Raw genomic sequence first — 57671 nt, 5'->3', positions numbered from 1 at the left:
CCCATTTTCTATGTATTCGTGTCTTTGTTCTATCGGCCGAACGCCAATTGGCAGCAGATCAAGCAGTTTCTGCTTAAAGACTATGTTGTCCATTCTCTTGAGCTGGTCTTTTTCACTGGTGTGTGGACCGTCATCATCGGCGTGTCATTGGCTTGGTTTGTGTCGGCTTACGATTTTCCAATGAAACGATTCTTTCGATGGGCATTAGTTTTGCCTCTGGCCATCCCACCGTACATTGCCGCTTACACGTACACGAATATGATGAGTTACACTGGAATCGTTCAGAAGACGCTGCGCACGAAATTCGAACTCACATTGGATCAAGGTCTGTTCGATATGATGACCATGCGTGGTGCGGTGTTTATTTTTACAATGTTCCTTTATCCTTATGTATATTTAATTACACGGTCGTTTTTAGAAAGACAGAGCGCATCCTACATTGAAAATGCTAGGTTGCTGGGGAAAAATGCGTTCTCGATCTTCGTTCGGGTCGTCTTACCCATAGCCAGACCGGCAATTATCGGCGGATCTACGTTGGTCGTATTCGAAGTGCTGAACGATTACGGGGTCACGAGCTATTTTGGAATTCATACGATATCTACCGCTATATTCCAGACATGGTTCGGGATGTACGACGTACAATCAGCCATGCGACTAGCGGCCTGGTTAATGGTTGGTGCCGCCGGCGTGCTCATTACCGAGCGAATACTTCGTCGCAACCGCCAATTCAGCTCCGTCACAAGCAAGTCTAGGCCTCTCTCACCCAAGCGCCTAAAGGGATTCTACGCTGCATCCGTTTGGCTGCTGTGTACCCTAGTGCTGGCGTTCTCTTTTCTCATTCCTCTCAGTCAACTCATCGTTTGGGCAACGTGGACCTATAAGGACGTATTAACGTCGAAATTCTTAGAGTTGACCTTTAATACGCTAAGTGTAGCCCTTACGGCAACGTTTATCATAATGGTTCTTTCTCTGATCGTCGCCAATGTGGCGCGATTTCGACAGCCCGGGTTGTCGTATCTGCTTTCAAAAGGGGTAACGGCGGGATATTCCATTCCCGGGGCTATCATTGCCATTGGCGTACTCGGTGTATGTATAGATCTCGATCATGTGCTTGCTCCCGTATACGAACTGATGGGATTAGGAAAGAACCCGCTGGTCATCAGTTTATCTATAGGAATGGGGATATTCGGATACGTAGTCCGTTTCATGGCAACGGGGTATAATGCGGTGGAATCAGGTTTTGAAAAGGTGGGCTTGAAATATGTGGAGGCTTCACGGATACTGGGGATCGGATTAACCAAAACTTTTTTTAAGGTCGATCTGCCTTTGATCCGAGGTTCCATTATCAGTGGCTTCATTCTCACTTTTGTCGAAATTATTAAGGAGCTGCCTATTACGTTGTTATTAAGACCATTTAATTTTGAAACGTTGGCAACAAAAGTATATCAATATGCCGGTGATGAGCAAATTTTGGAGGCTTCAGTACCTTCTTTATTCATCATCGCCTTAAGCATAATCTCGGTATTAATCTTTCATCAACTAGGAAAGAAGATGGATTGATGACTATTCTGAACATTGAGAATGTATCCTTCACTTATTATTCAGCTCAATCAAAAATTATTGATAATTTATCCTTCTCCATGAACAAAGGCGAGATTGTGGGGATATTGGGTCCGAGTGGACGAGGCAAAAGTACGCTGTTGCGCTTGATCGCTGGCTTAGAGTCGCCTATGGAAGGTTCCATCGCCATATCAGGGAAAACAGTTGTGGATGCGTCGACATTCGTCCCTCCCGAGACGCGGGGAGTCGGCATGGTGTTTCAGGATTATGCGCTGTTTCCTCATCTCAACGTTAACAAAAACATTGATTTTGGGCTACATCGCCTCTCTTCCAGCGAGCGGTTCAAACGTCTTCAGGAGATGGTAGAACTTGTTCAATTAAAGGGCTTGGAGAAGCGGTATCCCCATGAGTTGAGCGGTGGACAGCAGCAGCGGGTTGCCTTGGCTAGAGCATTGGCTCCTAAACCAATGCTTCTCCTAATGGACGAGCCGTTCAGTAACCTGGATACCGGCCTGAAGGAATCAATTCGTAATGAGCTGCGTAATATCCTAAGGAAAGCAGAGATGACCTGTCTATTCGTGACACACGATCAAAGGGATGTTGAAGCGATCTGTGATCATGTTCTAACTATGGCATGACTGCGAGAAATATAACTCAGAGCAGTCAAAGTAAGTCTCCGCTGAGGTAAACAATTCTGCCAGTTAACGTAATGGAGGCTGCCAATCATGCTGGCAGCCTCCATTTGGTCGTTTATTGAACAAACATTCTCAGTAAGTTGAAGTCCAGACTGTCTTTATGCAACGAAAGCGAGCAGTAACCATTATTATCACGGATGGTCATTTCACTCCATCCTTCGGACCAATGAGGTCCATTGACGATTTCCACACCTTTGGATAGGAATTCCTCATACAAATGTTTCAATGCCTCTGGGTTCGTAAGCATTTTAAGGATATCACCGAAACCATAATACCATATTTAGGGAATTCCATCCGCTAAAAAGTTTTAGATTCAAAATGGAAAATGGCCATCCTTTAGGTGATGGCCATTTGTCAGCAATGAAAGGCAGTCTGGATGTTGAACCTAGAGCTGATCAGCCTGTGAACGTTTTTTCGCAGGCGCAAACCAACCGAGAAGGGCGATCGCAACCAACACACCATAGAAGATAAGGGTCCAGCCTGTGCTATGCGGGAAATGATGATCTAACACACCAATATCTTGATGGGCCAGGGTGATCACAGCGAGCTTCACACCGACCCATGCCACGATCACGTAAGCCGTAGTCTCCAGTGCTGGCCGCTGAGCAAGCAGCTTTACAAACCAAGTAGCCGCGAATTTGATTAGGACGAGCCCAGCGATTCCACCAAGCACGACAACAATGAATTTTCCTCCGTCCATACCGCCGAAATCACGAAGCGGTGAGTCTGGGAGACCAAGTGCTAGAGCTACTGCAGCAAGAATGGAATCAATCGCAAAGGCGAGATCCGCAAGAGCAATTTTCCCTACGGTTGGCCAGAAGCCTTTTCCTGCAGCATCTTTTTTTATGTCCTCGCGGATGTTCTCGTTTTCCTTGCCGAAACGCGCTTTGATTATGTGCTTTAACCCAAGGTATAGAAGATAAGCTGCTCCGATCGCTTGTATTTGCCAGACGTTCGCAATAAACGATATCGCAAACAGAGCGGCGAAGCGAAAAACAAAAGCCATAATGATCCCATAATTGATGGCTTTCTTCTTCTGGTCCTCAGGTAAATGCTTCGCGATAACCGCCAGAACAAGGGCATTATCCGCCGATAGCAAACCTTCCAATCCAATAAGAATCAGTAATGCCCATGCATACTCCAACCAAAGTGAATCCAACAGTATTTCTCCTCTCTATGTAAGAATGGTCATGACAAAGTTGTTGCTTACAATGCCTTTTCTTATTAGCTTGTCCGACTATAATATACCACTTTGAAACTGTCAAGTAATGTCTCATTTCATTTTATTAATCGTATAAAACATCCTAATCAGATCTATGCTTCCTGCCGTCATTCAATTGATGATATCCTGACCTAAGGCTAAAGAAACGCAGGAAAAAACTGTTGATTTATGCTGTTTTTTCATTAATTCTTCCACTTTCTCTACTGGTATTGGTGGACTGTAATGATATCCTTGTCCAAAATGGCATATTTTTTTTAGGAATTCAGCTTGATCCTCACTTTCTATCCCTTCAGCAATTAAACCAAATTATAAATTCACCCCAATTTCAATTATCGTTTTTACCAAGAATGCTGTATTGGAATTCGAAAGGATTTCATCCACAAATGATTTGTCAATTTTTAAATAATCAATAGGTAGACGATTCAAAACATTTAGAGATGAGTATCCTGTACCGAAATCATCTAGAGAAATTATGACCCCGATTTTTTTAAAATCATTTATGATAATGGAAGATTCATTAAATTTCTGCATAATGCTTTCTGTGATTTCTATTTCAAAAAATTCGGGAGATAGTTGTGTTTCATCGAGAATTTGTTTCATCATTTTTTCAAATTCCGTACATTCAAGTTGAAGAGGTAAAACATTGACAGCAACCTTCACAAAAATGCCCTTTTCTTGCGATTTTTTATTCTTTTGGCATGCTGTTTCAATGACCCATTTTCCAATAGGTACAATCAAACCTGTATCTTCTGAGACAGGAATAAATTCTGATGGAGGAACAAAACCCAACTCAGGATGATTCCATCTGATTAATGCTTCAAGACCTTTTATTTTACCCGTTTTTAGCTCATATTGGGGTTGATACAGGAGATTAAACTCATTCTTTTCAATTGCCCTTCTTAATCCATGCTCTATTTTTATTTTTCTTTCCAGAACGTCTTCAGGTTCATGGACAAAGAATTGATAATTATTTTTTCCACGTTTCTTTGCTAAATACATGGCTACGTCAGCATTTTTAATCATGTCTTCTCTATTTTCTCCATCACTAGGGAACATGCTTATTGCAATACTTGGTATAGTGAAAAATTCATCTTTATCTAGAACAAATGGATGAGAAAACGAAACGAGGATTCGTTCAGCAACATCTTTAACGTATGATTGATCAACATCCTCAAGTACATAGATAAACTCATCTCCTCCTAAGCGCCCAACAATATCTCCTTCACGTATAACTCCCGCTAATCTAATTGTTACTTGTATTAACAAGGCATCTCCGGCATCGTGACCTTTTGTGTCATTTATAAATTTGAAACGGTTTAAATCCAAAAACATAACTGCTAATTTTTGTTTATTCCGATTGCAACGAGCTAATGACTTTTGCAGATAATCATTCAACATATAACGGTTCTACAATTATTTAAATTTTCTGAAAAGTATTATTTTGGTTTGAGAGCTAAAAAATGACGGAGGTCTCTCGATCAGGCAGCTGCTGTTCATTTGGTATTTATATCCATTTCAATGGGCGTATTTCAATTCGTTACCAAGATTATGTTACCTTTAGGCCTTTTTCTGTCTACCTTTTGAGGTTCGACTGGGACTTCGTGTTACGGCGGCGATAAAGTTATCCCAAGGTTTCCATAACAATGTTTTCAGTATATCCACAAGCTCCGACAAGGTTTTGTTCGTCTCCAGGTCCAACTTGATCAACAAATCCAAACAGTATGCAATGAGACAAATCCAGATTTGATTGATAACCGCCTGCTCGCTAGTGCCGTAAAATCGAGTCAATTTCAAGTGCTGCTTGACCCAGCGAAAGAACGTCTCGATCTGCCAGCGACTCCGGTACAGATGACCGATTTCATCGGCGTTAGGTCAAATCGATTTGTAATGATCCGAACCAGCTTGCCTTTTTCATCGGTCGTTTCGATCATACGTAGCACATGCGTCATTCGCTTCTTGCCTTTAGCCAAGATCACTTTCACGTCTCGGAGAATGTTGGACCTTGCGGCGACGGGAAGTTCTTCGACTTCCTCGATAAGGGCGTTGTTTTTAAGTCGGGAAACGAAGCGGATTCCAAGCTTGCAGTAGTTGTCATACTTTCCGTAATCGAGATACCCCCGATCCATCAGATACGTAGCATCTGTCTCATCAATGAAAACATCCATCTGTGTATGGTCGGCTGGCTTCGCTGGTGTGACAACTGCTTTGTCAGGGTAGACCTGATCTGGATCAGCAAAGGTCACGCGAAGATGAAGTTTGACTCCTGCTTTTGATTTGCGGAAGATGGCCCATTTGTACTTGTTTAGGCATAAGCTCATCGTAGTTGAATCGATAATTTTCACGATACCAAGGCGAGCGGACATGGGAGAACGAAGCCGATGCAACAGAGTCTTGAGATCACATAGGATGGCTTGTAGAACTTCAGGATCAAGCCTGTTGTTTTTTCCGGGAAGCACTGATTGACGTGATACCAAGCGCTTGAAGAAAATCCACATTGTTCTGAACTTCTCTCATAATTTCCCGCAGCCCTTTGCGCTGCTTCAATTGAGCTTCAATGAAGATCAGCAGAAATGATCAAGCTTTTTCACGTAGCTGTCGAGCTTGCTCGTACATTTCCAGTTATGGATAATTTGTGAATTAAGTGGTGCAACCCATTTACCAAATGATGAAAATAGTGTATTCTTGTCCATGCGCTAATCTCCTAAATTAGGGATTTGGACAGGGACTACCTGTTACCCTAATTATGTAGATTTTTTATTGCTATGGATGACAATAATTTAACATTTTTAACACAATTCAGATTACTTTGATCGACCCGATACGTGTTAACTTTAATGCAACGCTACTGTATCTATACAACAATAAGCATGCTAATTCACAATATCCTTGCGATTGTTGTAGAAAATACAGCATTTTCTCCCAAAAGCAGCTCCAAAGTATGAAATAAGCCGAATTGTTGCACAACATACAACAATGACAACTTTTCGAGAAGTAATCCTAGAAATTGTTGTACAGCGTACAACTTTCTATCCTATTCACCTGCGAAAAACAGACGTAAAGGCTTCCCTTATTTCCTAACCTGCTCCAACTGTTTAGGAGCTATCTTTCATACAGGCTCTAGCGTCACAGATATAACCTACTGTCTGGCCATCACTCGTGCTTAAAATAATTCCCCCCTCCTGACCAACCTCTGGCGGATGAAGGGAAATGAAACGCTCCGTAATCGAAGTAGGAGATTCTGTGAAATCATATCTGTCAGTTATCGTTAATTTGCCCTGCCGCTTGTCCAAATCGAACAATCGCTCCAATTTGTGCAGATGCGGTACATCATAAGCTTGCCGCAGATCCAACAGGAAATGATCTCTTCCATCCTCCATACCCACTTCCATTACTTGCGATCGATACTGAACTCCCTCGCTTTGGAAGCAGCCATTGATGATGGGAACGCTATGTCCAGCTGAGCTGTTGCAAAGAATCGAATAACGTTCGTCGCCAAAATATTGTCTTGTATATAAACCGGCACCAAGATCCTCCAACTACCTGACGCCATCCACTACCCAGACAAAATGTCCGATATCATTATGATTATGCGGCTCCCCATTATGTCCGCCCTTAGCTGCAAAGCTAATGAGTTTACCGCCAACCTGACACCGGCTCACCATCCATTCAGCCTCTTGAAGGAACTCTGAGCGAAGCGGCAGACCTTCCCGTTTTTCCAGCAGCGCATAGTCCGTCCAAACCAGATCACGCATTGCCGTTGCGAACCGGCCGCAGTGATCAATGGAATTCGAACGGTACGTCAGCGACGGGATGCGGAGTTGTTCAAGTCTTTGGCATAGACGGCTGAACAAGCCAGTCTGAATGCCGCTCGTACGCCCGCAATCGGAGAAATTCGCCACATGATTCTCCTGTAAAAAGCAGAATTGCGGGAATTCCGCGATGTGTTGGGCTTTTTTTTCATCCAGAAGCAGATCGACCTTTCCGCCTGTACGCTGCTTCAGCAGCTCTGCAAAGTAAACGTAATAACCGAAACCATAGTACCAGTAACCGAGACCTTCGAGACACGCCCCTCCTCCGTGAACCCTTCAAGGAAGCAAGCCATCGCTTCAAAAACGCGATTTAAGACAGGCATCAGGATTCTTGAATCCTGAATCATATAAATAGCAGCCATTCCGATGCTTCCTGCGCATACTGCTGACCAGTTGTTCGTTGCCGTCTCCCATCCAAACACCCTTTTGAGCTGCATATAAGGATTCAGGACTCTTCGCATAACCTCGAGGCGTGCGCGTTTAACAATGAGCGGATCGAGTCGATCCTTGAACAAATGACAAATCTCACTCAATGCATGGGCCGTCTCGGAAGCAAACAAATCAACCTGCCTTGGCGCATCATCTTCCGCTTCGGGATCTTGAACATGCAGGTGTGCAGGCAAGCACCATGTGCATTCCTCGCATAGGGCCCAGATGATGTCCTCGAGTACAGGAATGAATGCTGCATCATCTTCCGCTAGGGCCGCGATTGCAAAAGCAGCAAGCCGACGCCGACGATCAAAGTAGAGTTTCTCGAACTCTTTTCTCGAACCATTTACTTGAAATAATCGAAATGCGCTGAAAGGCAGCGCCTCTATAGGCTGCGTGATTAAACCCACTATAATGAATAAGGTGTTTATCGTCTAGTTCATGAATTTACTTTTTCGGGTAAAATATTAACCTTTCATGAAAATTTGCAATTTCTCACATTTTCGTATATATTTTTATATTGCTGACCAAATAAATATTATATATTTCGGATAATTTTACAAAATTAGACTTATCCGGATGATGAAATGAAGAGGTGTACGATAATGACATTGAAAAAAACAGCAGCAGGACTCATTTTACTTTCCGTGATGTTGACAGGAGCAGCTTGTACTTCCAGTCAACCGAAATCATCGCCAAGCCCGGCAGCTACAACAAACACGGCGGCTACTCCGCAAGCAACTGCCGAAAGCCAAGATGCCGTTAATATGAAAGGCTATATAGCTGCTAGAATCGCTCAAGAGAAAGTGGAATTCCTCTTTGCGGAAGCCAAATCTGCTGATGGTTCGTTTATCCTTAACCCTAAAGCTGCAGACGGCAAAGAAAAAGCTGTGAAATTTCTTTCCAGCTACTTCGATACAGCAATGGTAGATAAACTAACTGCTCATTACCTTACCGATCAAAAAGCGGATAATGCGATCGTAACAAACAAGAAATCTTTCTTCACTTCAAACCTGCTTGCAACGAAAAAAGAAGATATTACGTTTGATGCATCGAATACGAAGGATCAAGTTAAGTTCACTACCAAAGACGGTGTTTCGTATACGACGAAAAAAGTGAACGACAAATTCGTTTTAGCTGCGGTTCAATAAGACTAACATATCGGGCTCATGATATGAGTTCAAAAAAAGTACCATCAGGGAAGTTTCGAACCCTGACGGTACTTTTTACTTTCAAACCCGTTCTTCCTAGCCCTCAGCCGATTTGCGGTGAAAAATAAACAGGTTTGCAGGAAGTCGTGCTATTTTCAAAGTTGTCAATACACGAATTAAAATGCCTATTCTGTGATATCTACAATTATTTTGCCTCGTGCTTGGCCCGATTCAATGACTTCATAGGCATCCTGTACGGTTTGAAGGTTGAATCGACGTGAATCGAGGTTAGGTTTCAACTTACCCGCTTCAATAAGCTTCGTTGCTTCACGAAGAATTTCGCCGTGGTGTGCCCTTCCTTTCCCTGTTAGCAGAGGCAGCAATGTAAACACACCTGAATAAGTCGCTGCCCGGAAAGATAAAGGGGCGAGACTATGTTTTCCCCACCCCAAAATACTGATAACGTGGCCTTCATAATATTTTGCCGCGGCAAATGAAGCATCTAAGGTGGCTCCGCCAGCCGTATCATAAATGACATCGAAGCCAAGCCCATCTGTATGCGCAGCAACGTACTCTTCAACGGTCATCGTACGATAATCTATAGCCGTAGCACCAAAGCCTTCTATAATCCGCTTATTGGAAGCGGAACCCGTTGCGAATACGGATGCACCAAGCGCTCGTGCAAGCTGAACAGCTATATGTCCTACACCGCCTGATCCTCCTACCGATTCAACGACGCCGGCAAGGTCAATGCCAAGCACGGCTGGCAGCTTTGTTCTCGCATGGTCCGCCTTGCCTGCTTGAATTTTGATATCGAGCGGATTGACTCCGCTTGCTTTAATCCTGACCAAAACCTCGCCTTGTTTGGCTATTGGACGAGAAATCTCTGTATATTTGAACAGTTCAGCGTAACACTCTAGAACTGCTGCTTTCATTACTGCATTGGCTACCATTTGGATGTACGCTCCCCTTTTGAACTAAATAAATGATCACTGATAGTATGAGCTTTTAGTTTTCATTCATTCAACAAAATGAGAAAAATTTGGGAGAATGATCACCCTATGCTTCGGCGATCATCCGAATTTGCTTCGTGATCTCTTCGCCTTTTCTCAAGGCTGCTTCCAGTGGCAAAGCTTCCTTTTTGTTAGGATTGGTATGACCTACATGTTCTTTCCAAGATGAGCTTAATAACTGCTGACGCTGCAAAATCAATTGAAATAATTGCGATTTATCGGGCTGTTCTACGAAATCTGGCATCTGTTCCACTGCTATTTGAAATAAACACTTTAAAAGCGTTTTAGCTATCACCCAATGACCCTCGGAATTAGGATGAATACCGTCACCTGAACGGTAGCTAGGGTTCATTTCGCGTTCATGTTCTCTATGCTGAAGAAGTGGGTCGAAGATATTCACGACTGCATCAGCAGTTGAATCCAGTGTTAGCAGCCAATTTGCATAGGATCTGATGACATCATTGTAGTGTTCATACGGCTCCTTATAGCTATAGTTTTCCTGACCATCGGGCAAAAGAGCATCATGGCTCATAGATTTGGGATCAAAGGGCGGAGGCGTCATAACGATTGCTTTTGCCCCATATTGATGGATCATCCGGACAGCTGAAAGGATGCCATTTTGATAAGCTTGAAACCGTTCTGTAGAATATGGAGCATAGATGCCATCATTCATTCCATAACCCACAACAACCCAATCCGGTTTGCTTTCTTGTAAGGCCCTTGCTAATCGATCGTGAATACAGGGACGCGGAAACGGATGGTCGGCCTCGGTTAATCCAGAGGCAGTCTCACTGCTTATGCCAAGGTTGATGAATGTTGGAGAAGTGTCAGGCATATGCTGCTCAAAATAAGCAGCCAGATAAGTAATATACGTCCCTTCATCTGTAATGCTGTCCCCAAGAAAAACGATTCTTTTACCGTCAGTTATCTGCAATTCCTTACCCTCGATTCGGGTCATCTTAGGCCTCCTTTGCATCATATATCATGTATAATGTTTATCGATAGAAGAATACGATGTTTAGTTACTGCCTGCTTCCATAAAGTGAGCATTCGTCCTTTTGCGGGAATTCATAATATGCTTGGACATGGCCTCGGATGCGCCTTTGGGATCTCGCTGCTTTAATTTCTGCAAGACAGCATTATGTTCCGACCATTCCTCATTCGTGGTATTGATATCTAAATTTAATTGGATGTATGTTAAATATCTTTGAATCTGTTCAATATATCCCCTAACTAAATTCTGCAAATTGGTATTCTCGCAATAGGCAAGAATGGTACCATGTAAAGACATGTTCATTTCCTTAATTGACCCCAAACAGTTAGTCGATTTCGGCGATTGCTGTGTTTGAATGGAATTCATAGTTTCCTGCAGCAGCTCGAGTGTTTCATCGGGTATAAGAAGCGCAGCCTTTTCAACAGCAAGTGGTTCTAGCTGCAGTCTAATTTCGAATAATTCGTCCAACTCTTTGACACTCATCATGTTAACAAACATTCCTTTAAAAGGAATGACATTCAGATACCCTTCTGATTGCAATCTCGAGAGGGCTTCACGAATCGGAATGTTGCTTACTTCTAATGCGCGCGCAAGTTGATCAATGTTAATTTTTTCACCGGATTTTAATTTATGAGTTAAAATGTCCTCTTTGACAATGCGATAAATTTCTTCGGTTAAATTAACACGACTAATTTTATTACCCATATGACACCCACACTTTTTTACACTCAATATATCATGTATGATCGAGGGTTATCAAATAAAAATATCGAGCCCTCCCTGACAATTAGAAGGGCTCGATACCTTAGAAACCTATGGCGTAACGCTTAGAAATTATCCCCGTGATCATTCTGTTCATCTTCTCCCTGATCATCCTGATTCTCCGAGTTCTTACTTGTTTTAAAGGTAACTTCTGCGCCATAGCTCGTTCCAGCCGAGTTGGTTGCATACGTTCTGGCGTAATACGTTGTATTAGGTTTCAATTTCGTTATTTTTCCACTAAATACGCCTAATCCAGAGCCAACAGCCACTTTCGTAGATCCAGAACCGGTTATTGTAGGAGTAGGTGCTGTTGAATACACAATTCCTCGCACTGTAACCTGAGCTCCTCCATCAGCTGTTACATTCCCAGCAATGATTGCACTTGTTCTTTTGACCTTAGAGACCCCAGTCGTTGTTACAGCAGCCATTGTCGGTACCTTCGCAACCGTAAAGCTTAATTTATCCAGCAGCATATAGCTGCCTGATTTTTTCACGACTTTGATCGTGTGCAAGCTATTGGAAAGGCCGGAAATACTGTACACCGTTTGTTGGACTAACCGCGCAACATTATACGTGTTAACAGTTTGTTTGAATACATTATCCACGTAAACGTCAATTTCACCCTGTGAAGCATCTTTTTCCGTTATAACTTCAATTCCTGTTCCTTTAAAGGTGTAAGTGAAATAGTCATTGTTCGTTTCTGTAAAATGTACATCATTCTGATAATCGCCGCTGAAGACGAATGTCAGATTTGTAGTTCCGACCGGCTGTGATGCAAGGTAAGCCTTCTTGATCGTCAATGTATTGCCTATTAATGTGTAATCGGTACCTGGCACTAGAGTAGTTCGGCCATTATCGATTCGTTCAAGCACATACTCGCCAAGTGACAAGGTTGTACTAACATCCGCCTGTGCAGCGATCTTTTTGTCAAAACTGCCTGTATCCGGACTCAACAGATCGCCTACAAGTATCGTTAATTTATCCAACAGCATATAGGATCCCGATTTCTTCACCACTTTAAGCGTATGAGAACCGCTCGGCAAACCTGTAAGGCTATACACCGTTTGCTGTGCTAATCGACTAGCATTATAAGTACTCACGGTTTCCTTGAAGACATCATCAACGTAAATATCAATATCGCCCTGGGAAGTATCCTTCTCCGTGATTAACTCAATGCCCGTTCCCTTGAAGACATATTCAAAATAATCATTGTTATTCTCGGTGTAATGAACATCGTTCTGGTAATCTCCGAGTCCGCGATTGTTGCTATATCCCCATGAACCGGAATAATGAATGGCAGCATTCGTATCATTGATGCTAGCCGTCGCGCCGAGAGATACGGGAGCCGTTTGAACCGCCATTACCGACGCTGTCGACGGAGTTAACGGGATCGACGTAATAGAAGGTACCGCTTGAACGGATTGTGCTGACACCTGTCTATACACACTTCCCGTAACTGTGCTGCCCGCAGCTGATGGAGTCACGCTCAATTTATCCAACAGCATATAAGACCCTGATTTCTTCACTGCTTTGATGGTATGAGGACCGCCAGCCAGTGCCGAAGTACTAAATACGCTTTGTTGGACTAACCGGCCACTATTAAATGTACCCACCGTTTGCTGGAACACGTTATCAATATAAATATCGATATCGCCCTGCGAATTATCTTTCTCTGTAATCAATTCGATGCCCGTTCCCGTGAAAGCATACTCAAAGTAATCGTTGTTGGCCTCGGAGTAATGAACATCATCGTTATAATCTCCAAGTCCCCGATTGCTGCTATAGCCCCAAGAGCCTGTATAAACAATGTCCGGATCGGTATCGTTAACAGAAACCGGCACAATGGTCAATGAGCTATCGCTTACTGAAATGGAAAGCGTCTGGGTTGCTCCCCCATTGAAGGAGAAAGTCAGGTCCGTATAGCCAATGGGTTGAGCCGCAAGGTATTCCTTCTTGAACGTTACAACGTTACCCGATAATGTGTAGTCGGTACCCGCAACCAATGTGGCTCCTCCGTTAGCTATGCTGCTGAAAGTATAGCTGCTTGGCATCAGAGTAATCGTTACGTCTGCCTGTGCCGTCGCCTTTTTATCAAAGCTTCCCGCAGCAGGATTAATCAGATCAGCAATGAGAACTCGCAATTTATCAAGGAGCATGTAAGAACCTGATTTTTTCACAACCTTGAGCGTATGAGGACCGCTGGATAGCCCTGAAATTCCGTAGACAGGTTGTTGGACTAAACGGCTCGAATAATACGTGCTAATCGTTTGTTTAAACACACCATCCACGAATACATCTACATCGCCTTGTGATGAATCCATTTCTGTAATGAATTCAATGCCCGTTCCGTTAAATGTATATTCAAAGTATTCGTTATTCCTCTCGGTGAATTGCACATCATTCAAATAATCGCCAAGCCCTCGATTCGTACTTCGCTGCCAAGCGGTAGAATACGTAATCGCAGCGTCATCGTTATTGATAGCAATGGATCCGCCTTGAGCGGTGTTGCTTACGACAATGGCAAGCGTTTGCGGATTTCCGGCACTGAAGGAAATAAGCAAGTTCGTTGTCCCCAGAGGTTGTAGAGCTAGGTATTCCTTCTTGATCGTTAACGTATTGCCTGATACGGTATAGTCGGTGCCTAACACAAGCGGTGTTCCGCCATTCGTTATTGCGCTGAACTGATTACCGTCTAGTAGCATTGTCGTCGTAACATCCGCTTGCAGCGATATCTTCTTGTCAAAATTTCGAGTCGATGGAAGGATCGTGCTGTTCTTAGGCGAGGTGTCGCTTACTGCAATGACCAGAATCGGTCTAGCTCCGGCACTGAAAGTGAAAGTAAGCTGCGTAGTACCGACCGGTTGAGCAGCAAGATAACCTTTCTTGATCGTGACCGAGTTGCCTGAAACCGTATAGTCGGTGCCTAACACCAAGTCTACTCCATCATTCGAAATACCACTTAGTGTGTTTCCATTCAATGTCATCGTTGTTGTAACATCGGTCTGAGCGGCTACATTCTTATCAAAGTTCCCGGTAGACGGGCTGATCGTACTATTTTGTGCCAAGGAGTCGATTACGGTGATGGCAAGATTCTGAGTAGCACCCAGTCCCCTGTTGCTGTTACGCTGCCAATCGCCCGTGTAGGAAATTCCCGTATCATCATCATTGATGGAGGAAACGCCTCCTTGCGATGTAACCTTTAACAAACGAGAAGCATGAGGAGCCAAATCCCCTGAACTGAAACCGGAGTTATATACGCCTAGTTCGCTATGACTCCACAAATCACGTACAGAGGCAGCGCCGCTTAAACCGATGTCGCTCCAATTGACGTTGACCGCCGCATTCGAGCTTCCCAGGTTAAACAGTCCAACGGTATAGGTTCCATCACCGTTGTTCGCATACCAGACCTGCTGATCTGATGCGAGAGATACGGGATGTGCCGGCTTACCGGCCTGATTGACGGCGATAGCCTCATCGTTCGTTAACAACTTAATGCCGAATTCATCCAGATTAGTTAAGTCATTGCCTGTATATAGCTGAGCCGATGAGATGGCCCAGAAAGTCATCGCTGTCTGCCGCTCATCCGGTGTAATGCCATCCATGGAACCATTACCGATATTCAAGGAATCGAAATTGTTCCATCCGCCCGGACCTGCGTGGCGCCACCACTCTCCAGCTCGCGGAAATAGTCTTGCGATATTCGCCCAACTGGTTAATCCTGCTTTTCCGCAATAACATTCGATATCCCAGTCGACACGCCATCCATTCGCATACTTTTTCCAAGTGTCAACGTAGTTAATATCCAGTGCCCAAGATAGCTCGAACCAAATGTGGTGCGGAGCGAGAGCCTGAGACCAGGCTTTGACATCACCGCGAGCATCAATAGACGTGTCGTTATGTCCGGAGCCCGGTGTCACGCTATCGAATTTCACAAAATCAACTCCCCATGAGGCAATCTCATCGGCAATGGAGTTGATGTAGCTCTGCGCACATGGCTTAGAAAAGTCAATTTTATAACCTATATTCCAATAATCCGACGTAGTTAATGGTAGTACCACAATGTCCTGTGCATGGCAGGAGGTACCAAAGATTGGCAAGTTGGCGTCATACGCTTGCGGCGACATCCCCGGTATAAAATAGAGACCAAATTTTTGCCCATTGTTATGTACATGATTAATGACCTCACTAAGACCATTCGGATATAAAGTGGTGCTTGGTTGTGGGCGTCCATATTCATCCATGCTCCCATTCCAAGCTGCATCTACGTTGATATAATTATAGCCATGGGGCTGCAGAATCGCATGCATAGCGTCAGATTGCGCCATAATCTGTGCGGCAGTAATCCAATTTCCACTGTTATACACTTGCATACTGTAGCTGCTCCAGCCCATGTATGGTTTCTGTGCTAATCCATTATCGGCTGCCTGTACGGGTTGTCCTTTCGGAATAAAGAAAGCAAACAAAGTGATAAAGAAAATAAAAACCAGCAGCCATAATCTAGTTTTCTTAATCATATTTCCCACATCATACATCCCCTTCAGCATTAAAATTCGTAAAAAAAAGCCAGGTGCTTTATTTCTAGAACAACACCTGGCTACTCTTCATCGATGGTTATTTTTTTATTGCTGCTGTATCGTAAGCCTTTTGCAGAATTTCAAGGTATCTGCCCACTTTCAAGTTTTCGAGACCTTTCACATAAGCATCCCAATCCTTCGTCAAATCCTTATTCCCGGTAATAAATTGAAGCGAACTTTGATCAATATAGTTCTTAATGTTTGTTTGTAGAATGCTTGCTTCGTCTGTGAGTGCTGGATCAATCCAAATCGCCCACATCGGGAATAGTTCCTTCGGTTCATGACCTTGATACAAGAGCGTAGCATCGTACAGTCTGCGTTCGTAGTTGGCGGAGTCGTAAACATCCGTCCCTTGTACGAAGCTATCTCTGTACTCCTTCGGCTGGTAGAAGTGTCCCATACCGCTCCATCCGGCATTACGCGGAGGCTGCCCATCTACAGTTGGAATCGTTGCAATTTGAGGAGTAACTCCTTTGCCTAGAGCCACTTCGCCATCTTTCGGTTTTCTCCAATCAATGCCTTCCATACCCGATGCTGCATTCGTTTGTCCTTCTGTCGTATACATATAATCAACCATTTTAATCAACGTGATTTGTGCTTCTTTGCTGGCCTTATTCGTAAGAACGAATTTCGCACCCGGAATTAAGCCGCCTCCATCATGCGTTGCGAATGAACCATGCGGTCCTGTGAGCGGAGGTACGGGATTATAATCAGCTGAATTTTTGTTTCCTTTATCAATGTTAACGAAGATGGCTGGATGCATGCCCGCGCCTGCACCTAGAATTTGTCCGCCAGCGTTCTCGCCAATTTTCTTAAAGGCTTCGGCATTTTGCGTAAAAGCACCTGGATCGATCAAGCCCTCGTCGTACAAGGATTTAATATAAGCAAGTCCTTCTTTCCATTCCGGCTTATTAGCCGCAGTATCCACTTTACCGTTCACTAAGTTCAGGTAATTACGGTCGTCATTATAGATGAAGCCGTTCATCAGGAACGGAATGACACGCACGCCGAAATCCTCAATCGATCCGCTAAGCGGAACTTCGTCAGCTTTACCGTTGCCGTTTGGATCGTTCTTCTTGAAAGCTTGAAGCACTTTCTTGAAATCTTCGGTCGTTTTCGGCATTTCGAGGTTTAATTTTTTCAACCAGCTTGTATTGATCCACATTTTGTTCGGGTAGGAACAGTGGAAGCATTGCGTATAGGAGCCAAGTCCGTATATTTTTCCATCTGGCGCAGTGATGAAGCTTTTGAGCGTTGGATCCTTCTCCATCGCCTTTTTAATATTAGGCGCATACTGGTCGATCAAATCATTCAATGGAAGCAGTACGCCTTGCTTACCGAACTTGAGAAGATCAGCTTGAGAGAATTGGTCGATATAGGCCGTTAAGATATACGCCTCTGGATAATCGCCGCTCGCTAAGGAGATTTGACGCTTTTCCTTCGCCCCATCATAAGGGATGATCTCGAACTTAAACTTTGCGTTAAATTTGCTTTCCAAATGCTTCGTGAACAGGTTCGTTTTCAAATCCATGTCATTAGCCTGTTGAGCAAAGACGCTTATTTCTACTGGTTTAGCCGCTTGTGCTGCACTTGGCGATGCTGTCCCTGTTGAAGGACTCGACGATGCCGTATTCTCCACTTTACTCGAACATGCGGCAAGAACCATACTGAACATCAAGATGAAAACCAAGCTACTAACCGATCTTCTTTTCAATTGAATCCGCTCCCTTTTTTGAATTGACTAGTTTGCTTATCTATCGTTTAATCCTTAGACGCTATGTTTTTAGTCAATCACCCCTTTCAATTCTTCAATAAGACACGGTATCCCTCTTTCAATTACCCTTTTACAGAACCTACCAACATCCCTTGAACAAAGTAGCGCTGCACAAACGGGTAGATGATGAGGACTGGAAGCGTTGCCACGACAATCAATGAATATTTCAAAAGCTCTGCCAACTGCTGTCTTTCTACCTGTTTCAAAGCATCTGTGGCATTTGAGCTATTGTTTAGAATGATAATGCTGCGCAAAATGAGCTGAAGCGGAAATAGATTGGCGGTTTTGAGATAAATAAGGGCATCGAAGTAAGAGTTCCATTGACCCACAGCGTACATTAAAAACAGAACAGCTATGATCGGTTTCGATAACGGAACCACGACGCTCCACATGAATCTGAGATCGCTGCATCCATCGATTTCGCTGGAATCAATTAATTCATCCGGAATCGAGGATTGGAAAAACGTTCTCGCAATGATCACCTGCCATACCCATATCGCGTTTGGAATCAATAAGGCCCATCTGGTATCGATTAGCCCCATCTGCTTCACGACCAAGTAAGTAGGAATCAATCCGCCGCTAAATAACAACGTGAATGTAATGAGCATCATTAGCATATTTCTTCCGAACAACGTTTTACGTGATAACGGATAAGCAATCATGATCGTAAGCGCTACACTGATGATCGTTCCGGCAGCCGTATAAAAAAGAGAATTGGCGTAGCCTGTAACAATTTTCGGATTTTCGATGAGAGTTGCATAACCCTTGAGGGAAAAATCTACCGGCCATAGCCACACACGGCCAGAAGTTACCGCCGACGGACTGCTGAACGAACTGCTAAAAATATAAATAAGCGGATATAAGACGACAACTAATAGGAGGCTCAGTATCACGTAGATGCTAATCAAAAATAGTTTATCGCCAACCGAATCTTTAATCGTCGTTTTCATCGTATTCATCGTTTGGTTCCTCCATTATTTACCAGATACTCGTATTCGATAAGCGCTTTGCCACCATATTCACACCAACTAGCAGAATTAAATTGATAACGGAATTAAACAATCCCACGGCCGTTGCAAAGCTGTAGTTCGCGTTCAATAAACCTATTTGATACACGTAAGTGGCAATCACTTCGGAACTTATCTTGTTCAGCGGGTTTTGCAGCAGATAGATCTTTTCGAAACCGAGCGACATGACACTTCCTACATTCAATATGAAAACGATCGTGATCGTTGGCATGATGCCAGGCAAGTCGATATGACGGATTTTCTGAAACCGTGAAGCGCCATCAACTTTGGCTGCCTCATAGAGTGAAGGATCGACTCCCGCTAATGCAGCCAAGAAGATAACTGCCGAATAGCCTGCTGTCTGCCAAATATCCGACCACACATAGATCGAGCGGAACATGCCGGGTTCACCGAGAAAATTGATAGTTCCCAGTCCGAAATGATTCATCGCGACGTTCACGAAGCCTAACCGTGGTGCTAGAAAAAGCATGATAATCGATACCATTACGACGGTGGATATAAAATAAGGCGCAAACGAAACCAATTGAACAAACCGCTTAAATTTGCCGTTGCGTATTTCATTAAGAGCTAAGGCTAACAAAATAGGAATTGGAAAACCGACGATTAACAAGTATCCGCTAATGAGAAGCGTATTTTTAATTAACGTCCAAAAGATCGGATTCTCAAAAAACAACTTAAAATGTTTGAATCCCACCCAAGGACTTCCCCATATCCCTTTAGTAACGTTGTAATCCTTAAAAGCAAGGACGGCATTCAACATCGGATAGTATTTAAAAATAAGGAAAAACAAGGCTGGCGGAATGACGATAAGATACAATTGCCAGTGTTTTCTAAAACTCTTTGCCGCTGCTGTGAGGAGGCCTCCACGCTCTTTTGGTGCCACTCTGCTGCGTTCGATTACCATTCCTTTTTCCAAAATGCTCCCCCCTAAAATTCCTCGTGCCGATATGACAGCGCTTTCTATATGGCTGATTATAGGGGTCTTTTGTGGCCCTCGTATAGGTACAATTGCGTCGTTTTGCGAACAAATAACCCGTATTTAGCGGACATTTTTCCTATCCGAACGGCCATTTTTCCCGTTACAGCCATATATGACAGAAAAAATCCTAACCGCCTAAGCGATTAGGATTTTCATTCTTCTGGGGATTGTCTGAACGAGCTTGGGGATACGCCCATAACTCGCTTGAACGCCCTTCGGAAGGAATGTGAACTGTTATAACCAACATACGAAGCGATTTCATCCACGTTATATTGATTTCTTTTTAAAAGAGTCGCTGCGTGGTCCATTCTAACTTTTTCCAAATGATCGGATAAATTCGTCCCCGTTACCTCTTTAAATAATTGAGAGATGTATTTTTCTGGACGCTCTACAATTTCAGCTATCCGGTATAGGTTTAGATCGGGATCTGAATACTTTTCAGCGATATATTCATTAATTTGCTTCACGGTTTTAATGTGTGCATCGTTCTTTTTACTCGTGATTAGACCGCACATTGCTGAGATAATCTCATTAATTTCCCGCGAAATGAGCTCAATTGCTTCAGTGGCCTGGATGCTAATGATCCGATTTTTGATTTTCTCGAACATAGGAGATTCCATTAGCGCCTTCTGATCGAGTAATTTAAGCAGCGTTCCTTTCACTTCTCCGATGAACTGATGCTTCATCTCCACAGATAGCTCTCGATTTTCGGTATTTTGCTCGATCATCGACTTAACGATCCGCTCGGCTTCCTCTACATCGCCGGCTCTAATCGTACTTATTAATCGCAGCTCCACATCGATTGGATAATAATACGTGTTACTCTCTATTCGTGTATCACTGTACCAAACGATTCCTTTTCTATTCATATATACAGCGTATTCTAAGGCCTGTCTGGCTTGCTCATAGGAACGGCTGATCTCCATGACGGAGGAAAAGGGATCGCTAAGTGCTGCTGTAATGGTAATTCGATAATCGGTAAAGGCCAGATTGGCGAGATTAGCCACGAGCTGTTCGATATCTTCCTTGCTAACTTCTTCACCTTCATCTTTTTCTCCTGACGTAAATAGGGTTACTATACGATCTGAACCCAAATCCGTCATATGAACATGCAGGTGGCTGCCTGAATCTATTAAAATCTGTTTCAGGATGAGTCTGGCCGCATTCAGTTCGTTGAGAATTTCAACGCTTTCCATGCCGGAATATCCATTGATTTGCAGAATACCCGTGAAACCGGCATTCATATTTAGCCCTGTGTCCGCCTGAGCGGCTGCAGAAATCAATTCTTCCCGCGATTGAAATTCCCCCGTAATTAACCTTTTATAAAAGGCATCGCGAATTAATGGCAGCTGCCGATTTAGCTCAGATTCAAGCCGTTTGTTGTTGATAATGATACTCGATATATTGCCCTGCAAGAAATCATATTCATTGCGCTCCGTCGTTGCATCCTTGCCAAACTGCTCCTTCATCACACTAAGCAGCCTATTGATCGGGGCCGTATTGCGATAAGACAGCATAAATCCGACAAAAAGTCCGATCAGCAGCGCAACACCGGTCACCGACCAAGTGATGTACTTGATTTTATTCGCATTCTCCATTAAGACATGCCTTGGAATGCCTGTGCTGTATACCCAACCCGTTGACTTGGATTGAATCCGTATCACAAGATCATCGTCATAGAATTGACTGACTTTCCCTTTATCGAAGCGGCTATCCGCGGATAAGTGATCCATTTCCTGTTGACTAATCCCCTGCAAACTAATGGTATGCCCTTCCGCGTCACTAATATGCGTCCAACCGCCGTTAGGATCTCTTAACCCAGACAAAACACTATTGATGGTTTGTTCATCAATAATGGTGACAACCGTGGCCGGTGAAGAATCACTAAAGCTGTCTAATGGGAGCGATTGCATAAAGGTGATGACTGAGGTTTGTACGCCGTTATTAACAAACGGACTCAGCGGCATGATTTCGCTTCTATGCGTTTTCTCTAATACTGTTTTTTTCCATTCATCTAAGGAAAGATTGCTGTAATGAGAAGTCTGATAGTAATGCTCAGGGCGAAAATAAGCGTTGCCTGGCGTCACAACGACGTTAAAATTCCTCAAATAAATATAGAATTGCTTCAAAAAATCATTTGTTTGGCTGTAGGCCTTAATATCTCTCGTTATTTTCCATACGCCATACACATTTGCTTTATCATCAACCAATTTTTCGTTCAAAAGGACACTGAGATCTTGGTTTAAAGCCAATTGTCTCGTAAAACTTTCAACTTCGGCCATTCTGCGTTCCAGAATCTCTTGGCTCTTTTGAAGCTGTGTCACATTATTCTCAATCGAAATCGATTGCGTGACGGTGATCGAAGTACGGTATGACATATAGCCCGCGATGCTGGGGATGATCAAAATAACGATATAAGAGATCAGAAACCTTCGAAATAATCTGGAATACTTGGGCACTGGCAGTTCTCCCTTCCATCATGGAGGTTTCGGAATACGTTCTTTAACAAGTTAGCACGATTCTTCAACAAAAAAACCCCTAGACGGGTCTTTTCTAATTTTCGTGAATGACTTACATGTTCAGAATTCAAACCTTCTACCCCCTAATTGCAGTCCATACAAAACTGTACCTTATCTATTTGATAGCGCTTACTACATGACTGATTATATAGATACAGGGCATGATCGCATAGGTACAATTGGGTCGTAGACCATACAAATTTCCTTAAATCCTACTGAGTCACGTTCAATTGCTTATCAATTCTATAGATTGTATTTGGCGTTAGAACGAGCGAAACGCTTTGTTCACGGTAGCGTAGAAATGTTTGACCCGCTGAGAATGCTTGAATCGTGGCCTCCATCAACTCACCGTTCTCCCAGACGATATCTACTTCTATATTTCCTTTGGCCCGAAGTCCTGAAACTTTACCTTTATGCCATTTCTTTGGCAGTGCGGGAAGCAAATTGATTTCTCCAGCATGACTTTGCAGCAGCATTTCCGCTATCGCCCCTGCCCCTCCGAAATTTCCATCTACGACAAATATGTGTTTCTCCGCTCCTGCAATCCCCGGTTTGGAAAACGTTAATAAGTTATCGAAACATAATTGACCGATTAAATGGGTTAAATGCTTATAAGCTTGTTCACCGTCTTCTAATCTGGCGAAGCTTGCTGCAAAAGAGGCAACTGTGAACTCAACGTCTTCCAACGCCTCACGAGACATGCGATTTTCTAGTGTAGTTCTCGCAGCGGCGCTCAGTTCTGGTGTTCCTCTTAGGGTGATTTGGTTTCCTGGATGTAAGCTGATTAGATGAGATAGGTGACGATGATCCGGCTGTGCTTCTTTATAATCCTCCAGCCATTCCTGTAATTGCCCACGTTTGCCAATACGAAGAGGCGGCAGCTTATCAATGGCTTGCTTTAGCTTTGCTTGCAAATCGTAATCCACTTGAAGCGTATCAGCAGCCTCCAAGCAAAAAGCGAATAAGTCACGAACCAACACTTGATCGAGTGTTGAACCCATCGACAATTGATAAACGTTGTCTTCGATATAGAAGCTATTTTCAGGTGAGTTAGAAGGTCCGGTTACAAGCCACCCATATTGGGGATGCAGCGTCATGTAGTCAAGGAAAAAGGTGGCTGCTTCTTTCATCACAGGATAAGCTTGCTGCACTAAGAATTCCCGATCTAAGCTAAATTCATAGTGTTCTCGCAGTTGGCTTGCAATCCATAAGCCGCCTGTAAGATTCAGTCCCCATGACGTTTCCCAGCCTGGAGCCGTAAACCCCCATGCATTCGAAAATACGTGAGCCACCCAGCCTTCGCATCCATAAAAATCATGCGCTGCAGTACGGCCTGCCAACGATAGCTGCTCAATATAATTCATTAAAGGGATGTGACATTCTGCCAAATTGCTGACTTCCGTTGGAAAATAATTCATTTGTGTGTTGATGTCGAGATGATAATCGCAGCTCCACTGCATACGGTTGGCTTCGCCATCATTCCAAATGCCCTGTAAATTAAGAGGCAAAGGAGAATCTGCACGTGAACCGGAAATCGTCAAATAGCGGCTATATTGATAAAATAAGGCGAATAATTGCGGATCATTATCGTGTCCGTTCTGGAAAAGACGGATTCTTTCGTCTGTAGGTAGGCGGGATGCATCTGAATGACCCAGGTCAAGATTCACTCGGCCATATAAGCGATGATAATCGGATATGTGCTTTTCTTTTAGCTTTGCATAGCCAAGCGCAATGGCTTGTGCTAGTTGGCGCTTAGATTCATTAAGCCATGAGTCATCATTTTTACCATAATCGGTATTAGCGGTAAAGTAGATGCAGGCTTCATCTGCGTTTCTTACGACGATTTGATTATCCTCTACAACAACGGTTCCGCCCTGTGCCACTACTTTGACCATGCCTTGACAGAAAACTCCACACTTACCGTCGCTATGCATGGTTTCCGTCGCTTGCCCTTCAAAAGTAATCGTTGCGTCCTCGGCAAACGATTTCATAAAATGGTCAGTCAGACCTTCTATTCCTAACGCGAATGTAATGCTTCCTTCGTTTTCACTCCAAAAGCGCGAAGCCATAATATGGTCCGCGTGTGAAGCAAATATTTCCCGGGTAAAGTTATTCCCATTTACGCTGTAAGAAGTATGAAAAATAGCGTTTTCGAGGTTTAGAACACGCTGAAGATCCTCACCTTGATGTTCCACATTCAGGAGTAAATTACACATCTGCAAATTCGTACCGAAATTTTGCTTTTTAGGCTGCAGTGCACGCTGAGCCAGCTCTTCCCCGCGCTTGTAATCCCCTGCGAAGAAATGCTCACGCATTTGATCTAGATCAGCTCTGCCCTTAGATTGGCTTTCGATCCTTTCCGTTTTTCCAGACCAGTAGGTCACTTCTGTCATACTCCAGGTTTCCTTCTCGATCCCGCCATAGATGACGGAACCTAGTCTCCCGTTGCCTATTGGCAGTCCTTGCGACCAGCTCAGCGCAGCGTTTGTATACCATAGCTTCCAATTATTCATGCAGGATTATCCCCCTAATTTTCATCATATACTATATATCGTGTATGATTTAAATTTTATCATTCGCGATTAATCGTGTAAAGACACGATTGTTCTTCATGAAGAAAGACCTGAGGCTTTGCCTCAGGTCCTTTGTGTGCTAATCCAAATGTTTGAGCTTGGGGAGGGAAATGGATATAGGGCTCCAACCGCCAATATCCGCTTTCTCCATGATCATCTTCTTTTCTCTGCAGACCGATTTTGGAAGCTGTCGCAGAGCTAACGAACCGTGAACACGCTATTGTCCTCATCATGCGCATACTCGAATGGCTAACGAATCGCAGCCTCGTTACGTTGGCGAAAAAGCGTGATTTGGGGCTGTCTTTCCTGCAACAGCATTTTCTCAATTCGTTAGACTATAATAAGCCCGCTTTTGAGCTACATAACGGTTTCTGAGTTCGTTAGCGTTTGTCCACAATGAATCGACAGCCAACTTTGCACAATTGCAGAAGTTTTTGAATGGCAACCTTAGAAAGGGGATACCCTTAAGCTCTACCTCAAAATTTATACTTTCTGGCGTGTTGAAAAACTCAGCTCCCGCGCCTTCGCTTGAGCTACTTCCACTCGAATGGCAACATGATGAAAACCGCTTCCGCCTAGTTTGTTTGTTCATTTTCCCCATATGATTCTCCCACCTTTTCATTATTTAGTTATACGATACGGATAACGAATGATTTAGTCAAATTGTGGCAATATTAACTTTGCCTACAAAAACAATAGATCGGAGATGTATGCCATGTCTGACCAACAATCCGAGCAACAACGTGCAGAAACAGAAGCCCATAATGCGGTAGCTGATGCCCTTAGCGAACTGAATCAAGCACAATCGATTAGTACTCATCGAAGAAGGGCTGTTCAACAAGCACACGAGCAGCTTGACCAAGCACATGCACAATTAGCAGAAGCACGGACAGAACAATCTGGCAGTGCGGATGAAGATAACCTCACGTAAATAAGGAGTATCCTCATCCATAAGTTACATGATAGGGCTGTCCCAAAAATGATAAATACATGAGCGGGGCAGCTTCTTCATGTATGCTTGGAACCACCTACCAAAGTAGAGATACCCGTCACTTTTTACGATCATAGCTTTGCAGCTTTTTCAGAAAGTTATCCGCGGATAAATAAGGCATGCCAACATTCAACCGATTTATTTCTCTGCTGTCCCCCGAATTAATCCCTTCCTTCGTCGTGATAAAATAACGGAATCCTAGTTCCTTCGCATCATCCATAACGGTCTGATTGTACTCTCCAAAAGGGAAGCACAGCATGGAAAGCTTATTGTCCAGCTGCGTTTTCAACATGGCTTCGCCCAACCAAAGATCCTCACGGACTCTTTTTCTCCATTCCTCTTCTGTCTCCAACCGCTTTTCCTGTTCAAGGTATAGGCGATTCGTCATAGCAGGTACGGCATTTACGGCGTCTCCCTTCTTTTTTTGATGAAGGTTAAACGTGTGCGAATAGAAACTGAATCCATCGCTTTTCATCTCCTGCGTTTGCTTCCATGTAAGAAAGGGTAGCGAGGGATAATCAGAATCCAGGTAACTTAAGACAACAAAGTTAGTTGCCGGGAAACCTTGCTTTTTCAATAAAGGATATGCCTTCTCATAAAAAGATCGATAGCCATCATCGAATGTAATCACGACAGCATTCGGGGGGATAGATTTTCGATGCTCAACAAAACAGCTATAATCTTCAATCGGAATCACATTATAATGGTTTTCTTTTAAAACCTGGAGGTGCTGATTAAATTTAGCCGGGGTAATCGTCACAAATGACTCGTTTTCATTCAGATGGTGATAGGTAAGAAAAATAGCTTGATTCATATAATGAATAACCTTCGTATCCACTGCCGGTTTAATGATTGCGCTTTCATTTGTGCTGGAGCAAACTTGATTGAGCTGATCATCCTGATTCCCCACAATTCCCCAAGGCGCTAAAGCTAGCATTAAGTAAAAGATCCATGCATTCATTGGCTGTGACTCCTCCCCCATTTTATTCCGTAAACCAAGATAATCAGCTCGCACTTCGTTATTTGATAAATAATACATATCAATTTCTATGCAAACTTATGCTTCCACAAAACAAAAATAGCCACCTCAATAGATGGCTATTCTTCATAAACTATTATAGGATACGTGCCGTAAACATGGATCTAGCTACTCTAGTGCCATTCGTCCTGATTTCCATATCAATCTTACAAAATCTGCGGCTCATCTCTACGATCGAAGGTACAATTTCGATGACATCATCGATTTGCAGCGGGATTAGAAAATAGCTGGAAGAACTATCCAGAATGAGATCGCCTTTCTTGTGTTCCTGAACCGTACGGTAAGCGGCTCGAATCATAATCGTTGTCAGTACACCCTCAGAGACTAAACCTTCAAAGTTCGTCATTTGCGGCGTAACCGTTCCTTGGAAATACAGCTTGCCTTCCTCATCCCGCAGCTCGTCGATCCCCGAATAGATCTGCACCTCGAACGTTTCTGCGTTCTGTGGCTGCCTTTGCATGTGCTGCATCGCTTTCATAACATCCTTACGGCTAATGACACCGATCATCTTGCGATCGGTATCTATCACGGGCAGCAGTTCAATACCTTCCCACACCATCGTATGTCCGGCTGATGCTACCGACGTTTTCAAGTTAATCATCAACGGATTAGGAGTCATCAAGGTGCCAATGAGCTGATTCGGCTTCGCGCCCATGATGTCCTTTGTCGTGATCATGCCAATCGGCACCTGTTGGTCATCGATGACAGGATAACGTGTATGCGTCGTTTCCTCAACCAGCTTTTGCATCTCTTTGACCGTATTAGAAGCGAGCAGTGAATAAATAGGACTGTCTTTGCGCACGATGTCATCGACGATCATAATCTTTTTCTTAATAAGCCGATCTTCCATGGCACGGTTAATCATTGTGGCTACCGTGAATGTATCGAATGAACTGCCGATAATAGGCAGCTGCAGTTCATCTGCAAGCTCCTTCACTTCAGGCGTGGTATCAAAACCACCGGTAATCAATACGCCAGCGCCCTGACTTAGTGCACACATGTGTGCTTGTACACGATTGCCGACAATGAGCAGATTGCCAGCTTCAATATACTTTAGCATGGCCTCCAGCTGCATCGCGCCAATCACGAATTTGTTCAAAGACTTATGTATGCCCGAAGAACCACCCAGCACAACGCCTTCCACCACATTGACGATTTCCGCGAACGTTAATTTATCAATAACGGGTTCTTCTTTCTTTTCCATGCGGATTGTACCGATCCGCCGTTTGGTGCTCACTAGACCGATATTTTCCGCTTCTTTGATGGCACGATAAGCCGTTCCCTCACTCACATCTAGATCTTGAGCAATTTGCCGAACGGACAGCTTGGTGCCTACAGCCAAAGATTCAATATATTTCGTAATTTGTTCATGCTTCGTATGAAGCTCCGAATGGCCCGTGCTCATGGTTCACACCTCGCTGAACTGTTCTATAACATTGAAATAATTATAGTATATTCAAATAAAAAAAGACAGAAGCCCTTAGTAGGGCCCTGCATTTTAAGATGAAATAATGCTCCACCATTACGACTAACGAGACTGAGAAACAGGCTTAATAATAGCGGCGTTCCTAAACTTCGGTACAAGGATGTGATATAGGTTCCCGACAAGCAAACCAATAAATAAGTACATCAAACCGCCAAAAATGCCATATATAACTGCACCAACGACCGCGCTAAGGATGCCAAAAATGACTTGATCCTTAACCTTAGCTGGTGAAGTAGGAGGATCTGTAAGCATAAAAAGGGCAAAGAAAAGGGAAGCATTAATAAAAGGTGATCGAAGTGCATCAGTGGCATCTCCGACATTTAAAATCCCCATAATCAATAATAAGATGAAATAAGTCCCTAGAAATGAAAAAACTTGAGGAAATTTATTCACTCGGTTCGTTACCATGTATCCGCCAATTAATAGAAACACGACTGACCATGTGGGAAGATCCCCGAATGCGCCCCACCAGCTTTGTCCGGATCGAAAGAAAAGGATCGACAGAAGCAGTCCGAAGGCTGCTGGATTAAAGATCGGTTTTTTCTTATAAACAAGCAAATGTTTAGACAAAATAGCTATGATGGAAGTGCCAGCAACCATATACCATGGGGAAGTTGTGCCTAGGATTAACGCAATAATTAACCCTGTTATCACTGCACCATCCGGCAACATTCGCTTCCTTTTGGCAATTCGGGAACAAATCATATCCGCGGCAGAGGAAACACCGACGGCTATAAGTCCATTATAAATGCCGCTAATATCTTGAGACCAGATGGAGGCTATGAGTAGAAAGAAAACCATGGAAACTGCGACATATCCTTTTGGTGTTTTCATCCATTGGTTAGCTGTCAATTGATATCCCTCCAATTTGATATATTTGTAAATCGGAAGCAATCAAAATTCCCTTGAGGTCAGCTTGTTCTAGTAACGTTCCCCCGTGCTCCAAACCCAATAAGAAGGTGGCCGTCGAGAAAGCGTCCGCCATCATCGCGTAAGGGGCGACAACACTGCAGCTGATCCATTCGTCCGATGATTGTTTCGATATAGGGTTGATGATATGATGCATGCCGGCTTTTAATGCACTCTTGCGCTCGTAACTTCCAGAGGTACAGACCGCCTCATTCGATATTTCTAGCGTTTGTATCATTTCTTCTTTGTTTTCGGGATGCTGAATGCCAATCCTCCACTTGCTGCCGTTTTCATCTACGCCTCCAGCATAGAGGTCACCGCCGGCATTGACGACGAATCCTTCAAATTCGTTCAACTCGTGCGCGGCCAAGTCGATAGCGAATCCCTTAGCCACAGCACCTAAATCAATCACCAGCGGCTTCCGCAAATACAGCGTACGATCCTGTTCATTTAAGATGATATCCCGGTAGGTAGCGGCATCCGATGAAGAGCTTTGGACGGTCTCCTCTGTTAAATAGTGCTGATTGAATCCCATATCTTCCATTGCTTTTCCCACCGTGGGATCGAATATGCCATCCGTCCATTTCGCCACTTCCAAAGCAAACTTCAATGGCTCAAATAAAAACGGACTAATCTGTACTGGCGTCTTGATTTGTCGGCATGCCTCCATCAATTCACTGTCCTGACTGAAACGGCTGCAGGCATGTTCGACTTTCCGAAAGGCTTCGAAAGCCCGATCAATGGCTGCTTCTGTCTGATCATTTGATTTCCGTGTGACAACCTGTATATCTACAACGGTGTCCATAAATAATTTCATTTTTTTCATGATTTTGCCCATTATGCGTTTCGCGCTTGTGAAAGCGCATCTTGTACGGCATCTTTAAAGGCTTGTGTACTATACGTTGCGCCCGATACATTACGTACTTGCGCGCTTTGTTTTTGTAACACTTCTTGGGGCAGCCCTACAACATCATCAATTGTATAATGCATGGCAAAATGACTGATTTCAACATCTGTAATTTTATCGCTTTTAATCGTGACTGCCACTTGAATCGATCCACGTCGATTACTTCCTGACCCCGTATAAGTACCCTCTTTATAAAGTCTATTTGTTTGAGTGCTTTTAGTCTGTGTAACTTGGACTTGTTGTTGTGGCTGCTGTATCGTTGCCTGAGTCTCCGTTGCGAAATATCCAGCGGCATAAATAGCTCCAATGGCTGTTGAACATAGAGCGACCCACTTTTTGTTTATTTTTGCCATGTGAATCCCTCCCTTATAATGCTTCGTCGATAGTTTCATTATAAGGAGCAAACATTTAAATTTCCTTAAAACTCATGTATGAATTGCTGTCTAATTTTTCTTTGGAAAACTGATCTGAAATTCGGTCCCTATGGCAATCCGGGATGTGACGCGAATACTGCCCTTATGGGCGTGCACGATCCATTCAGCGATAGAAAGTCCGAGACCTGTACCGCCTTCGGTACGTGAACGGGACTTATCCCCTCTATAAAACCGCTCGAATATATGAGGAAGATCAGCTTCTGCAATTCCGCAACCGCTGTCTTTCACAATAACCCGTATGGCATTCGGTAAGCTGTGACAAGTAAATTCAATAGATCCGTGAGGCGGGGTAAACTTTAGCGCATTATCCAATAAAATGATAAACAATTGCCGAAGGCGGCTTTCATCCCCTAATATCACGGAAGGCTGGAAATGCGAATGAATGCGAATGGATTTGGTTTCCGCCAGCAGCTCAAATTGTTCGGCGAGGTCTTGAAGAATCGGGTCCAGCGGTATCGTCGCGGCATTAATTTGCAGTTGATTGGAATCCGTTCGTGCCAGTGTCAGCAGATCGTCGATCAACTTCCCCATTCGTTTACTTTCCTTCAAAATGAGGGCAATGTTCTGACTCTCCTGCTCGATCGTATGCTGGGGATGCCGAAACAAAAGCTCAGCACGAGTCTGGATAACCGCTGTTGGTGTGCGCAGTTCATGCGAGGCGTCCGCAACGAACTGTTGTTGTTTGTCCCACGACTTCCGAATCGGCACAAGCGAACGGCCTGCTAAGTAGAAGCCGGCCATTATTGAGAAAAGTACACCTATTACGCTAGCCATGGAAATATCCGTACGAAGAGTCTGAAGCACTTTATTCTCAGCTTCTAGGCTTCTAACGACGACTACATAAGAAGAATGGGGTAATGACGGTGAATCAAATGTCTTGTTCATTGGGTTACGGAACCCCAACACCCGATATTCTCGTCCGCCTATAGACACATTTTGCAAATTCCCACTGTCGCCAACACGTTTGAACCGCGCAGCGTCATCCAGAGAGAACAATTGCTTCGGATATTGATTGATTAATTTCCCTTGATCGTCCCAGAAAAAATAGGAGGTCCTTCGGTCGGGGTCAGGCTCCGGATGATCGGCTTGCAGCATTTGATCGATTGAGCTTGCCTGCATAGCTCTAGTAATATTCACTATCGCCTCATCAACTTGATGAAATAAGCGGTAGGATAAATGAGAATACAAGATGAATCCGGATACAAGCAAAATCAACACAAGCACGGCAGAATTTAATATCACCAATTGAGCGCGAGTTTTATTGAACATTGGAATCTCCTTTAAATAAATACCCTACTCCGCGAATTGTCTTTAAATAGAGGTCCCCTCCATACGGCGCAAGCTTTTTGCGCAGAAGGTGAACATATACATCAACCGCAGTTGAAGCAGATTCCGAATCAAATCCCCATATCCGTTCAAAGATCTGATCCCTAGATAGAATTTGTTCCTTGTTGCACAGGAAAAATTCTAATAACTCATATTCCTTTGGACTTAATTTCAAAGGTTGTTCGTCAACATAAGCATCTCTTAAGCTGGATACCAGTTGAATGGGGCCGCAAGATATTTTCCCATCTAGGTCAACGCTCCCGCGCCTTCTTAATACGGATCTTACTCTAGCGAGCAGTACAGTAACGGCAAATGGTTTCGTCACATAATCGTCTGCCCCGGCATCCAGTCCCTTCACGCAGTCCTCGACGCTGTCTTTGGCAGTCAACATAATGATCGGTGTTGAAACTTGATGGGCTCGCAAACGCTTAACAATCTCTAGACCGTTCATGCCAGGAAGCATCACGTCAAGAAGAATAAGGTCGTAGCTTCCTTGCTCCGCTAAGAAGTACCCTTCATCTCCCGTCGATGTCCCCGTCGTGTCGAACGACTCATTTTCGAATATTTCCTTAATCGCCTCAAGCAGCGGAAGGTCGTCTTCCACAATTAGTATTTTCAACTTTATCCACCTCTGGCGCAGTTAATACTTTCATCATAACAGAACCATAGTAATTTTTAAAAACAGGCGACAGAGGCTTCCTCTAAGGACAATGACCCGCATAGGCAATATGTTATTGGAAAACAAGAAGGACACAGTAAAAGACGCACCGGTTAGGACGGCACGCCTTTATGTTAATTAACAACGTATTCAATTACAAATATCGATACCCTTGTTCGGTTAAGAAAGCTTCAAATTCAGGTGAAACCGTCATCTGGGTAAAAAGCGCATTCGCTTGGTCAAACTTCATTTGCTGGTAGGCCTCTTCCCCAAGCTTTTCTTTGATCTTAGCCAATTCTTCAACTTGAATCTGACTAAATAGTTCGGCCGTTATTTTACGCCCGTCATTCAAAATGCCTAGTGGATGATGGATCCACTGCCAAAGCTGCGCACGAGATATTTCGGCTGTAGCCACGTCTTCCATCAAGTTGTTGATCGGAACAGCCCCGAAACCACGTAGCCAGGCTTCCAAATACTGAATGCCGACGCTGACATTCGTCCGAATCCCATTCTCTGTTATCGGCCCCAACGGCACCTCTAGCAATTGCTCAGCGGTTATTTCGACGCCAGATAGCTGCTTGTCAATTTGATTTGCTGAAGGCATATGCTCATCGAAAATCGCTTTTGCCACAGGAACTAATCCGGGATGAGCCACCCATGTGCCATCGTGACCATTTCTCACCTCGCGCAGTTTATCAGCTCTTACTTTCGCCATGGCTTCTTCGTTTGCCACAGGATCATGCCTCACCGGAATTTGGGCAGCCATGCCTCCGATGCAAGGTGCACTCCGCTTATGACAAGTCTGGATGGCAAGCAGCGAATAAGCTTTCATGAACGGCGATTCCATCGTTACGAGGGCACGGTCGGGTACGATGATGTGCGGCTGCTTCTGCAGCTTTTTAATATAACTGAAAATATAATCCCACCGTCCGCAGTTCAAGCCTGCGCTGTGCTCGCGAAGTTCATACAAAATTTCGTCCATTTCAAAGGCAGCGACGATCGTCTCAATGAGCACCGTAGCTTTAATCGTACCTTGCGGAATGCCAAGCTCCTGCTGAGCAAATAGGAACACCTCATTCCAAAGACGCGCCTCGATATGGCTCTCAAGCTTAGGCAAGTAAAAATAAGGCCCGCTTCCTTGCTGAATCTGTGTCTTTGCATGATGGAAAAAGAATAGGCCAAAATCAAATAACGAACCTGAAACAGAGTGCCCATCAACCTGCATATGTTTCTCTTCCAAGTGCCAACCGCGAGGACGAACTTTGAGCACTGCCGTCTGAGCTTGAAGGTTGTAGCTCTTCCCTTCCGGACTAGTGAATGAGATTGTTCGACGAACAGCATCGTACAAATTCACTTGACCATCGATCGTATTGTTCCAAGTGGGCGAGTTAGCGTCCTCGAAGTCTGCCATATAGATGTAAGCACCCGAATTGAATGCGTTAATGACCATCTTCCGGTCGCCAGCTGGACCTGTTATCTCGACGCGCCGGTCTTGTAAATCCGCAGGGATTGGCGCTATGGTCCAATCACTGCTGCGTATCCTTGCTGTGACTGGTAAAAAGTCCGGCAGCTCGCCTGCATCGATACGACTCTGCCTCTGGTTGCGCTGCTGCAGCAGCTCAAGGCGTGCTGCTCCAAATTTACGCTCAAGCTGCGCCACGAAGGCTAATGCTTCCGGTGTGAGAATCTTCTGCCCCTCTGCGGAAGTCGGCTCGATTTCAATTCCCCTGAGCATGGTTTGATCGATCAATACCCTCATCTCCTTAGACCTAATGGGATTGCTATTAATGGGCAAATTGCTCCTCTTCCGTTGAACCGGAAAGCGCCGTTGTGGAAGAAGTGCCGCTCGTTATCACTTGGGAAACTTCGTCGAAATAGCCTGTTCCTACTTCACGCTGATGGCGTGTCGCTTCATAGCCGCGAGCTTCACTAGCGAATTCCGTTTGTTGGAACTGAGAGTAGGCAGCCATACCACGATCTCTATAATCGTGAGCGAGTTCAAACATGCTATGATTCAGCGCATGGAAGCCTGCCAACGTCACGAACTGGAACTTATACCCCATCTTGCCTAGCTCTTGTTGAAATTTTGCAATCGTAGGCTCATCTAATTTCTTCTTCCAATTAAATGAAGGAGAGCAGTTATACGCGAGCAGCTTCCCTGGGAATTTCTCGTGAATTGCTTCAGCAAAGCGTCTTGCCTCCTCCAGGTTGGGCTCCGATGTTTCACACCAAACCATATCCGCATAAGGCGCATAAGCCAGACCGCGTGAGATCGCTTGATCCAAGCCTGCATGTACATAAAAGAATCCTTCGGGTGAACGTTCCCCAGTCAGAAACGGTCGATCATTCTCATCAATATCGCTCGTCAGAAGACTTGCTGCATTCGCATCTGTCCGGGCGATTAGAACAGTCTCTACGCCCATCACATCAGCTGCCAGCCTTGCTGAGATAAGATTTTTTACAGCTTGCTGAGTTGGCAGGAGCACTTTGCCGCCCAAATGGCCGCATTTCTTCTCAGAGGAGAGCTGATCCTCGAAATGGACTGCAGCGGCTCCCGCCTCAATCATGCCCTTCATCAGCTCGAACACGTTAAGCGGTCCACCGAAGCCAGCTTCTGCGTCTGCCACAATAGGGAGAAAGAAGTCTATATTCCCCTTGCCTTCCGCATGCTGAATCTGATCGGCGCGCTGCAGCGCTTGATTAATTCTTTTCACAACGCTAGGTACGCTGTTAGCTGGATAAAGACTTTGATCGGGATACATATGACCGGATAAGTTCGCATCGGCGGCAACTTGCCAACCGCTCAAATAAATCGCTTTAAGTCCTGCTTTTGCTTGCTGCACGGCTTGATTTCCCGTTAGAGCGCCAAGTGCAGGCACAAAGTCCTCTTCGTTAACCCGCTCCCAGAATTTGCGAGCTCCTTGCTCCGCTAGTGTCTGTTTAATCATGACGGAGCCGCGAAGGCGAAGCACATCCTCAACCGAATATGGCCGAAATACCCCTTCGAATCGCTTGGAATTCCAGCTTGCTTGCAATTGTTCGCTTTGACTTTGTTTGCTCATGATCCTATGCACTCCTTTATTGGGGTTTGTTTTTTAAAAGGATACGTCTAGAAATCCACTGCCGCCGCAAATCGGGCAAGTATTCGGCCAGAGCACGCGATCTTGACCAAAAGGAATGGACGCCCCCTCTTTGTGAAAGTGCTCATCTGTGCTTCTCATTTCCTCTAAATCGCCATTACCTTGGCATGTTGGACAATCCATTGTTGTTTCCTCCTTCAATGTATTAATACAGAATTATTATTGTTATATAATATATAACACATTACCGAATAATGTTCAATAATGTTTTATAAAATTAATTATTTAATTAAATATACTATAACATTAAAAAGCCTACCGAAATCTCGGTAGGCTTTCATTTCAAATTATAAGTTGCGCATTCCGCCAATTAGCCAATCTCCACTTCATTATCAAAGGCATAGTACAGTGACAAAGACAAAGGAGACAATGGATACAAAGCAGTTTCACCACATTCATCGTGTTCCTTATGAACTTCTCGTTTTGCAACAGTTCGCTGAAAATCATAGGCGCGAAGGTTTGTGAATTTCCTTCTTTCAAACTCCATCAACGATGCCAAACTACTCATACCCATCTCTCCCTTCAACATTTGAACCATTGTACCAATACAGAAATCGTTTATATGTTATATTGTATAACTAAACAAAACATTTATGCAATAACAATTTTGAAATATTTTAATTGTTATACAACAAAAGACCTGAGGCTCCGGCTCAGGTCCTTTTGTGGGAGTGGCTGGGATGGGGTTCCAACCGTTTCTTGAAATCGACTTACACGTAGGCGCCTTTTCGGCGCTTATAGAACGATAACTTCCTCAAATATGAGGAGGTTTTTTTCATATTATTTTCTGTGCTGGGCTCTCAGCAGCTGAGAGATTCCTTTCAGACGTCTCGCGCCACTTTCGCTGCATTCGGAACTCTGAGACGGCCTTTTCTGCCTTCTCAGGAGCAAAACATGCTAACTTGCCTGCTCTCAGCAGCTGAGAGATTCCTTTCAGACGTCTCGCGCCAACTTCGCTCCATTCGAGCTTCCGAGACAGCCTTTTCTGCCTTCTCACGATGCAAAACGCGCTAACTCGCCTGCTCTCAGCAGCTGAGAGGTTCCTTTCGGACATCTCGCGCCACTTTCGCTCCTTTCGAGCCTCCGAGAAAGCCTTTTCTGCCTTCTCACGATGCAAAACGCGCTAACTTGCCTGCTCTCAGCAGCTGAGAGGTTCCTTTCGGACATCTCGCGCCACTTTCGCTGCATTCGGAACTCTGAGACAGCCTTTTCTGCCTTCTCAGGAGAAAAACATACTAACTTGCCTGCTCTCAGCAGCTGAGAGGTTCCTTTTAGACGTCTCACGCCAACTTCGCTCCATTCGAGCTTCCGAGACAGCCTTTTCTGCCTTCTAACGATGCAAAACGCGCTAACTTGCCTGCTCTCAGCAGCTGAGAGGTTCCTTTCGGACATCTCGCGCCACTTTCGCTCCTTTCGAGCCTCCGAGAAAGCCTTTTCTGCCTTCTCACGATGCAAAACGCGCTAACTTGCCTGCTCTCAGCAGCTGAGAGGTTCCTTTCGGACATCTCGCGCCACTTTCGCTCCTTTCGAGCCTCCGAGAAAGCCTTTTCTGCCTTCTGAGAAGTGCATTTTCTACCTCTCACTGGCGTGTTAACAAAAAGAATCAGAGAGAATAAATCCTCTCTGATTTCCTGACATTACATACAATAGCCTCAAGAACCACTCAAGGAAAGAGGTTCTTGGGGCTATATGATTTGACTAATTATCTGAATATGTCACATCGTCGAATAACATATTGCCCGCATTCCAACTTCGGAAACCGATTTGTCCAGCGGCAGTAGGAATATTGGTTAATGTGCCCGTATACACTTGGCTACCATCTCCCCATACGGTCACCGTTGACTTTTTGATGTTTTTTTATAAAGGAGGCTGCCTCAAGACTAGTAACAAGTTAGCATAAGTCAGCCTCCTCCAAACCTACAAATATCTTTCTATAATCATCGCAACACCATCATTATCGTTCGTATCTGTTATCTCATGCGCAATCAATTTTAGCTCTTCTACAGCATTCCCCATTGCGACAGACCATCCGCAAACTTTGAATAAGCCTAGGTCATTATTGTCATCCCCAAATACCATGACCTTATCCATAGGAATACCAATTAATTGACATAACTGAGAAACAGCCGACTCTTTAGACGCTTTTAAGGCTGAAATTTGTATCAATTTTCCATGATCCGTTAATAAAACATTCAAACGAGAAGAAAACCTCTCTCTCAACTCTTCGTAATTATTAAGCCCTGTGAGAAGAATCTTACTTGCCTCATATTTCCTCAGTTCTTCAAGTGGTTTGACAATGGGATTCTCTTTTACATTCATTCTGATCGTGTAATCAACTTCTTTAAGGCTATACCACTCATCCTTCACTTCTAAACCAAGTTCAATATCAGGATTGAGGTTTACACAAAAATCAATCACTTCAGAGGAGAGTTCTGCATCTATGGATTCATGGATGTCCAAGCCTGAGTAGGCACAAGAAATGTACGCGCCATTGTAATAAACAAATGATCCAGCTTTCAGCAGACTTTCTGACAGAAAAGATCTCACCGCTCTTGGCGGGCGAGCCGTAGCGAAAATAATTCTGACTTCACGCACAAGCAATTCTTGAATGGCTTTCATATTTCTGTCTGAAATAAGTTTCTGGGATGTTAGTAGTGTGCCATCTAAGTCCAGCACCACTCCAGCGTATTTCATTGGACTCCCTCCAAATTCCCATTCTATTTACAGTAAATTTTCAACCTTAATCTCACTAATTCCATGGATAATGAAATCCGCTTTTGACAAATCCTGATGGCCCGAATTCTCATTAACGTAGCCAAAACAAGTCATGCCCGCAGCTTTGGCGGCAGCAACACCATGTTTAGCATCTTCAACAACAACACAATTTTTTGGATCAACACCTAGCAAGGAGGCCGCTTCCAAATAGACATCAGGAGCTGGTTTGCCTTGATTGACTTCCTCGCCACTCACCACGCAATCAAAATAACTGGCAAGCTCGAACTTCTTTAACACTTCCTCAATAAAAAACCTAGGTGACGAAGAGGCGATTCCAATTGGAATTTGATTGTTTTTTAGCGATGTAAGCAGCTCTCTAATTCCTTCAATAGGTTCGATTTGAATGCCTTGTAAAAGCGTTATTTTAGAGGAGAGTTGATGCTCAATGATCTCGGCAACCGTCTGCTGGAGCTGATATTCTTCTTTAATGACCTTCCACATCTCAGGGTTCGTCATCCCCACGAATTTCTCCAACTCTTCCTGTGTGATCTCCTTCCCGAAATGTTTCATCGTTTGTACGTCTACATCAAAATGGATCGGCTCGCTATCAATGATGACGCCGTCCATATCGAAAATGAATGCTTTTAGCATGTGTTGTGTCCCCTTTGTAATTGGAATTCCCCTATATTACATATTAATTGAATTTTACGTTATAATCGAGTGTCTTAATAATGCCATAATTAAAATAAGAGGCTGCTCTTCTACCATTTACTGGTTTTGGAGACAACCTCTTCTCTGTTGAACGATGTTGCAGAATGTACAACAATTCGGCTCTAAATGTTGTACGAACTGCAACTTCAAGTTGCAAAATAGTCTTTATGAGTTCGGATTGTTGTATACAATACAACATGGGTAACCGCTATATCCAAAACCCTTCACAAGCTGCTGAACGACTACTCTCTCCCCAAACTCTCCCGATAAGCCTTCGGACTAAAACCCGTCATTTTTTTGAAAATCCGGCTGAAATGCTCGGGGTTGAGGTATCCGATTCTCTCCGAAATATCGGAAATTTTGATCCCCTTTTCGAGCAGTTGCTTCGCCTCTTCGATACGCAGCTTCGTTAAATAGTGGATGAAATTGCAGCCGACTTCTTTGACGAACTGCTTGCTCAAGTAGCTTTCGCTCACGCCCACCATCTCACTAATGAGCGACTGGTTAATTTCCTCACGATAATGCAAATCGAGGAATTTCTTTGCATTGGCAATAGAAGGACTATAACGCACTGCGTTCATAAGGCTATTCCCGTGAATAGCGGAATGAGCTCGCTGTAATAGCTGTTTGACATACTGCTGCGTTTCCTCCAGCGTCTCCATCTGTTTAATTTCATCAAATGGATTGTGAGAAGTAGGCTGTACCTCCTCCAAACGTATGCCTTTGGCATAGAGAACAGCGCCGAGCTCCCACAACACATCGACGAAGAAAGCTCGCAACCTGTCCGGCGGTTCCTGACTCGCATGATGTAATCGCTTTTCCAATAGCTCATACTCGAGAATCCACTGACTCTCATCAGGATGCTTCATTACCTGAAGCAGAACAAGCCTCCCTGCTTTCAAGTCATCCCACAACGCATGGTCCCCTTTGTCTTTCACTCCTGAACTTTGGGTCGCCGACTCCCGATAAAACAGCTTACCCAAGCCGGCAAAATAACTTTTCGCTGCCAACTGCTTAGCCTGCTGGTATAGGCGAGGCCAATGCCTGCAGCCATTTGCCAAATCGCTTATGCCTACTGAAATGGAGGCGTTCACATATTGCAGCAGGCGAGTCTGGACCATCGTTAGCAGACTATGAATGTGGGCCCGAATCGCCGATTCGCTGCGATCATGCGGGAACGCACACAATAAGACGTATTCGCCAGCCTCCCGTCGAACCATTTCATGCAAAATGGACATTTCATGGAGAACAGACTGGATCGTTTGTTGGATGAAACCATGCAGCTTCGTCGTATCGATACCTCGTGCGATTTGAATGACAATCGCAATCTCGTTTGTTTCATTTAACAAACCGTTCGCTGATAACAGCCATTGTTCGAACAAACCCGTGTCTTCCTTTGGATCGAAGTCTAGAAGCCTATGTAATAACGCATCCTTATCCGATTGTTGGACTAGCTGCTTTTCCGCTTGCCCCATCTCTTCCCTAATTGATACGTCACCTAACCGCATTAACTCCTCGACGGCTTTAGTAATAACAGGTATGATATGCTCCTCATCCATGTCTACCTTGACGATGTAGTCCATCGCACCGAGCAGGAAAGCTTCCCTCACATAGCTGTAATCACTATAGGCACTCAAAATAATCGGAATCGGACGCTTCGGTAAACCTGGGTCATTCAATGCCTTTAATAACTCGATGCCGTTCATTCGGGGCATTTGGATATCGACGAGCAGCAAGTCAACATCACTACGGGTCTTAAGAAGCGCTAGACCTTCTACACCGTCACCCGCTTCGCACACAATTTTAATATGGAGAGCTTGCCAATCGATCAAATGATGCATGGCCAATCGAACTAACGGTTCATCATCAACGATCATCATCTTGTACATGGTAGTTACCCCTCATATAGAAATTCGTCTGTCTAAGTGCCTTTGCGATGTAAAAAAATTATATAATACAAAACATTACCGAGCAATTATCATTTGCTATAGAAACATTCCTCAACTCCTGATCCCAATCGTCACTCAAGACATCCCTCATATTGAAGTTCGTCTGCCAAGCAGCTAACCTTTGATGGCTCCGTCCATCAATCCTCTAAAGATGTAGCGTTGGAACACGATGTAAAACAGCATACTGGGAAGCAGCACTAGGATAATACCTGCACAGAGCGCCACCAGATCTGAACTCCGCTGACCGACAAAAGCCATCAGAGCCGTCGGCAAAGTTGCAAGCTCCTTTTTTGGCATATATAAGTTTTGCACATAAATATCGTTCATAATGGTTACGCTCTTAAGAATCCCAAGCGTAGCGGTCGCCGGCAGCAGCAGCGGGAAAATAATCGAGCGGAAAATGCGGAAATACGATGCACCATCCATCATCGCGCTTTCATCTAACTGGGCCGATATTTTTTCCAAGAACTGGATGTAAATGTAGATTTGCATAATGTCCGTCCCTACATAAATGAGCAGCGGAGCACCCAATGTATTGTACAGACCCAAGGAGTGAATCAGCTGAAAACGTGCGATCTCCGTCGTGTATGTCGGAATGATCATCGAAACCATGAACAGCAGCAGCACCATTTTTTTCAGCTTAAAATCAAAACGGTTGAGCACAAATGCCGTCATCGTGCCGAGCAGGGCATTACCAGCCATACTAACAACGACCAGCACCAAGGTGTTGCGTAAACCAAGCAGAATGTGGCCTTCGCCAACGGCTTTTACAAAATTCTCGAAATGCAAGAAATTGCTTGGCAGCGAGAAAGGTGATGTCGCCCCCAGCTCTGCATTTGTCTTCAGCGAGCCGAATACGACAAGTAGAACCGGAATGAACACAATCAAGCACATCGCTATAAAAAATATATAGTACAGGACATTACTGAGCAATTGGCGTTTGCTCTCGGTAAGTATGACTTCCATTAAGACTCGCTCCTATCTTTAATGATCCAATTTTGTATAGACGAGAAGCAGATGATCAAGATCAAAAGACTGACCGCCATGGCCGAAGCAAGACCGTAATTGTTATAGGTAAACGCTGTTTGCAAGGAAAACAAACCAAAAGTAGAACTGGCTGTTCCAGGTCCGCCGCCTGTCATTACATAGGGGATATCGTACTGCAGCAGCGCGCCGGAGATGTTCAGGAACAAAATGATTTCCATCACACGCCGAATGCCAGGCAAGGTAATATGGCGGAGCTGCGTCCAAAAACCAGCGCCATCCATTTTGGCAGCTTCATATAGATCAGTCGGAATCGATTGCAAGCCCGCCAGAATGAGGATGATATGAACACCGCTGAAGCGCCATAGAGAAACAGCGACCAGCGAGTAATTTACGATACTCAAGTTACTTAACCAACCGGTAATGAGCGACTCCAGTCCCATCCATTTGAGTAGTTCGTTGAGCGGCCCATTCACAGGGTTATAGATGTAGCTGAACATATAAGCAACGGCAATACCATTAATAATGTAAGGCATAAGCACCGTAAAACGAAAAAACGAACTTCCGCGTATCGTGCGATTGAGCAGCACCGCTGTCATCACTTCAATAGGAATGAACAGCAGATGAACGATAAAGTATATGCCATTGTTGCCAATAGCTTTCCAGGCATCCGGAAAATCAAAAATCAGTTTTTTATAGTTATCAAACCCGATGTACTTCAAACTCTCACTGTATCCGTCCCAATTCGTTATGCTGTAACGAAACAATTGAAGCGTGGGATAGATGAGGAACAAGAGCATGAGCGCAACCGGTATGAACAAGAACGACCAAATGATAACTTTTTTCTGTAAGCTATAACTCATCTCCACTCACCCCTAAATCTCTATTGATAGGAAAAGGGTACTATTCCGTCTCGCTCAAATAGTACCCTCTATCGTCATTACTTCGTTGAATCGATCGCTTTCTTCCACTTATCATTTAATTCTTTTTCAATCCCATCGATCGGTTTACCGGCAAAAATGCTTTGTGCGGCTTTCTTCGGATCGAATTGTGCAGCAGCGCTCACTTTTGCATAAGCCTCATCTGTTCCATAATAAACAAACGGTTTAGAAGGATTAGCTGTTATCCATTTGTTGAAGAACGGAAGATCCGAAGTGATGCCATTAACCGTGGAAAATTGTTGTACTTTATTGACTAAACCTGAGTAGACGTCTTTGCTGAACATCCAATCCAAGAATGCTTTGGCTTCTTCGACGTTTTTGGTATTTTTGTTAATACCGATGTTCATATCGGACATCATCATCGAAGAAAGATCGCTGCTTGTCGACTCGCGGAAAGGAAGCGGGAACACGCCCAGATCATCATCCGTCGTCACTTTCTCCATGTAAGAAGGATAGTACCACTGTCCAAGCGCAATCATAGCTGACTTCTTCCCTTCGAAGGACTGCGTAGACTGGTCGAACGAAACAGACAGCGCATCAGGACCTGCGTATTTCTTATCAGCAATTACCTTGATCGCCTTACCTACTTTATCAAAGTTGCTGCTATCTCCAAATGGCGCAGGATTTTTGGCCAAGTTCGCCAAATAGTTCTCATCGCCAGATAAAATATGCGGGCCGAACTCCATCAATGGATAGAATGTCCAATCATCTTTGGCACCGATGGAAATTGGTGTGTATTTGCCATTCGTTTTAATCTTATCCATTGTAGTGATGAATTCTGGAAACGTTTTCGGAATTTCCAAGCTCAACTCTTTGAAAATACTTGGATGGAAATAAACAAATTCAGAGAACGAGATCAATGGAAGACCTAATACTTTGCCATCAATTTTAGTCGGAAACTTATTGTTTTTGGCCGCATTCAAATCATCCAGAGGCAGCAGCGCTTGCTTGTAAATTTGCATGTGGTTCGGCTTCAAATACATCAGATCAGGCAAATCATTTGCCGCCAATCTTACCTTCAAGTATTGCCCTCCGTTGTCAGGCACCTTTTCCACTTCAACGGTTACATTCGGCTTAAGCTTGGTATACTCTTTCGCCTTCTCTGTCCAATACTCAAAATCAACTTTCGTGTCCCACATGGCGAGCTTCAGTTTCACCGGTTGAGCTGGTTTAGCCGTCTGTGCCGTTGCTTTCGTCGCTTCTGGCGCTGTGCTTGCCGGTGTTGATGCAGGCTTTGTACCGCCGCATCCTGTCAAAGCCGTCATGGCTACTAAACTAACCAACGCTAAAGAACTTGCCCATTTTCTCTTCTTCATCGAATTGACCCCCCACTTGATATCGATTAGGTTATTTGTATCTTATATTTATCATAATCGATTGTTTAACGCAGCCGAATGATCGATTTTGCCCATTCCTTGATCTATTTTGAACTAACGATTTGATTTTCTTCCTGACTTCGGATGATTGGAAGTATAATTTCCACCTTCGTGCCAGACGGTTCCAACCGCTTTATCGTTACGCCATAGTCTTGTCCGTAATGCAGCACAATGCGATGATGTACGTTAAGAATGCCCATGCCGCTGAACGTATAATCCTGGTCAGGGTCCTGCAGCTTCTCGATCTGCTCGTCCGGGATGCCTACGCCATCATCTGCGATAACAATGCAAAGCTGTTCGCCCACCTTGTGGATACCAATCGTAATCGTTCCATTCGTTTCTTTACTAACCAAACCATGTGTAATTGCATTTTCAAGAATCGGTTGAAGCAGCAGCTTCAGAATGTAGAGCGACATTGCTGTTTCATCAACTTCCCATTTCACCTCAAATTTATTGCCATAACGCGTTTCCATAATGAAAATGTACTGTTTCAAGTTCTCAACTTCATCGGCAAGCAGTGTCAAACTGCCTCCACGATTGAAGGAGGAAGATACCAAACGAATCAGCGCCTGGGTCATATTGCGGATGTTGTCAACTCGGCTAATGATCGCCATCAGTTTAATGGAATTGAGTGTATTAATCAGAAAATGCGGATTAATTTGCGATTGCATCGCAGCGAACTCCGCCTTCTGCTTCGCTTTCTCCTGCTGTTCGGTCTTATTAATAAGCAGCTTGATTTGGTCCATCATATGGTTAAACGTGAGCCCTAGCGTGACCGTTTCGGCACTGCCAGAAGCTTCGATCTTCACATTGAGATTCCCGTCCATGACGCGCGACATTTTCACCACTAACACATGGATAGGCTTCATTAAGTTATGAACAAGGTAAAAAGAAATGAACAGAAATACAACGATGACGACGAAGGTCGCGATAAGGACCAATCGATAGATAATGCTGTAATTAGCCATTAACTCGCTGTAAGGAATTTGGTATACGATCTTCCAGTTCGCAATGTCCACCGTTGCAAAGGCAACCATCATCTTCTGCCCATTGATCGTTTCCACGAAATTACCCTCGCGCTGCGAGTCGATGCGACTGATTAGCGAATTATCCATTTGCTCGTTTGCTGGTAAGTTATAGCTGGACGCGATAACGTCGCCATCCGTCGTTACAATGCGGAATGCCGAAGATCCGCTGATTGGATTTTGCCACAGCATTTTCTCGAATTGATCCCGACTAAACACAAAATAAATGAAATCAATATTATGCAGCATTTGAAAATAACTCGGCGCAATTGTGGTTACAATGCTCGTAGATTCCCGTGAATCGTATAGCGTGCCTTTTTGTTTGCCAATGAAATGAACGTGATCCTGTTCGGCGATCGTTGCCTTGTACCAATCCATTTTACGTAAACTGTTGTCATCTACAACCAAATCTTTTAAGTACGAATAGACGCCACCGTCTTTATAGAAGAAATTGATCGACTGCACCCTTCCTGACATGGAAGAGCTGTATTTTCCTAGTGCTTTTGATAAAGAGATGGAGTAGGGCTGCCTATTGTCCGTGGCTGTTTCGTGCAGTAAAGTCGCTGTCTCCAGCACCTCCGAATCCATGCCAACCGCTGCGGAAAAGTTGACGACATTGCTAATTTCCTGCTCAATCGAGTACGTCACCGCATGAAGCGTCTGGAGCGTTCGGTCAGTTGTTTGCTGCAGCAGATCTCTTTTGTACACCTGAAGAATAGTAGTGCTAATCGTCAATATTGGCAGCACCACCATCGTAAACAGCAGAATGTAGAGCGTAGTAGACGTTCTCCATGGTTTTCTGAATCGGCTCATCTGTACTCGACCTCGCATCACGTTATGGATTAGGGATTCACCCCAAGATGTACAATATCATAGCACATCTGGTTGGACGTCTGATTATTTTCTTGTTTTTTTGAAATCACCAGCCATTTCGAACCCATTTGTTGCAAAATTACCTGTATTGGGCCCAAAGGGAGAGTGGCGAGATTTAGGCAGCAATTGTTGTAGTTTCTGCAACATCCCCCCAAGCAGGGTTCTCACCTGCATAGTTACTGAACCTAGGCCCAGTCTCTCTACGTTATACAACTTACCATCCTAATCCCCATTCCCATTTCTCCAACAGATCAGATAACAAAACATCAGGATGTAGCAAGCTTTACTTTACCCTCACATCAAACAAAACCCGACTTCGTCCAATCAGACAAAATCGGGTTACGTATCTCAACAGTAGCTAGGATTTACACTGTGCGATGGCTTGTAATAAAAGTTCCGCAAACACGGCGTCAATCTTTTTGCCGGATTGTGCGTGAATGTGATTCTCCAGTTCTTTCCATTCGTTTTTCTTCTGATTGTCATCATCTTTCCGTTGAATATTTTCTATCTTCGATAGCAAGCTGTTCAATATGCCATGATTGGTGATCCAGCTTTGTTGGTAAGCGTAACGAGCAGCTTCGTCCAAATGGTTAGCATCCATACGTACTTTTAGCAAGTATGATGCGGTAGTTTCGTTCCCAGCAGCATCAACCGCTTTTACTTTCACCGCATGTTCACCAATACTGAGCGATAACGGACTAAACGTATAGGGGCGGCTTATTGGGACACCGTCCAACTGAAGAGACTCGCTTGCCACCCCGCTCACCGGATCGGAGATATCGAATTGCAGGCTGCCGCCATCGGTCCAATAGACGTCCATGGTAACGGTAGGAGCGATAACGGGACCTACTAAGTCGATTTTGATTACCTCCGTTTTGGTCGTTTCTTGGTTTCCAGCTTGGTCAACGCTATAGTAGCGAAGTTGATGTACACCGTCTTCAGCAACAACGATGTTGTTCCCTTCCGCAAAGACGCCACCATCCAAACTATAAAACGTCTTCTGCACGCCGCTGCCTTCATCACTCGCCGTCAATGTCACCGTTTGCGCAGTACGCTGCCAATCAGACTTTGCGTTAGTTGCAGTGACTGGAGCAACTGTATCTTTCTTGAATGTGACGACATGTGTTTTGCCGAAAGATCCCGTGACTGTAACATTCAGCTTTAAGGAAGGTATCGTCTGCAAAACTGCAACCGTGTCATCGGCACGAACTAGCGTTAAGCCTGCCTTGCTCAATTCAAGCGAAATCGTGCTTTGCTGCTGCGTCGGATCGGAGACGGCTACGGTCAATTCGCTGTCCGTTTCCTTCACCATCACGGATGCCGGATTTTGCGCGGAAATGAAATCAACAGATGCTGGATTCCAGAAATTCGCCGCCGTAATACCAAGCTTCTTCTCTCTGACTGCGTGTACGTCCGTTGTATTGCTCAGCACCTCAACATCAGGCGCGCTGCTATAAAGCGCTGTATCCGCCGTATTTTTATGTGGCAGCATGACATAGGAATACGATGCATTCGAAGGCGTTGCCCCGTGTTCAAAGGCCAAACTTACATAATTTCGCGTGATCGGAACAGCCGATTGTCCGCTATTAATATCTTTCCAGGCGCCGGTTCTTGCTTCGCGCAAACCATACACATTCGAAGCTTCAGGGAAATAATAGCCGATGTCAGTACCCGGCGCATTTCCGGCCAAGTGAGCCCACTTCACGTCACCCATCGTTTCCGACCAGCCCAGCTGGCTCGACTTTACGGTTCCGTTAATCGTAAGGGCATTATCTCCCGCATCGTTCAGCTTGCGGTTATCGATAATGGTCTCCACCAGCTGTGGTCCGGCTATCGTGTTCGAAATACCGGAGCCCAATGCGACGATTTCGTCATCGAACATAAACCATGACTTCTTGCCCTGCAGATTGCTTCCAGTCGATTGCGCAAGCGAGAAATCTATACCCGCTGCACCGTAAAGGTTATCGATGGACGAGCCTCCGACCCACGTTTTCGGATTCATGTAACTTTTCCATTCGACAGGTGTCGTCCCTATTCCTGATCCATCGGTTGTTGTGCCAGGCAGTCGGAACGAATCCACAGTTGGCCAGAAATCGTTGCGGTACTGGGTAAGATCTTGATCATATAAGAAAGTCATCCCGATGCCCGTATACCAGCCCTTCAAATTCTCATTATTGCCCTTTTCAAAGGCAGAGATGCGGTTTGAGAACAGACTGAGCCCGAAGCCATAGCCTTCACGTAAATGGACAACCCTGTCCATACCAGCAAACACTTGGTTTTTCAGTAATTCTCCGCGAGGCTGGATTGAAGCATCGTTCATCAATTTTTTGACTAGAGACAGCTCGTAAATCGGCAATCCTTCGTAATAATTGGCATATGTCGTGTCCGCTTGAATCCATTCTTTGGCCATTCGCTTAATCGATAAAGCAACGTCTGCAGGCGCCCCCTCGGCTAAACGAAGCAAAGTAACAATCGTACCTCTGGCGCTTCCCGAGCTTTGTCTGGAGATCCCTCTGCCGTTCACCATATCCATAAAGAGTCCTTTATAAATGACGGGTTCAAACGTATCCGATACCCAATCGTACACATGATTCACGTTAGGATCCGTCACCGGCCAAGGTGAACCATTTAGCAAAAACGTCATATCGGCCGCACGATTGAGCCATACTGCACCATACCCCGCAGTGTACGCGATGTTGGTGTGTTGAACCAGCGAACCGTCCTTATAAACACCGTCTCCATGATCCGTATAAACAAATTCCGGCCCGATAGAATCAAGTCCTTGCGTGATCTTCGCACTGCTGTTTCCGATCACACCGCGCATCGTAACGACCAATGCTTTGTCGAGCAGGTTAGCTCCCGTTTCCGTCACATTGTTGAGCGTTCTCTTCTTCGGATCCGGAACGAAACGATCGACGGCTTTGATAAACTTATTTATTTGCACTGGTGTCAAATTAGCATACATCAACACAAGGGTATCGTTCAGAATTTGCGGCGCTCCGATTTCCCAATCCCACCAATTGCCGTACTCATTTTTGGTTTCATTGTAACGGTTCGCATACATCCAGTCCAAAGCGCTGATGATGTCATCCCGAAGCGCCACATTCTGATACAGGCTTGAGCCTTGTAGAGAATAAGCAAGCGCCATAGCTTTCAACCTACCGAAAGCACTAGATATTTGAGCAGAATCCGTCGTGCTGGACAGATCATTCCACAAATAGGTACGGCCCGCAGCTTTATTGAGCGTATCCCAGTGCCCGGTCGAATTCACATTCGTAACACTTGTGGCTAGTGTAGTTAGGTTAGCAGCAATATCAGGATCAGCCGTATTGTACGAGGTGCCGCCAGTCAATTTGCCGAACCATTTCAGACGAAGATCGCTGTACGATTGAATCGTTTCAGCAGATTCTACATTAACAAGACATTGCGCTTTTATCGTTCCATCTGGTGTCGAGACCATAATTGTAGCTGAGCCTAACCCTTCTCCGGTTACTTTTCCATTACTGTCCACTGTTGCTACACTCGGATCGCTAGAACTCCAGACAACGGTTTGATCCGCTGCGTTCGCTGGTGTGAGCGTCGGTGTAATCGTTACTGATGCATTTTTGGCCATGGAAAATGCGGTTTGATCTAAAGCAATTCCTGTAATCCCGTTATATTCCTCCAAACTTATATCGTCAAACCATACTTTTCCTTTTCCCGTTTCAAGGAAAGGTTCAATGACCAACTTCGTAACACCCGCTGGTATCGTCATAAATACTTGCTGTAAAGTCCAATCCTTCGTACCTAACAACTTGGTAGATGCAGGACCATCTCCAACTTTACTCGTGTTGTAGTACTGCGTTCTGAAGTAAGCACCAGTGCCCGTTACGTTTTCGGTTTTTACCCACACCTTAAGTCTGTAAGACTTGCCGGCAGTTACCGTCGTGACGCTTTGATTCACAGATACTCGACTTGTGGCGAAAGCGTCAAACAAAATGGACTTGCTCCCTTCATGATACGTGGCCCCATCCAGCATGACGTTCACCGTTTTATTCGGAGCTTTCCCGCTCCCGGTCGGAATCCATAACCCCCAGCCAACAGGGACAGGACTTGTGACACCACTCCATGCGGCATCCGTTGTTGTGGTTGTCTGCTCGAAGCTTCCGTTCGTCATCTGGTTCACCGCTGCAGCCTCTGCCTTAAGGATAGCGTTTTCATAAAATGGAATGTACGATCCAACCATGCTGAAAATTAAACTGACAGCTAACAGCATACTTACTTTCCTCATTAACTTCACCTCGCTAGGAATTAATATAAAAACAATTAAAATGTAAGACATGTGGCGGGATTTGTATATCGACGATATTTGAACCATATCCTTTTTTTATGAAAAGTGAAGAAAAACCCGACAACGCCAATAAAAAGGTCATAGTCGGGTCTGCGATGCTGTCATTATTTCTTGTTCTTCTCTTTAAAGAAGTCACTCGTTTCTTTGACGTGCTGTTGGAAGCTTGGGTCGTCTTTGTACGTTTTGACGAATTTATCCCAATCCTCTATGGAATTCTTGCCAATAATCACGTTAGTGAGCATATCGTTAAGCTTCTTATTCCAGTCCGCACCCTTTTCTTTAAATGGGGTCGAATTCATCAAGCCATAAGTCGGATCCGGGATGGAGCTGATCGAGTCAATCAACTTTTTATTTGCCTCAAATACGTCGCTCGGAATGCCCGATACCTTCGCTCTCGAGTATTTATCAAAGGTTCCCGTCACCCATTGGCCAGTCGTATCGCCTGAATATCCTTTTTTCTTGCCTTCTTCCGTTTGCTCGACAAAGCCGTCAGGCTTTAATTTGTAATCCACGTCCTGAATACCGTACACAGCTAGGTTGTATCCTTCTAAAGAGGCTGTGTAATCGTAAACTTCAAGAATTTTCTTCAGCTTCGCCTCGTCGACAGATTTCTTATTGATCAGGAATTGACCGTAAAAACCGCTCGCTTGCTCGTAATAAGCTTTGCCGTCCGCCGCTTTCGGAAGCTCAAAAGCAACCAGATTGGCTTTAGGATTCGTCTTTTGCAGCTCGACATTGTATTTATAGGCATCAACAACGTTAGCGATGGCAAGTCCTGCCTTCCCTTGCACGAGCATGTCTTTGATTTGTGCGGTCTTGAGCACTGGGAAGTCAGGCAATATGCCGCCTGATTTATAAACTTTGTTCCAATTGATTAGCGCCTCTCTCGCTTGCGGCGTCCACCAATATGGCGTCAGGCCTCCATTCTCTTCCTTCCACTTTGTTCCTGTTCCGAATAGCGACAACAAGTAACTGGATGGTCCAGGAGATCCAGGAAATACAGCGCCATATGTGTCCGCGATGCCATTGCCATCTGGATCTTTCTTCGCGAATGCCTCAAGCACATTGTACAGCTCATCCATTGTTTTCGGCGGCTGCAAGCCAAGCTTATCCAGCCAATCTTTGCGGATTAGCAGCGATTCATGACCGTCCAGCGGTCTGACGCGTGGCAGCGAGTAGAGCTTTCCTTTGAGCGATGCGTTCTTGTACACATTCTCCGGATATTTGGCCAAGTTCGGATAATTTTTAACATAATCCGTTAATTCCCAGAAAGCGCCTTGATCGATAGCATTCAAAAAGGCAGGCGTTGAATTGAAATCCTCGATGAAGAGCACATCCGGCAAATCTCTGGACGCGAGCAGTGCATTTAGTTTCTCCGAAATTTGAGCGGATGGAATCCAACTCAGCTTCAGGTTGACATTTAATTTCTCATTTAGCTTTTTAACCGCTTCCAGTTCACCCGTTGGAGCTGCGGCGAAAGCTAGCGTCGTAATCGAAATATCCGTCGGTTTCGCAGGCTTGCTGCTTGCTGTGCTTCCTGCCTTTTGACCTTCATTTGATGCGCTGCCGCAAGCCGCCAAAGATGCAGTAAGCGCAGCCGCTGTCATAACAACAGCTAATTTTTTTACCATTGGTTTCATGTGAGGACCTCCCAGGAATAATTTCTTTATATTTACTTCATCTGTGCGTTAAAGCCAGCATCACCCCTTTCAGAGCTATTCACTGTTACCCTTTCACGGAGCCAACCATCATGCCTTTGACAAAATATTTTTGCAGAAATGGGTACACGATGACGATCGGAAGCGATGAAATAACGACTGCGGCCATTTTGATCACCTGCGGAGGCACCGTCTGCTCACTCTCCAGCATTGCAGCTATGGATGGGTCGGCCATTTGTGAAGCCGAAACCAGCATCATTTGCAGCAGAACCTGCAGCGGTCTGAGCGTATCCGTATTAATGTAGAGAACGCCGCTGAAGTACGTATTCCAGTAAGCTACCGCATAAAACAAGCCGAATGCCGCAAGTGCTGAAACAGATACTGGCAGCATGATCCGGATAAAGACGCCGATATCGGAACATCCATCGATTTTGGCCGCTTCCTCCAATTCATCCGGTATTTCCTGGTAAAAGTTTTTCATTAAAAAGACATACCAAGCGCTAGTCAATGCGGGCAAAATGAGCGCCCATACCGAATCCATTAAGCCAAGACTGTCCACAAGTAAGTAGTTTGGAATCACACCAGGGTTAAAGAGCATGGTCAATAAAATCGCGACTAAGAAAAATTTCTTTCCTTTCAGCCTTTTACGCGATAGGACATAAGCGAGTGCACTTGTCACAATTAAGCTCAAAAGAGTACCGAAGACCGCCAAGAATCCGCTGACTCCCATAGCTTTCAAGAATGCATTGGTCGAAAAAATAAACTCGTAGGCAGAGAGACTCCAGGTCTGTGGAATTAATACGATTGACTTGCTCATGTACTCTGTAGGGTCGGTAAAAGATACAAGGATGACATACAGAAATGGCAGCAAGGTTACAAGCGCAAATATCGTTAAAACAGCGTAATTTATCGCAGTAAAGAATTTCACGCCGAAGCTTTTATTCATGTTAGTAGAGTCCCTCCTCTCCGAATTTTTTGGCCAAGCGGTTGGACATCACAACAAGGATGAGTCCTACCACCGATTTGAAAAGTCCAGCGACTGTCGCGTAACCGAATCTTCCTTGCTGAATACCGACACGGTAAGCATATGTATCGAAAACATCGGCCAGATGCGCGACCGGTCCACTCATCATCAAGTAAATTTGTTCAAAGCCTACGTCCATTACTTGGCCCAATCGCAGGATGAGCAGGACGATGATCGTGCTTTTAATACCAGGCAGTGTCACATTCATCGCTTGCTGCCAGCGACTAGCACCGTCGATTTGCGCTGCTTCATATAGCTCCGAGTTAATGCCAGCAAGTGCGGCAAGGAAAATGATGGTCCCCCAACCGGCTTCTTTCCAGATGCTTTGAGCGGTCAGCATACCCCAAAATAAGTTCGGTTCCGTCATGAACTCGATCTTTTGTCCCCCGTACTCCGCGATCAGTTGGTTGATGACACCACTGCCTTGACCGAAGATCAGAAAGCAGATCCCCACAATAATGACCCAGGAAAGAAAGTGCGGCAAGTAAATGACCGTTTGCACGATTTTTTTGAAAGCGAGCTTACGCACCTCATTCAGCAGCAGCGCCACGACGATCGGAATCGGGAAGAAAAAAATGATGTTCAACAAGCTGATCGCCATCGTATTTCGGAATAATAGCATGAAATCGGGATTGGTAAAAAACTCGTTGAAGTATTTCAGGCCTACCCATTCACTATCCCAAAAACCTAAATAAGGAGAATAGTTTTGAAAGGCCAGCAGAAGTCCCCACAATGGGAAATATTTAAACAGTAGGAAAAATAATAAGCCAGGCGCTGCCATTATATATAGATATTTGTCACGTTTTATCGCGACGGCCCAATCCTGTACCCACGAGCCTTTTATTTTACTTGCCTTTTCCACCCCAGCTGTTGCTGCTGCCTGAAGCGGTTCCAATCGACTTTGCGACAACTTCCTCACCTCTCGTTCAAGTAATTAGCATCTCGCTGCTTTGCATGAACAGATCGTACAATGATCATAGTTCTCCGGACAATGACCAATTCTTGTAGTCTACAACGTCTGAGGCAAAAAAAGAGAAACCCCGCAGCAAAGGGGTTCCTCCGATGATTTATGCACTTTTTTTGCTTAAAAACATGCCTGCGGAACAAAATAAGTGCATGCTAAATATCGCTGTCGGCTCCCCGGTATTGCCCGGGCGTAACGCCGATGTGCTTTTTGAATACGCGTATAAAGTTTTTCGTCTGGTAGCCGACTCTTTCAGCAATGTCTGAAATTGATAAATCCGTCGTTTGCAGCAGCTCGATGGACCGTTCAATCCTGATTTTCGTTAAATATTCGATAAATGAAACATCCATCGTCTTTTTAAACAGCTTGCTTAAATAATGGGAACTCAACCCGCAAATTTGCGCACATTGATCCAGCGATAGATCAAAGTGGTAATTGTCCTCGATGTAACGGACGACCTTTTGGATTAATTGTTCATGCTCCTGATGCTGTTTGCCCTGCACATAAGCAACAATCGGATCGACCATTTGCTGCTTGAACCATGCGTTCAATTCGCGAATCGTGCTGATTTTGCGGATTTGCCCGTAAGGATCGGATTCCGCTTCTCCAAACAAATGCGCCGAATCGAGACCCAGCAAGTACGCAGTGCGAATAGCTGCAGTTAGCAGCCGATAATACGACATTTGTATCAGTTCAGGCTTTTGGACGTTATCCTTCATCGATTTGGCGAATTCGGCCAGCATCCGCTCCGCTTCTTCCTGATCGCCTAGCTGCAAGGAATGTTCAAAGTGGGTTTCGATTTCAAGCGGATAGCGGTAATGCAGTTCGGATGCGCCGCCACCGCCGGTGTGCGTAATCACCTGGTTACCGCCAACGATGATGCGGGAGCGCACGGACAAGACCGCCTCTTCATAGAGTTCGGGCAAATCTGTAATCCGGTCGCTTTGTCCACTCAAACCGATGGTCACTGGAAGACGCAGGTAATCGGACACAAGGTTACGCAGGCGTTCTGCAAACAATTTAACCTCTGTCTGCCCGTCATCTGTCTGCTCGGGGTCACGGAATAGCCAAACAGCGACCTGGTCATTCAGCAGATTGATGACGATACCCTCCATTTTCTGTGATTGCAGCAGTTCACCGACAATATTTTTCAAAGCAAAGACGATCAAATCGCGGTCATTTTCTTGAAAGCGCGATTCGTTATCCTGCGGGGGGTCGCAAGAGATGACGAAAATGCTGTTTTCCCGACCGGCAGGCACGTCGTATCTGCGCAGCATAGACTCTAACTGATCCCCGGAATAGTGGAGAAACCGGCCCTGCAAAAGCTGCAGCGCAAAAATTTCACGAACTAACGGTAATTGATCGCTAAGCTGCTGCTGCAGTTGATTGGCCGTGCTGCTCAGCTCACCCCATCGTTTGCGAACGAAGCCAACTTCATCTGTTTCCGAGTCGAGTGCTTGACCGCCTTTCAAATGAGCCACGAGGTTCTCGATCGGTCGATAGACACGCCGTGTCCCCCATAATGTGATTAAAATGCCCAAAACAAGACAACCGACACTAATCGTCAGCGTAATCATGGCAATGCCTTTCGATTTGGCGTTCAATTCATGGACCGGCACCATGTTAATATACTGCCATTGGTTATAGGAGGAAGTAATTGGCGTCACCATGTAATCCGTACCTTGAAAAGAGAAAGTAAAGCGCTGCTCTGATCGCTTTTGAGCAATAAGCTCGAATAAGCCTTTCGGAACGCTATTCCCGCCGCTTGAAGTCACGAGGTTGCCCGTTGCGTTCAAGATGAACATTTGCTCGCCGTTATAGCTGACAAATCGGTTCATAATGTTTTGAAAGAGTGCCTCATCGATGCGTATAAATAAAAGTCCAGTCGGATTTTTGGTTAATAGCGGCACCTTAGATATCAGGGTTACGCCGTTCAGATGATAACCGGGTAAATTCGGGTAGGGTCCGGTGACCCATTTGATATGGGCTTCGGAAGCAAGTTCCTTCAGCAGCCCCTCGCGTTCTTTGTCTTCAGTAATTCTGCGGCCACCGTAGATTGGCGAAATTAAATAACCTTCGTCCGGTACGTAAATGGCGACATCGCTTACCTCTTTGTTGCCGTTTTGCAGCGCAGATAATTCACGTGAAATACCCGAATAAAAGCCGGTATAGTTCGTGTTTTTCAGCTCCGTCAAATTCGAGCTAAAAAAAGTGCCTAGCAGCATTTGAATAGCATTATTTTGTATGCGATCCAAAGTCGAATCGATACTGGAGGACACGTTATTCAAGATGCGGACATTGGATTGGTTAACTTCTCTTTGTACGACCGAAGCAGAAAACAAATAGCTTCCGATTCCAACAGCTACTACCGGAATAACAGCTGCAAATAAAGACAAGGTGACCATATTGCGAAAAATCGTTTTACGCCGAAATAAATGTTTCCACCTATCTTTAAACCACCTACGCATAGCGAACACCTCATCGACAGATTCATGAGCATTGTAAACGGTTGCTGGAATAAAATCAACCGAAATATCCCTTTTGATGTGGGGCGAGAGCTATCATCCTCAATTTTCATTCCTATTGCCTCCTCCACACCCTAATAAAGTAAGAATTATTGAATATTCTGCAACATGGAAGGGCGCAACGTGGGATTTGAACAGAATTGTTGCCCTTTTTGCAATATGAAGCTAGTGCATAAGGAGAAATCCGAGGAGAACTTTTATTCAACGGCCTAAATAACTGCGAAAGTGCAGGTATTTTGCTAAAATCGGTTCAGAATTGGAAAAGCCTGCTAATATGCAGGGATTTTTAGCTTTTCCTCTGAAGCCCCCTAATTAGATTGGAGTCATCAATATGCAATAAGGTACAATATTGGTGAGGGGGAATGAGACGTATGAAAAGCAATATCCTATATGATGAGCAACGAATCAAGGTAGCTCAAGAGGCACTTAGTGGAACGAAGTTATCTTATCTTGCACGTAAATATTCAGTGTCTCCTAGCACGATCACGAACTGGGTTAAGTTCTACAAAGAAAGATTTGGTGAGGAATCCCTTCCTTCTGTGAGTGAGCGTATAGAAGATTCTAAACGCCTTCAGGAGTTGGAAACCAAGATGGATACAGCCATTAAGCTGCTTGGAGAAAAGG

46 protein-coding genes (1 of these 46 running past the window's edge) are annotated in these 57671 nt (G+C 44.6%); 5 read left to right on the top strand and 41 right to left on the bottom strand.

The features are described from left to right. Both G519_RS0117325 and G519_RS0117320 read left to right on the top strand, forming a co-directional pair. On the top strand, positions 1-1560 hold the 3' portion of the coding sequence (locus G519_RS0117325) for an ABC transporter permease (protein ID WP_036633232.1). It extends 90 nt beyond the left edge of the window; 1560 of the gene's 1650 nt are visible here — the last part of the coding sequence; the start codon falls outside the window, past its left edge; it ends in the stop codon at positions 1558-1560. Beyond that, complete coding sequence (locus G519_RS0117320; RefSeq protein ID WP_029195793.1) at positions 1560-2198, top strand: ABC transporter ATP-binding protein; 639 nt, start codon at positions 1560-1562, stop codon at positions 2196-2198. Before G519_RS0117325 ends, G519_RS0117320 begins: the two co-directional genes overlap by 1 nt. 112 nt (positions 2199-2310) lie before the next feature. On the opposite strand, the gene G519_RS0117315 is transcribed toward G519_RS0117320, so the two are convergent. From G519_RS0117315 to G519_RS47580, 9 genes are all read right to left on the bottom strand, one after another. Continuing rightward, the gene (locus G519_RS0117315) at positions 2311-2502 is read right to left on the bottom strand and encodes a hypothetical protein (protein WP_029195792.1); all 192 of its coding nucleotides are present in this window, start codon (positions 2500-2502) and stop codon (positions 2311-2313) included. Positions 2503-2640: 138 nt separating this feature from the next. Next, positions 2641-3414 (bottom strand): TerC family protein, encoded by a 774-nt coding sequence (locus tag G519_RS0117310; RefSeq protein ID WP_029195791.1) that lies wholly within the window; start codon positions 3412-3414, stop codon positions 2641-2643. Between the two features lie 369 nt (positions 3415-3783). Continuing rightward, complete coding sequence (locus G519_RS43380) at positions 3784-4875, bottom strand: putative bifunctional diguanylate cyclase/phosphodiesterase (RefSeq protein ID WP_051253461.1); 1092 nt, start codon at positions 4873-4875, stop codon at positions 3784-3786. A gap of 159 nt (positions 4876-5034) precedes the next feature. Continuing rightward, complete coding sequence (locus G519_RS53005) at positions 5035-5304, bottom strand: transposase (RefSeq protein WP_279626871.1); 270 nt, start codon at positions 5302-5304, stop codon at positions 5035-5037. Beyond that, on the bottom strand, positions 5268-5972 hold the full coding sequence (locus G519_RS53000) for a transposase (RefSeq protein ID WP_279626870.1): 705 nt from the start codon (positions 5970-5972) through the stop codon (positions 5268-5270). The genes G519_RS53005 and G519_RS53000 overlap by 37 nt, the downstream gene beginning before the upstream one ends. Positions 5973-6038: 66 nt before the next feature. Further along, on the bottom strand, positions 6039-6167 hold the full coding sequence (locus tag G519_RS52995; RefSeq protein WP_268618430.1) for a hypothetical protein: 129 nt from the start codon (positions 6165-6167) through the stop codon (positions 6039-6041). A gap of 402 nt (positions 6168-6569) precedes the next feature. Next, on the bottom strand, positions 6570-7013 hold the full coding sequence (locus G519_RS47590; protein ID WP_029195790.1) for a hypothetical protein: 444 nt from the start codon (positions 7011-7013) through the stop codon (positions 6570-6572). Then, entirely contained in the window at positions 7014-7376 is a 363-nt protein-coding gene (locus tag G519_RS47585; RefSeq protein WP_029195789.1) for a hypothetical protein, read from the bottom strand. It lies immediately after the preceding gene. A gap of 98 nt (positions 7377-7474) precedes the next feature. Further along, positions 7475-8125 (bottom strand): hypothetical protein, encoded by a 651-nt coding sequence (locus G519_RS47580; protein WP_029195788.1) that lies wholly within the window; start codon positions 8123-8125, stop codon positions 7475-7477. 195 nt (positions 8126-8320) lie between these two features. Between G519_RS47580 and G519_RS0117280 the strand changes: the two genes are divergently transcribed. Next, positions 8321-8866, top strand: a complete 546-nt coding sequence (locus tag G519_RS0117280; RefSeq protein WP_029195787.1) for a hypothetical protein — start codon at positions 8321-8323, stop codon at positions 8864-8866. 185 nt (positions 8867-9051) lie between these two features. Here G519_RS0117280 and G519_RS0117275 read toward each other — a convergent pair whose 3' ends face one another. From G519_RS0117275 to G519_RS0117235, 9 genes are all read right to left on the bottom strand, one after another. Then, positions 9052-9819 (bottom strand): zinc-binding dehydrogenase, encoded by a 768-nt coding sequence (locus tag G519_RS0117275; protein ID WP_029195786.1) that lies wholly within the window; start codon positions 9817-9819, stop codon positions 9052-9054. Between the two features lie 106 nt (positions 9820-9925). Further along, the gene (locus G519_RS43360) at positions 9926-10837 is read right to left on the bottom strand and encodes an SGNH/GDSL hydrolase family protein (RefSeq protein WP_051253458.1); all 912 of its coding nucleotides are present in this window, start codon (positions 10835-10837) and stop codon (positions 9926-9928) included. A 60-nt stretch (positions 10838-10897) separates the two neighbouring features. Beyond that, on the bottom strand, positions 10898-11578 hold the full coding sequence (locus tag G519_RS0117265) for a GntR family transcriptional regulator (RefSeq protein ID WP_029195785.1): 681 nt from the start codon (positions 11576-11578) through the stop codon (positions 10898-10900). A gap of 122 nt (positions 11579-11700) precedes the next feature. Then, on the bottom strand, positions 11701-16149 hold the full coding sequence (locus G519_RS51615; protein ID WP_244280147.1) for a X2-like carbohydrate binding domain-containing protein: 4449 nt from the start codon (positions 16147-16149) through the stop codon (positions 11701-11703). Between the two features lie 97 nt (positions 16150-16246). Beyond that, complete coding sequence (locus G519_RS0117255; protein ID WP_084160211.1) at positions 16247-17884, bottom strand: extracellular solute-binding protein; 1638 nt, start codon at positions 17882-17884, stop codon at positions 16247-16249. A 161-nt stretch (positions 17885-18045) separates the two neighbouring features. Continuing rightward, complete coding sequence (locus G519_RS0117250; RefSeq protein ID WP_029195783.1) at positions 18046-18942, bottom strand: carbohydrate ABC transporter permease; 897 nt, start codon at positions 18940-18942, stop codon at positions 18046-18048. A 19-nt stretch (positions 18943-18961) separates the two neighbouring features. After that, positions 18962-19915, bottom strand: coding sequence for an ABC transporter permease (locus G519_RS0117245; RefSeq protein WP_084160210.1), 954 nt, complete (start codon positions 19913-19915; stop codon positions 18962-18964). 227 nt (positions 19916-20142) lie between these two features. Further along, the gene (locus G519_RS0117240; RefSeq protein WP_029195781.1) at positions 20143-22449 is read right to left on the bottom strand and encodes a helix-turn-helix domain-containing protein; all 2307 of its coding nucleotides are present in this window, start codon (positions 22447-22449) and stop codon (positions 20143-20145) included. Between the two features lie 272 nt (positions 22450-22721). Next, positions 22722-25022: a glycoside hydrolase family 95 protein gene (locus tag G519_RS0117235; RefSeq protein WP_029195780.1), complete on the bottom strand. Its 2301-nt coding sequence runs from the start codon at positions 25020-25022 to the stop codon at positions 22722-22724. Between the two features lie 775 nt (positions 25023-25797). On the opposite strand from G519_RS0117235, the gene G519_RS0117225 reads away from it, so the two are divergent. Then, positions 25798-26013: a hypothetical protein gene (locus G519_RS0117225; protein ID WP_029195778.1), complete on the top strand. Its 216-nt coding sequence runs from the start codon at positions 25798-25800 to the stop codon at positions 26011-26013. Positions 26014-26131: 118 nt separating this feature from the next. Here G519_RS0117225 and G519_RS43350 read toward each other — a convergent pair whose 3' ends face one another. From G519_RS43350 to G519_RS0117090, 23 genes are all read right to left on the bottom strand, one after another. Then, entirely contained in the window at positions 26132-27034 is a 903-nt protein-coding gene (locus G519_RS43350; protein ID WP_051253456.1) for a polysaccharide deacetylase family protein, read from the bottom strand. 154 nt (positions 27035-27188) lie between these two features. After that, positions 27189-28517 (bottom strand): DRTGG domain-containing protein, encoded by a 1329-nt coding sequence (locus G519_RS0117215; RefSeq protein ID WP_029195777.1) that lies wholly within the window; start codon positions 28515-28517, stop codon positions 27189-27191. A gap of 123 nt (positions 28518-28640) precedes the next feature. Further along, entirely contained in the window at positions 28641-29450 is an 810-nt protein-coding gene (locus tag G519_RS0117210; protein ID WP_029195776.1) for an RnfABCDGE type electron transport complex subunit D, read from the bottom strand. After that, positions 29440-30333 carry an FAD:protein FMN transferase gene (locus G519_RS0117205; protein ID WP_029195775.1) on the bottom strand — a complete coding sequence of 298 codons (894 nt, stop codon included), beginning with the start codon at positions 30331-30333 and terminating at the stop codon, positions 29440-29442. Before G519_RS0117205 ends, G519_RS0117210 begins: the two co-directional genes overlap by 11 nt. Positions 30334-30344: 11 nt before the next feature. Further along, the gene (locus tag G519_RS0117200; protein ID WP_029195774.1) at positions 30345-30767 is read right to left on the bottom strand and encodes an FMN-binding protein; all 423 of its coding nucleotides are present in this window, start codon (positions 30765-30767) and stop codon (positions 30345-30347) included. A 90-nt stretch (positions 30768-30857) separates the two neighbouring features. Next, positions 30858-32117, bottom strand: a complete 1260-nt coding sequence (locus G519_RS0117195) for a sensor histidine kinase (protein WP_029195773.1) — start codon at positions 32115-32117, stop codon at positions 30858-30860. Beyond that, positions 32107-32793, bottom strand: coding sequence for a response regulator transcription factor (locus G519_RS0117190; protein ID WP_029195772.1), 687 nt, complete (start codon positions 32791-32793; stop codon positions 32107-32109). The genes G519_RS0117195 and G519_RS0117190 overlap by 11 nt, the downstream gene beginning before the upstream one ends. A 193-nt stretch (positions 32794-32986) precedes the next feature. Then, positions 32987-34567 (bottom strand): malate synthase A, encoded by a 1581-nt coding sequence (gene aceB / locus G519_RS0117185; RefSeq protein WP_127528178.1) that lies wholly within the window; start codon positions 34565-34567, stop codon positions 32987-32989. Between the two features lie 49 nt (positions 34568-34616). Then, positions 34617-35894 carry an isocitrate lyase gene (aceA, locus tag G519_RS0117180; RefSeq protein ID WP_029195770.1) on the bottom strand — a complete coding sequence of 426 codons (1278 nt, stop codon included), beginning with the start codon at positions 35892-35894 and terminating at the stop codon, positions 34617-34619. A 33-nt stretch (positions 35895-35927) separates the two neighbouring features. Continuing rightward, the gene (locus tag G519_RS50245; protein WP_154669581.1) at positions 35928-36095 is read right to left on the bottom strand and encodes a hypothetical protein; all 168 of its coding nucleotides are present in this window, start codon (positions 36093-36095) and stop codon (positions 35928-35930) included. Positions 36096-36282: 187 nt separating this feature from the next. Further along, a complete protein-coding gene (locus G519_RS0117170; protein ID WP_029195769.1) occupies positions 36283-36480 on the bottom strand; it encodes a hypothetical protein in 198 nt (65 codons plus the stop codon). 1409 nt (positions 36481-37889) lie between these two features. Further along, on the bottom strand, positions 37890-38666 hold the full coding sequence (locus tag G519_RS0117150; protein ID WP_029195766.1) for a Cof-type HAD-IIB family hydrolase: 777 nt from the start codon (positions 38664-38666) through the stop codon (positions 37890-37892). A 27-nt stretch (positions 38667-38693) separates the two neighbouring features. Continuing rightward, entirely contained in the window at positions 38694-39338 is a 645-nt protein-coding gene (locus G519_RS0117145; RefSeq protein WP_029195765.1) for an HAD family hydrolase, read from the bottom strand. A 302-nt stretch (positions 39339-39640) separates the two neighbouring features. Further along, positions 39641-41287 carry a helix-turn-helix domain-containing protein gene (locus G519_RS0117140; RefSeq protein ID WP_029195764.1) on the bottom strand — a complete coding sequence of 549 codons (1647 nt, stop codon included), beginning with the start codon at positions 41285-41287 and terminating at the stop codon, positions 39641-39643. Between the two features lie 174 nt (positions 41288-41461). Beyond that, entirely contained in the window at positions 41462-42313 is an 852-nt protein-coding gene (locus G519_RS0117135) for a carbohydrate ABC transporter permease (RefSeq protein WP_084160205.1), read from the bottom strand. Continuing rightward, positions 42313-43194, bottom strand: a complete 882-nt coding sequence (locus G519_RS0117130; RefSeq protein ID WP_029195762.1) for a carbohydrate ABC transporter permease — start codon at positions 43192-43194, stop codon at positions 42313-42315. The genes G519_RS0117135 and G519_RS0117130 overlap by 1 nt, the downstream gene beginning before the upstream one ends. Before the next feature lie 77 nt (positions 43195-43271). Continuing rightward, complete coding sequence (locus G519_RS0117125; protein ID WP_029195761.1) at positions 43272-44588, bottom strand: extracellular solute-binding protein; 1317 nt, start codon at positions 44586-44588, stop codon at positions 43272-43274. 104 nt (positions 44589-44692) lie between these two features. Further along, complete coding sequence (locus G519_RS0117120) at positions 44693-46486, bottom strand: sensor histidine kinase (protein WP_161632931.1); 1794 nt, start codon at positions 46484-46486, stop codon at positions 44693-44695. Positions 46487-46904: 418 nt separating this feature from the next. Then, positions 46905-50816 carry a polysaccharide lyase family 8 super-sandwich domain-containing protein gene (locus G519_RS43345; protein ID WP_161632930.1) on the bottom strand — a complete coding sequence of 1304 codons (3912 nt, stop codon included), beginning with the start codon at positions 50814-50816 and terminating at the stop codon, positions 46905-46907. 164 nt (positions 50817-50980) lie between these two features. Further along, positions 50981-52516, bottom strand: coding sequence for an extracellular solute-binding protein (locus tag G519_RS0117105; RefSeq protein WP_029195758.1), 1536 nt, complete (start codon positions 52514-52516; stop codon positions 50981-50983). 85 nt (positions 52517-52601) lie between these two features. After that, positions 52602-53480 carry a carbohydrate ABC transporter permease gene (locus G519_RS0117100; RefSeq protein WP_029195757.1) on the bottom strand — a complete coding sequence of 293 codons (879 nt, stop codon included), beginning with the start codon at positions 53478-53480 and terminating at the stop codon, positions 52602-52604. Between the two features lies 1 nt (position 53481). After that, complete coding sequence (locus tag G519_RS0117095) at positions 53482-54468, bottom strand: ABC transporter permease (RefSeq protein ID WP_029195756.1); 987 nt, start codon at positions 54466-54468, stop codon at positions 53482-53484. A 209-nt stretch (positions 54469-54677) separates the two neighbouring features. After that, positions 54678-56990, bottom strand: coding sequence for an AraC family transcriptional regulator (locus G519_RS0117090; protein WP_029195755.1), 2313 nt, complete (start codon positions 56988-56990; stop codon positions 54678-54680). A 428-nt stretch (positions 56991-57418) separates the two neighbouring features. Here G519_RS0117090 and G519_RS0117085 point away from each other — a divergent pair. Further along, positions 57419-57671 (top strand): helix-turn-helix domain-containing protein (locus G519_RS0117085; protein WP_029195754.1); only part of this gene is annotated, 253 nt, incomplete at its 3' end.

This window comes from Paenibacillus alginolyticus DSM 5050 = NBRC 15375 (assembly GCF_000422905.1).
Lineage (GTDB): Bacteria > Bacillota > Bacilli > Paenibacillales > NBRC-103111 > Paenibacillus_E > Paenibacillus_E alginolyticus.
This window is presented reverse-complemented; position numbering and strand designations above follow the sequence as displayed.

Coding starts and splice junctions, on each gene's coding strand:
- G519_RS0117320 (WP_029195793.1), top strand. CDS start 1,560: ATGACTATTCTGAACATTGAGAATGTATCCTTCACTTATTATTCAGCT.
- G519_RS0117315 (WP_029195792.1), bottom strand. CDS start 2,502: ATGCTTACGAACCCAGAGGCATTGAAACATTTGTATGAGGAATTCCTA.
- G519_RS43380 (WP_051253461.1), bottom strand. CDS start 4,875: ATGTTGAATGATTATCTGCAAAAGTCATTAGCTCGTTGCAATCGGAAT.
- G519_RS53000 (WP_279626870.1), bottom strand. CDS start 5,972: ATGTGGATTTTCTTCAAGCGCTTGGTATCACGTCAATCAGTGCTTCCC.
- G519_RS52995 (WP_268618430.1), bottom strand. CDS start 6,167: ATGGACAAGAATACACTATTTTCATCATTTGGTAAATGGGTTGCACCA.
- G519_RS0117280 (WP_029195787.1), top strand. CDS start 8,321: ATGACATTGAAAAAAACAGCAGCAGGACTCATTTTACTTTCCGTGATG.
- G519_RS0117275 (WP_029195786.1), bottom strand. CDS start 9,819: ATGGTAGCCAATGCAGTAATGAAAGCAGCAGTTCTAGAGTGTTACGCT.
- G519_RS43360 (WP_051253458.1), bottom strand. CDS start 10,837: ATGACCCGAATCGAGGGTAAGGAATTGCAGATAACTGACGGTAAAAGA.
- G519_RS0117265 (WP_029195785.1), bottom strand. CDS start 11,578: ATGGGTAATAAAATTAGTCGTGTTAATTTAACCGAAGAAATTTATCGC.
- G519_RS51615 (WP_244280147.1), bottom strand. CDS start 16,149: ATGATTAAGAAAACTAGATTATGGCTGCTGGTTTTTATTTTCTTTATC.
- G519_RS0117255 (WP_084160211.1), bottom strand. CDS start 17,884: ATGTTCAGTATGGTTCTTGCCGCATGTTCGAGTAAAGTGGAGAATACG.
- G519_RS0117250 (WP_029195783.1), bottom strand. CDS start 18,942: ATGAATACGATGAAAACGACGATTAAAGATTCGGTTGGCGATAAACTA.
- G519_RS0117245 (WP_084160210.1), bottom strand. CDS start 19,915: ATGGTAATCGAACGCAGCAGAGTGGCACCAAAAGAGCGTGGAGGCCTC.
- G519_RS0117235 (WP_029195780.1), bottom strand. CDS start 25,022: ATGAATAATTGGAAGCTATGGTATACAAACGCTGCGCTGAGCTGGTCG.
- G519_RS0117225 (WP_029195778.1), top strand. CDS start 25,798: ATGTCTGACCAACAATCCGAGCAACAACGTGCAGAAACAGAAGCCCAT.
- G519_RS43350 (WP_051253456.1), bottom strand. CDS start 27,034: ATGAATGCATGGATCTTTTACTTAATGCTAGCTTTAGCGCCTTGGGGA.
- G519_RS0117215 (WP_029195777.1), bottom strand. CDS start 28,517: ATGAGCACGGGCCATTCGGAGCTTCATACGAAGCATGAACAAATTACG.
- G519_RS0117205 (WP_029195775.1), bottom strand. CDS start 30,333: ATGAAAAAAATGAAATTATTTATGGACACCGTTGTAGATATACAGGTT.
- G519_RS0117200 (WP_029195774.1), bottom strand. CDS start 30,767: ATGGCAAAAATAAACAAAAAGTGGGTCGCTCTATGTTCAACAGCCATT.
- G519_RS0117195 (WP_029195773.1), bottom strand. CDS start 32,117: ATGTTCAATAAAACTCGCGCTCAATTGGTGATATTAAATTCTGCCGTG.
- aceB (WP_127528178.1), bottom strand. CDS start 34,567: ATGCTCAGGGGAATTGAAATCGAGCCGACTTCCGCAGAGGGGCAGAAG.
- aceA (WP_029195770.1), bottom strand. CDS start 35,894: ATGAGCAAACAAAGTCAAAGCGAACAATTGCAAGCAAGCTGGAATTCC.
- G519_RS50245 (WP_154669581.1), bottom strand. CDS start 36,095: ATGGATTGTCCAACATGCCAAGGTAATGGCGATTTAGAGGAAATGAGA.
- G519_RS0117170 (WP_029195769.1), bottom strand. CDS start 36,480: ATGAGTAGTTTGGCATCGTTGATGGAGTTTGAAAGAAGGAAATTCACA.
- G519_RS0117150 (WP_029195766.1), bottom strand. CDS start 38,666: ATGAAATACGCTGGAGTGGTGCTGGACTTAGATGGCACACTACTAACA.
- G519_RS0117145 (WP_029195765.1), bottom strand. CDS start 39,338: ATGCTAAAAGCATTCATTTTCGATATGGACGGCGTCATCATTGATAGC.
- G519_RS0117140 (WP_029195764.1), bottom strand. CDS start 41,287: ATGTACAAGATGATGATCGTTGATGATGAACCGTTAGTTCGATTGGCC.
- G519_RS0117135 (WP_084160205.1), bottom strand. CDS start 42,313: ATGGAAGTCATACTTACCGAGAGCAAACGCCAATTGCTCAGTAATGTC.
- G519_RS0117130 (WP_029195762.1), bottom strand. CDS start 43,194: ATGAGTTATAGCTTACAGAAAAAAGTTATCATTTGGTCGTTCTTGTTC.
- G519_RS0117125 (WP_029195761.1), bottom strand. CDS start 44,588: ATGAAGAAGAGAAAATGGGCAAGTTCTTTAGCGTTGGTTAGTTTAGTA.
- G519_RS0117120 (WP_161632931.1), bottom strand. CDS start 46,486: ATGAGCCGATTCAGAAAACCATGGAGAACGTCTACTACGCTCTACATT.
- G519_RS43345 (WP_161632930.1), bottom strand. CDS start 50,816: ATGAGGAAAGTAAGTATGCTGTTAGCTGTCAGTTTAATTTTCAGCATG.
- G519_RS0117105 (WP_029195758.1), bottom strand. CDS start 52,516: ATGAAACCAATGGTAAAAAAATTAGCTGTTGTTATGACAGCGGCTGCG.
- G519_RS0117100 (WP_029195757.1), bottom strand. CDS start 53,480: ATGAATAAAAGCTTCGGCGTGAAATTCTTTACTGCGATAAATTACGCT.
- G519_RS0117090 (WP_029195755.1), bottom strand. CDS start 56,990: ATGCGTAGGTGGTTTAAAGATAGGTGGAAACATTTATTTCGGCGTAAA.